The 56,192-nt window shown below is 70.6% G+C and carries 54 protein-coding genes and 5 pseudogenes (1 of these 59 running past the window's edge); 40 read left to right on the top strand and 19 right to left on the bottom strand.

Annotation, left to right across the window (positions count from 1 at the left end; all coding sequences use genetic code 11):
- The 3 genes from ACIGHB_RS28985 to mgrA all read right to left on the bottom strand — a co-directional run.
- A protein-coding gene (locus tag ACIGHB_RS28985; RefSeq protein WP_399917011.1) for a hypothetical protein crosses the window boundary here: on the bottom strand, window positions 1–21 show its 5' end (the start). It extends 423 nt beyond the left edge of the window; only the first 21 of its 444 coding nucleotides appear in the window; its start codon is at window positions 19–21; its stop codon lies off the left edge, out of view.
- Between the two features lie 103 nt (window positions 22–124).
- Window positions 125–805 (bottom strand): DUF4230 domain-containing protein, encoded by a 681-nt coding sequence (locus ACIGHB_RS28980; protein WP_399917009.1) that lies wholly within the window; start codon window positions 803–805, stop codon window positions 125–127.
- Window positions 806–919: 114 nt separating this feature from the next.
- On the bottom strand, window positions 920–1,912 hold the full coding sequence (gene mgrA / locus ACIGHB_RS28975) for an L-glyceraldehyde 3-phosphate reductase (protein ID WP_399917214.1): 993 nt from the start codon (window positions 1,910–1,912) through the stop codon (window positions 920–922).
- Window positions 1,913–2,049: 137 nt separating this feature from the next.
- On the opposite strand from mgrA, the gene ACIGHB_RS28970 reads away from it, so the two are divergent.
- Window positions 2,050–2,928 carry a LysR family transcriptional regulator gene (locus tag ACIGHB_RS28970; protein WP_399917007.1) on the top strand — a complete coding sequence of 293 codons (879 nt, stop codon included), beginning with the start codon at window positions 2,050–2,052 and terminating at the stop codon, window positions 2,926–2,928.
- 112 nt (window positions 2,929–3,040) lie between these two features.
- Complete coding sequence (locus tag ACIGHB_RS28965) at window positions 3,041–4,273, top strand: glycosyltransferase (protein WP_399917005.1); 1,233 nt, start codon at window positions 3,041–3,043, stop codon at window positions 4,271–4,273.
- Between the two features lie 213 nt (window positions 4,274–4,486).
- On the opposite strand, the gene ACIGHB_RS28960 is transcribed toward ACIGHB_RS28965, so the two are convergent.
- A complete protein-coding gene (locus tag ACIGHB_RS28960; RefSeq protein WP_399917003.1) occupies window positions 4,487–5,872 on the bottom strand; it encodes a TerD family protein in 1,386 nt (461 codons plus the stop codon).
- A gap of 238 nt (window positions 5,873–6,110) precedes the next feature.
- On the opposite strand from ACIGHB_RS28960, the gene ACIGHB_RS28955 reads away from it, so the two are divergent.
- From ACIGHB_RS28955 to ACIGHB_RS28940, 4 genes are all read left to right on the top strand, one after another.
- On the top strand, window positions 6,111–6,689 hold the full coding sequence (locus ACIGHB_RS28955; protein ID WP_399917212.1) for a tellurite resistance TerB family protein: 579 nt from the start codon (window positions 6,111–6,113) through the stop codon (window positions 6,687–6,689).
- A gap of 129 nt (window positions 6,690–6,818) precedes the next feature.
- Entirely contained in the window at window positions 6,819–7,046 is a 228-nt protein-coding gene (locus tag ACIGHB_RS28950) for a DUF6296 family protein (protein ID WP_360309896.1), read from the top strand.
- 507 nt (window positions 7,047–7,553) lie between these two features.
- Complete coding sequence (locus ACIGHB_RS28945) at window positions 7,554–8,159, top strand: dihydrofolate reductase family protein (RefSeq protein WP_399917001.1); 606 nt, start codon at window positions 7,554–7,556, stop codon at window positions 8,157–8,159.
- A gap of 327 nt (window positions 8,160–8,486) precedes the next feature.
- Entirely contained in the window at window positions 8,487–10,367 is a 1,881-nt protein-coding gene (locus tag ACIGHB_RS28940; protein ID WP_399917210.1) for an NAD-binding protein, read from the top strand.
- A 49-nt stretch (window positions 10,368–10,416) separates the two neighbouring features.
- Here ACIGHB_RS28940 and ACIGHB_RS28935 read toward each other — a convergent pair whose 3' ends face one another.
- Window positions 10,417–10,914: a hypothetical protein gene (locus ACIGHB_RS28935; protein WP_399916999.1), complete on the bottom strand. Its 498-nt coding sequence runs from the start codon at window positions 10,912–10,914 to the stop codon at window positions 10,417–10,419.
- A 406-nt stretch (window positions 10,915–11,320) separates the two neighbouring features.
- On the opposite strand from ACIGHB_RS28935, the gene ACIGHB_RS28930 reads away from it, so the two are divergent.
- On the top strand, window positions 11,321–12,055 hold the full coding sequence (locus tag ACIGHB_RS28930; protein ID WP_399916997.1) for an alpha/beta hydrolase: 735 nt from the start codon (window positions 11,321–11,323) through the stop codon (window positions 12,053–12,055).
- An 838-nt stretch (window positions 12,056–12,893) separates the two neighbouring features.
- Here the strand turns inward: ACIGHB_RS28930 and ACIGHB_RS28925 are convergent.
- A complete protein-coding gene (locus tag ACIGHB_RS28925) occupies window positions 12,894–13,322 on the bottom strand; it encodes a hypothetical protein (RefSeq protein WP_399916995.1) in 429 nt (142 codons plus the stop codon).
- Between the two features lie 192 nt (window positions 13,323–13,514).
- Here ACIGHB_RS28925 and ACIGHB_RS28920 point away from each other — a divergent pair, with 192 nt between their 5' ends.
- From ACIGHB_RS28920 to ACIGHB_RS28910, 3 genes and pseudogenes are all read left to right on the top strand, one after another.
- The gene (locus ACIGHB_RS28920; protein WP_399916993.1) at window positions 13,515–14,282 is read left to right on the top strand and encodes an SDR family NAD(P)-dependent oxidoreductase; all 768 of its coding nucleotides are present in this window, start codon (window positions 13,515–13,517) and stop codon (window positions 14,280–14,282) included.
- 150 nt (window positions 14,283–14,432) lie between these two features.
- A pseudogene (locus tag ACIGHB_RS28915) lies at window positions 14,433–15,244 on the top strand (sigma factor-like helix-turn-helix DNA-binding protein); the annotation flags it as partial.
- Between the two features lie 713 nt (window positions 15,245–15,957).
- Window positions 15,958–16,476, top strand: a complete 519-nt coding sequence (locus ACIGHB_RS28910; protein ID WP_399916991.1) for a helix-turn-helix transcriptional regulator — start codon at window positions 15,958–15,960, stop codon at window positions 16,474–16,476.
- Between the two features lie 303 nt (window positions 16,477–16,779).
- Here the strand turns inward: ACIGHB_RS28910 and ACIGHB_RS28905 are convergent, their stop codons facing one another.
- Both ACIGHB_RS28905 and ACIGHB_RS28900 read right to left on the bottom strand, forming a co-directional pair.
- Window positions 16,780–17,127, bottom strand: coding sequence for a hypothetical protein (locus ACIGHB_RS28905; RefSeq protein WP_399916989.1), 348 nt, complete (start codon window positions 17,125–17,127; stop codon window positions 16,780–16,782).
- A gap of 622 nt (window positions 17,128–17,749) precedes the next feature.
- Window positions 17,750–18,487, bottom strand: a complete 738-nt coding sequence (locus ACIGHB_RS28900) for a hypothetical protein (RefSeq protein ID WP_399916987.1) — start codon at window positions 18,485–18,487, stop codon at window positions 17,750–17,752.
- 79 nt (window positions 18,488–18,566) lie between these two features.
- Here ACIGHB_RS28900 and ACIGHB_RS28895 point away from each other — a divergent pair, with 79 nt between their 5' ends.
- Window positions 18,567–19,490 carry a LysR substrate-binding domain-containing protein gene (locus ACIGHB_RS28895; RefSeq protein WP_399916985.1) on the top strand — a complete coding sequence of 308 codons (924 nt, stop codon included), beginning with the start codon at window positions 18,567–18,569 and terminating at the stop codon, window positions 19,488–19,490.
- Window positions 19,491–19,610: 120 nt separating this feature from the next.
- Here ACIGHB_RS28895 and ACIGHB_RS28890 read toward each other — a convergent pair whose 3' ends face one another.
- On the bottom strand, window positions 19,611–20,498 hold the full coding sequence (locus ACIGHB_RS28890; RefSeq protein ID WP_399916983.1) for an NAD(P)H-binding protein: 888 nt from the start codon (window positions 20,496–20,498) through the stop codon (window positions 19,611–19,613).
- Window positions 20,499–20,552: 54 nt separating this feature from the next.
- Here ACIGHB_RS28890 and ACIGHB_RS28885 point away from each other — a divergent pair, with 54 nt between their 5' ends.
- Window positions 20,553–21,149, top strand: coding sequence for a TetR/AcrR family transcriptional regulator (locus ACIGHB_RS28885; protein WP_399916981.1), 597 nt, complete (start codon window positions 20,553–20,555; stop codon window positions 21,147–21,149).
- Window positions 21,150–21,548: 399 nt separating this feature from the next.
- On the opposite strand, the gene ACIGHB_RS28880 is transcribed toward ACIGHB_RS28885, so the two are convergent.
- A complete protein-coding gene (locus ACIGHB_RS28880; protein WP_399916979.1) occupies window positions 21,549–21,959 on the bottom strand; it encodes a hypothetical protein in 411 nt (136 codons plus the stop codon).
- Between the two features lie 281 nt (window positions 21,960–22,240).
- Between ACIGHB_RS28880 and ACIGHB_RS28875 the strand changes: the two genes are divergently transcribed.
- From ACIGHB_RS28875 to ACIGHB_RS28855, 5 genes are all read left to right on the top strand, one after another.
- A complete protein-coding gene (locus ACIGHB_RS28875; RefSeq protein WP_399916978.1) occupies window positions 22,241–23,911 on the top strand; it encodes a tetratricopeptide repeat protein in 1,671 nt (556 codons plus the stop codon).
- A 493-nt stretch (window positions 23,912–24,404) separates the two neighbouring features.
- Window positions 24,405–25,139, top strand: coding sequence for an SMI1/KNR4 family protein (locus ACIGHB_RS28870; RefSeq protein WP_399916977.1), 735 nt, complete (start codon window positions 24,405–24,407; stop codon window positions 25,137–25,139).
- A 194-nt stretch (window positions 25,140–25,333) separates the two neighbouring features.
- Complete coding sequence (locus tag ACIGHB_RS28865) at window positions 25,334–28,774, top strand: phosphocholine-specific phospholipase C (protein ID WP_399916975.1); 3,441 nt, start codon at window positions 25,334–25,336, stop codon at window positions 28,772–28,774.
- Window positions 28,775–29,253: 479 nt separating this feature from the next.
- Window positions 29,254–29,760: a hypothetical protein gene (locus ACIGHB_RS28860; RefSeq protein ID WP_399916973.1), complete on the top strand. Its 507-nt coding sequence runs from the start codon at window positions 29,254–29,256 to the stop codon at window positions 29,758–29,760.
- A 114-nt stretch (window positions 29,761–29,874) separates the two neighbouring features.
- Window positions 29,875–30,600 carry a class F sortase gene (locus ACIGHB_RS28855; RefSeq protein ID WP_399917208.1) on the top strand — a complete coding sequence of 242 codons (726 nt, stop codon included), beginning with the start codon at window positions 29,875–29,877 and terminating at the stop codon, window positions 30,598–30,600.
- 637 nt (window positions 30,601–31,237) lie between these two features.
- Here the strand turns inward: ACIGHB_RS28855 and ACIGHB_RS28850 are convergent.
- Both ACIGHB_RS28850 and ACIGHB_RS28845 read right to left on the bottom strand, forming a co-directional pair.
- On the bottom strand, window positions 31,238–31,495 hold the full coding sequence (locus ACIGHB_RS28850) for an SUKH-4 family immunity protein (protein ID WP_399916971.1): 258 nt from the start codon (window positions 31,493–31,495) through the stop codon (window positions 31,238–31,240).
- A gap of 295 nt (window positions 31,496–31,790) precedes the next feature.
- Entirely contained in the window at window positions 31,791–32,333 is a 543-nt protein-coding gene (locus ACIGHB_RS28845; protein ID WP_399916969.1) for an SUKH-4 family immunity protein, read from the bottom strand.
- Between the two features lie 588 nt (window positions 32,334–32,921).
- Here ACIGHB_RS28845 and ACIGHB_RS28840 point away from each other — a divergent pair.
- The 5 genes and pseudogenes from ACIGHB_RS28840 to ACIGHB_RS28820 all read left to right on the top strand — a co-directional run.
- Window positions 32,922–33,453 (top strand): annotated as a pseudogene (locus ACIGHB_RS28840) (IS5/IS1182 family transposase); the annotation flags it as partial.
- 108 nt (window positions 33,454–33,561) lie between these two features.
- On the top strand, window positions 33,562–34,095 hold the full coding sequence (locus ACIGHB_RS28835; RefSeq protein ID WP_399916967.1) for a hypothetical protein: 534 nt from the start codon (window positions 33,562–33,564) through the stop codon (window positions 34,093–34,095).
- 42 nt (window positions 34,096–34,137) lie between these two features.
- Window positions 34,138–34,557, top strand: a pseudogene (locus tag ACIGHB_RS28830) (transposase).
- 447 nt (window positions 34,558–35,004) lie between these two features.
- Window positions 35,005–35,496, top strand: a complete 492-nt coding sequence (locus ACIGHB_RS28825) for a GNAT family N-acetyltransferase (protein WP_360309950.1) — start codon at window positions 35,005–35,007, stop codon at window positions 35,494–35,496.
- Between the two features lie 973 nt (window positions 35,497–36,469).
- The gene (locus ACIGHB_RS28820; protein WP_399916965.1) at window positions 36,470–36,724 is read left to right on the top strand and encodes a hypothetical protein; all 255 of its coding nucleotides are present in this window, start codon (window positions 36,470–36,472) and stop codon (window positions 36,722–36,724) included.
- Between the two features lie 107 nt (window positions 36,725–36,831).
- Here the strand turns inward: ACIGHB_RS28820 and ACIGHB_RS28815 are convergent, their stop codons facing one another.
- On the bottom strand, window positions 36,832–37,287 hold the full coding sequence (locus ACIGHB_RS28815) for a DUF6228 family protein (RefSeq protein WP_399916963.1): 456 nt from the start codon (window positions 37,285–37,287) through the stop codon (window positions 36,832–36,834).
- A 33-nt stretch (window positions 37,288–37,320) separates the two neighbouring features.
- Window positions 37,321–37,785: a DUF2199 domain-containing protein gene (locus ACIGHB_RS28810; RefSeq protein ID WP_399917206.1), complete on the bottom strand. Its 465-nt coding sequence runs from the start codon at window positions 37,783–37,785 to the stop codon at window positions 37,321–37,323.
- A gap of 124 nt (window positions 37,786–37,909) precedes the next feature.
- On the opposite strand from ACIGHB_RS28810, the gene ACIGHB_RS28805 reads away from it, so the two are divergent.
- The 11 genes from ACIGHB_RS28805 to ACIGHB_RS28755 all read left to right on the top strand — a co-directional run bounded on the left by ACIGHB_RS28805 (window position 37,910) and on the right by ACIGHB_RS28755 (window position 43,968).
- Window positions 37,910–38,353, top strand: coding sequence for a hypothetical protein (locus tag ACIGHB_RS28805; protein ID WP_399916961.1), 444 nt, complete (start codon window positions 37,910–37,912; stop codon window positions 38,351–38,353).
- A gap of 114 nt (window positions 38,354–38,467) precedes the next feature.
- Window positions 38,468–38,851, top strand: coding sequence for a glycine cleavage system protein GcvH (gene gcvH / locus ACIGHB_RS28800; protein WP_399916959.1), 384 nt, complete (start codon window positions 38,468–38,470; stop codon window positions 38,849–38,851).
- 218 nt (window positions 38,852–39,069) lie between these two features.
- Window positions 39,070–39,375: a hypothetical protein gene (locus ACIGHB_RS28795; protein ID WP_399916957.1), complete on the top strand. Its 306-nt coding sequence runs from the start codon at window positions 39,070–39,072 to the stop codon at window positions 39,373–39,375.
- 87 nt (window positions 39,376–39,462) lie between these two features.
- On the top strand, window positions 39,463–40,038 hold the full coding sequence (locus ACIGHB_RS28790) for a TetR/AcrR family transcriptional regulator (RefSeq protein WP_399916955.1): 576 nt from the start codon (window positions 39,463–39,465) through the stop codon (window positions 40,036–40,038).
- Window positions 40,039–40,052: 14 nt separating this feature from the next.
- Complete coding sequence (locus tag ACIGHB_RS28785) at window positions 40,053–40,472, top strand: cupin domain-containing protein (protein ID WP_399916953.1); 420 nt, start codon at window positions 40,053–40,055, stop codon at window positions 40,470–40,472.
- Between the two features lie 25 nt (window positions 40,473–40,497).
- Window positions 40,498–41,112, top strand: coding sequence for a DUF4865 family protein (locus ACIGHB_RS28780; protein ID WP_399916951.1), 615 nt, complete (start codon window positions 40,498–40,500; stop codon window positions 41,110–41,112).
- 307 nt (window positions 41,113–41,419) lie between these two features.
- Window positions 41,420–41,821: a hypothetical protein gene (locus tag ACIGHB_RS28775; protein WP_399916949.1), complete on the top strand. Its 402-nt coding sequence runs from the start codon at window positions 41,420–41,422 to the stop codon at window positions 41,819–41,821.
- A gap of 115 nt (window positions 41,822–41,936) precedes the next feature.
- Entirely contained in the window at window positions 41,937–42,554 is a 618-nt protein-coding gene (locus ACIGHB_RS28770; RefSeq protein WP_399916947.1) for an SMI1/KNR4 family protein, read from the top strand.
- A 151-nt stretch (window positions 42,555–42,705) separates the two neighbouring features.
- On the top strand, window positions 42,706–43,365 hold the full coding sequence (locus ACIGHB_RS28765) for a hypothetical protein (protein WP_399916945.1): 660 nt from the start codon (window positions 42,706–42,708) through the stop codon (window positions 43,363–43,365).
- A 147-nt stretch (window positions 43,366–43,512) separates the two neighbouring features.
- Entirely contained in the window at window positions 43,513–43,644 is a 132-nt protein-coding gene (locus ACIGHB_RS28760; protein WP_399916943.1) for a hypothetical protein, read from the top strand.
- 15 nt (window positions 43,645–43,659) lie between these two features.
- Window positions 43,660–43,968 carry a hypothetical protein gene (locus ACIGHB_RS28755; RefSeq protein WP_399916941.1) on the top strand — a complete coding sequence of 103 codons (309 nt, stop codon included), beginning with the start codon at window positions 43,660–43,662 and terminating at the stop codon, window positions 43,966–43,968.
- A 6-nt stretch (window positions 43,969–43,974) separates the two neighbouring features.
- Here the strand turns inward: ACIGHB_RS28755 and ACIGHB_RS28750 are convergent.
- From ACIGHB_RS28750 to ACIGHB_RS28740, 3 genes and pseudogenes are all read right to left on the bottom strand, one after another.
- Window positions 43,975–45,205 (bottom strand): annotated as a pseudogene (locus ACIGHB_RS28750) (IS110 family transposase).
- A gap of 604 nt (window positions 45,206–45,809) precedes the next feature.
- Window positions 45,810–47,270, bottom strand: a complete 1,461-nt coding sequence (locus ACIGHB_RS28745; protein WP_399916939.1) for a hypothetical protein — start codon at window positions 47,268–47,270, stop codon at window positions 45,810–45,812.
- 228 nt (window positions 47,271–47,498) lie between these two features.
- Window positions 47,499–48,314: an SDR family oxidoreductase gene (locus ACIGHB_RS28740; RefSeq protein WP_399916938.1), complete on the bottom strand. Its 816-nt coding sequence runs from the start codon at window positions 48,312–48,314 to the stop codon at window positions 47,499–47,501.
- A 171-nt stretch (window positions 48,315–48,485) separates the two neighbouring features.
- On the opposite strand from ACIGHB_RS28740, the gene ACIGHB_RS28735 reads away from it, so the two are divergent.
- The 3 genes from ACIGHB_RS28735 to ACIGHB_RS28725 all read left to right on the top strand — a co-directional run bounded on the left by ACIGHB_RS28735 (window position 48,486) and on the right by ACIGHB_RS28725 (window position 50,431).
- Window positions 48,486–49,226 carry a class I SAM-dependent methyltransferase gene (locus ACIGHB_RS28735; protein WP_399916936.1) on the top strand — a complete coding sequence of 247 codons (741 nt, stop codon included), beginning with the start codon at window positions 48,486–48,488 and terminating at the stop codon, window positions 49,224–49,226.
- Between the two features lie 129 nt (window positions 49,227–49,355).
- On the top strand, window positions 49,356–49,688 hold the full coding sequence (locus tag ACIGHB_RS28730) for a metalloregulator ArsR/SmtB family transcription factor (protein WP_360309980.1): 333 nt from the start codon (window positions 49,356–49,358) through the stop codon (window positions 49,686–49,688).
- Window positions 49,685–50,431: a DUF2071 domain-containing protein gene (locus tag ACIGHB_RS28725; RefSeq protein ID WP_399916933.1), complete on the top strand. Its 747-nt coding sequence runs from the start codon at window positions 49,685–49,687 to the stop codon at window positions 50,429–50,431. Before ACIGHB_RS28730 ends, ACIGHB_RS28725 begins: the two co-directional genes overlap by 4 nt.
- 150 nt (window positions 50,432–50,581) lie before the next feature.
- On the opposite strand, the gene ACIGHB_RS28720 is transcribed toward ACIGHB_RS28725, so the two are convergent.
- Window positions 50,582–51,106, bottom strand: a complete 525-nt coding sequence (locus ACIGHB_RS28720; RefSeq protein ID WP_399916931.1) for a hypothetical protein — start codon at window positions 51,104–51,106, stop codon at window positions 50,582–50,584.
- Window positions 51,107–51,401: 295 nt separating this feature from the next.
- Between ACIGHB_RS28720 and ACIGHB_RS28715 the strand changes: the two genes are divergently transcribed.
- Window positions 51,402–52,388 (top strand): DUF6083 domain-containing protein, encoded by a 987-nt coding sequence (locus ACIGHB_RS28715; RefSeq protein WP_399916929.1) that lies wholly within the window; start codon window positions 51,402–51,404, stop codon window positions 52,386–52,388.
- An 88-nt stretch (window positions 52,389–52,476) separates the two neighbouring features.
- A complete protein-coding gene (locus ACIGHB_RS28710; RefSeq protein ID WP_399916927.1) occupies window positions 52,477–53,235 on the top strand; it encodes a hypothetical protein in 759 nt (252 codons plus the stop codon).
- Window positions 53,236–53,344: 109 nt separating this feature from the next.
- Here the strand turns inward: ACIGHB_RS28710 and ACIGHB_RS28705 are convergent, their stop codons facing one another.
- Entirely contained in the window at window positions 53,345–54,262 is a 918-nt protein-coding gene (locus ACIGHB_RS28705; protein ID WP_399916925.1) for a hypothetical protein, read from the bottom strand.
- Between the two features lie 98 nt (window positions 54,263–54,360).
- Between ACIGHB_RS28705 and ACIGHB_RS28700 the strand changes: the two genes are divergently transcribed.
- Both ACIGHB_RS28700 and ACIGHB_RS28695 read left to right on the top strand, forming a co-directional pair.
- Complete coding sequence (locus ACIGHB_RS28700) at window positions 54,361–55,539, top strand: CapA family protein (RefSeq protein ID WP_399916923.1); 1,179 nt, start codon at window positions 54,361–54,363, stop codon at window positions 55,537–55,539.
- Between the two features lie 227 nt (window positions 55,540–55,766).
- A pseudogene (locus tag ACIGHB_RS28695) lies at window positions 55,767–56,192 on the top strand (hypothetical protein); the annotation flags it as partial.

Below are 56,192 nucleotides of genomic sequence, written 5' to 3'. Positions count from 1 at the left end.
CTCGTCGTCGTGGGAACTCATAGGAGCCCCTTGCCCCGGCGGAGGAGAGCTCCGCGCGTGTCCCGCGTCACACAACCCGGACGGCGCAGTACGACTCCGCTCACATGAAGCAGTACGACTCCGCTCACACGAAGGTGACGGTCACCCGCTCGAAGCCGAGGCCCCCCAGGAGTTCCCGCAGCATCGCGGCGGTGTTCCGTTCCGCCCGTGAGGTCAGGTCGGACGCGCGGGCGGCGTCGCCGATCCGCTCCGCGGCGAGGACGTGGACGGCCTGTTCGCTGGCGGGGTTGTCGGAGAAGAGGTCGCCCAGTCGGTCGAGCAGACCCCGTTGCTTGGACACGGCGTAGGAGTGTTCGGGATCGAGCGCCGCGTCGGTCAGCCGGGCGTGGGGCAGGCGGAGGGTGGCTTCGGTCCGGTCGGCGTCGACGGTCACGGCGTCGTCGTGCAGACCGCCGAGGTCCACGTAGGCGCTGACGCTGCCGGTCGCCACGTACAGGGTGCGGGTGCCGCGGATGGCGTCCGGCAGGAACCGGGCGTCGTGTTCCAGGTCGACCACGATCTGGTACGTCCCGGCCGCGCCCTCGTACCGGCTCAGGTCCTGGACGGACTTCAGGACGGCGGGGCCGGAGCGGTCCTTCACGTCGGTCCCGAAGACGTCCAGGCCCGGGAGCCTGAAGAGCTGGCCGATCACCATGAGGGCGACGGCGACCACCAGCAGGGCGGCGACGGTGAGGCGCCACTTCCCTCCGGGGCGCTTCCACGGACGGCGGGGCGGCGAGGGTCTGTTCTCGGGCTCATCTCCCATGCGGGCCGGATGCCCGACTCCGCCGCTCCCACACTCAACTGCGGCTGAAAAATGCTCGGTTGGGGCTCCTGTGGTCGGAGGTTCGGAGGAGAACGCCGGTTTCGGCCCCGGGGGTCACGGCCCGACGAGGTCGTCGATGCGAGCCAGTTCCGCGGCATCGAAGTCGAGGTTCTTCAGGGCGGCCACGCTGTCGTCGAGCTGGTGGGTGCTGCTCGCTCCGATCAGGGCCGAGGTCACGCGCCCCCCGCGCAGCACCCAGGCCAGGGCGAGCTGGGCCAGCGACTGACCACGGCCCTCGGCCAGGGCGCTCAGGGCCCGCAGCCGGGTCACCAGGTCCTCGGTGACGGCCTCGCGCCGCAGGAAGGGGCTGTCGCTCGCGGCCCGGGAGTCGTCGGGAATGCCGTTCAGATAGCGTCCGGTGAGCAGGCCCTGCTCCAGCGGGGAGTAGGCGATGGAGCCGACCCGCAGGTCGTCGAGCGCGTCCAGCAGGCCCTCGGTCTCCGGGCGCCGGTCGAGCAGGGAGTAGCGCGGCTGGTGGATGAGGAGCGGGGTGCCGAGCTCGCCGAGGATGCGGGCGGCCTCGCGGGTCTGCTCGGCGGAGTAGTTGGAGACGCCGACGTACAGGGCCTTGCCCTGCTGGACCGCCGAGTGCAGGGCGGCCATCGTCTCCTCCAGGGGAGTCTCCGGGTCGAAGCGGTGCGAGTAGAAGACGTCGACGTAGTCCAGGCCCAGGCGGTCCAGGCTCTGGTCGAGCGACGACAGGAGGTACTTGCGCGAACCCCACTCGCCGTACGGGCCGGGCCACATCAGGTAGCCGGCCTTCGTGGAGACGACCAGCTCGTCGCGGTGGGGCGCGAAGTCCGTCGCGAGGACCGCGCCGAGGGCGGACTCGGCCGCGCCGGGCGGCGGGCCGTAGTTGTTCGCCAGGTCGAAGTGGGTGATCCCGAGGTCGAAGGCGCGGCGCAGGATGGCCCGCTGGCCCTCCGCCGTCCGGTCGGGACCGAAGTTGTGCCACAGGCCCAGCGACAGCGCGGGCAGCTTCAGGCCGCTGTTCCCGGTGCGGCGGTAGGGCATGTGGGCGTAACGGTCGGGGTGTGCGGCGTACAACACGGCTCCATGAGGTCGAGGGAGGAGTGCGGGCGGCAGCCCGCCCGCGGGGCGGGCCGTGCACCAATCTGCACCCGCACGGGGTCATCGGTCCAACAGGAGAATCCGATGGGATTCAGCGGATAAGCTGCACAATCATGGAACTGCGCCACCTCCAGCACTTCGTCGCCGTCGCCGAGGAACAGCACTTCACCCGCGCCGCGGAACGGCTGATGGTGTCCCAGTCGGGCCTGTCCGCCTCCGTCCGGGCCCTGGAGCGGGAGCTGTGCGCCCCCTTGTTCGTACGGACCACCCGGCAGGTGACCCTCACCGAGGCCGGACGGGCGCTGCTGGGCGAGGCCGAGCGGATCCTGGCCCAGGTGAGGACCGCGCGCGAAGCGGTGGCGGCCGTGCAGGGAGTGCTGCGCGGCACGCTGACGCTGGGCACCGAGCAGTGCATCGCCGGCGTCTACGCGGCGGGGCTGCTGGCCTCGTTCCGCCGGCGGCACCCGGACGTGGAGATCCGGCTGCGCCAGTCCGGATCCCTGGACCTGGCCGAGGAGGTCGCCGGCGGCCGCCTCGACCTGGCCTTCGCCTACCGCCCGTGCGCCGACTCCGACCAGCTGCGCTCCCTACCCCTCGCCACCGAGCCGATGACCCTGCTGTGCCACCCCGACCACCCGCTCGCGACGGCCGGGGCGCCCCTCGCGCCCGCCGACCTTGCCGCGGAGGTCTTCGTCGACTTCCATCCCGACTGGGGTCCGCGCCGGGCTACCGACGCCGCCTTCGCCGTCGCGGGCGTACGACGCAAGGTGGCCCTGGAGGTCAACGACGTCCACAGCCTGCTCGACCTGGTCGACGAGAACCTGGGAGTGGCCGCCGTCCCCCGCCACTTCCGGCACAAACGCGAGGCCCTGCGCGCCCTGCCCGTGCGGGGCGTCCCGGCAACCGTCTACGAAACGGTCGCGCTGCTGCCGCCCCCGCAGGCCACCAGCCCCGCCGCCCGCGCCCTGATGGCCCTGCTCGAACGGTCCTGAAGCCGACTTCGCCGGGCGCGGGGCCCGCGGTCCGGTGCCCGCCGGCGGATTCCGTCGATCGTGTGGGCGGGTCCCCGGCGTGGTCGCGTGCCGGGCGGGGCACGCTGGTGGCGTGCGTATCGTGATGATGACGGCGGGGTCGCGCGGTGACGTCGCGCCGTTCACAGGTCTGGGTGCCGGTCTCGTACGGGCCGGGCACGAGGTGCTCCTGGCCACGCACGGGGTGTTCGAACCACTGGTGGCGGGGTCGGGGGTGGGCTTTCGTCCGCTGCCGGTGGACCCGCGCGCCGAGCTGCACTCCGTGCGGGGCCGACGGCTGCACGACGCCAGGACCGGGGCCGGGAAACTCGTCCGGCTGGTGTCGATGGCGCGCCGATCGGTCGACGAGATGACGGCGGCCCTGGTGGACGCGGCGCGCGAGGGCGAGGTCCTGCTGGTCGGCGGCGCGCTGGGCCCGCTCGGGTACGCCATCGCGGAGGGACTTTCGGTGCCGGCTCTGGGGCTGCACCTCCAGCCGCTCCATCCGACCGGTGACTTCCCGGCGCCCGTCCTGGGAACCAGGCCGCTGGGCGCGGTGGGAAACCGCTTGAGCGGCCGGGCCGTCATGGCGTCGGTGGACCTGATGTTCCGCGACGCCCTGCGTTCGCTGCCGCGTCGCCATGGGCTGGCGGCGCCGGCGGGGGGCCGGGCCCGGCGGTCGTGGCCCGTGTTCCACGGCTACAGCGAACTCGTGGTCCCCCGGCCCAGGGACTGGCCCGCCGGGCTGGTGGTGTCGGGGTACTGGTGGCCGCACGAGACACCGGACGGTCGCCTGCCGACAGAGACGGAGGACTTCCTGGCCGCCGGCCCTCCGCCGGTGTTCGTGGGCCTGGGCAGCGCCACCGTCCCCGATCCCCGGCGGGTGAGCCGCGAGATCGTCGCCGCGCTCAGGGCGGCCGGGGTACGCGGGATCGTGCAGAGCGGCTGGGCGGGTCTGGACGTCCGGGGCGACGACGTCCTGACCGTCGGCGAGGTGCCGCACTCCCTGCTGTTCCCCCGGACGGCCGCCGTCGTGCACCACGCGGGAGCGGGCACCACCGGCGCCGTCCTGCGGGCCGGGGTGCCCTCGGTTCCCGTCCCGGTCCAGTTCGACGCGGCCTTCTGGGCCTCCCGACTGACCACGCTGGGCACCTCCCCCGGCGCGGTGCCCCTGCGCCGACTGACCTCCGACACCCTGGCGGAATCCCTGCGCCGGGCGACGCGCAACGACTCCTATGCCACGAGTGCCCGCGCACTGGCCAAGGGCCTCGCGGCGGAGGACGGCGTGGCACCGGTACTGGGGGCGCTGGCGCGCCTGACCGGGTGACCAGCCGGAACCTGCCGCTCGATCCGCACCGCCGGAACACGCGCGATCGGGCATGAGCCCGACAGCCGACACGGCGGCGGCGCGAAGTCCCTGCGGGTGCGCCCCTGCGGGTGCGCCCTTGCCGGTGCGGTCCTGAGGGCCGCCCTTGCCGGTGCGGGCCTGCGGGCCGCTGGCATCCGCAGCCGGACCGGCACCTCACCCGGCGGGACGCCCTCAGCGTGCCGTCCGGCGCCAGAACCTGCCCGAGCCGCGTTCCTTCGGCGGGCGGACCTCCAGGGTCCAGTCGCCGTCGGCGCTCCTGACGTGCACGAGCAGCGGTCCCGCCGGCAGCTCCCTGGTGTCCTTGGGGCGACGGCTCGCCGCGTTGGCGAGCAGGCGGTCGCGGCCGTCCGGGGCATGACCCTTCACGAGGAAGTACTCGTGACCGAAGGTGTGGAGCGTGGACGTGAGCCGGCCGGCGGGCCCCGTGTGGAGCAGCACGTCCGCGCCCCGGCCCTTCGCGCCCCGGCCGAGTTCCTCCACGACGCTCACCGGACGGACGGCGATCGTCCACTCCCGGCCCGCGGCACCCACGCGCAGGCGCAGCGGGCTCCTGCCGCTGTGGCGCAGCACGGACCGGCCCTCGAAGTCCTCCAGGGTCGTGTTCGCGAGGAGGACGTCTTTCTGGCCGTGCTCGTCCAGGCTGTGCACGCTGAAGTAGCCGTCACCCCTCCGGACGGAGTCGACCACCACGTAGCCGGCGGGAATCGGCACGTCGACCGTGAGCGTCTTCCCGCCCCTGCCGCTGCGGACGAACTCGGGGAAGTCCCCGCCGAAGACGCCCAGGTCCGACGCCGGGCGGCCGGTCCGCTCAGGGACCTGGACGGCGAGCGGTTCCAGGAGGGCATCCGGCTCCAGGAGGGCATCCGGTTCCAGGTCGGCAACCGGCTCCAGTACGGTAACCGGCTCCAGGTCGGCGGCCTCCGCTTCCCGGACCTTCGCCAGAAGCTCCTCGGGGATGGCCTCCGGCGGCGCGCCGACCGGCGCCGCCGGCCCGTCGTCGAGGGCGGTCTCGTCGAGGTCCGGGTCCCTGCCCTCGACGCCGAAGTCCTCCGCAAGCCCGACGAGTCCGGAGTCCCACCCCTGGCCCACGGCGCGGAACTTCCACGCCCCGTCGCGCCGGTAGAACTCGCCGAGCACGAACGCCGTCTCGGTGCTCGCGTCATCGACCTCGTACAGCGCCAGTTGCTCCCCCGTACCGGCGCTGATCGTCCGTATGTGGAGCCCCGGCACCTGGCCGAACGTCCCCGCGTCGGTGGAGGCGCTGATGACGATGCGGTGGACGGCGGGCTCCACCAGCGCCGTGTCGACCTCCAGCCAGTCGGCGACACGGTGCTGCTCGTCACGCACCTGCCCGATGTGCCGCACGGCGCCGGACGGATGGGTCAGCTGGTTGTAGAAGACCAGGTCGCCATCGCCCCTGACCCGGCCCGTGGCGTCGAGCAGCAGCGCCGAGGCGTCGACCTCCGGCACTCCGTCCCCGGCCGCCCGCCGAACGACCGCGATCCGCCACACCTGCCCGGGGACCGGCAGGTTTCCCCCCTTGACGATCTTTGTCACGCCGTCATGCTGGCACGCGACCGCCCCGCGTGCCTAGGTGCCGACGAGCCCGCCGGGCGAGGCGGACGGCGGACGAGGCCGGTCGGCGGCAGACGAGGCCGGCAGGCGGCATGTGCGCAGAGGAGGCCGATTCCTCCGCGCGGGCGGAACTTCACGGCATACGGATGGCGTTGGCAGGGTGACGCACGATGACGCGCGTCCGGTGAGGCACGACATGGCAGAAGCCGAGGTGGCACGAGTGGCGATGTGGGATCGGATCAAGGACCAGGCGACCAGAGGTCTGCAGCAGGCTCAAGGGATGCGTGGCGGCTCCCCGGGCCACGGGCCGTCCGGCGCGCGGGCCGGGACAGGGTCCGGCACAGGGTCCGGCGGCGGATCCAGGGCCGAGCTCGTGAGCGCGCTGAAGCTGCAGCTCACCTCGCTGAAGGCGGAGCTGAAGAGCGGCGCCTTCCGGGACGCCAGCATGGCCATGTGCGCGTTGGTGGCCGCGGCCGACGGCCGGATCGACCCGGCCGAGCGCCAGCACGTCGAATCGCTCATCCTCACCAACGACGTCCTCCAGAACTTCCCCGCCGACCAGCTCCGCCAGCGTTTCAACAAGCACGTCGACCAGCTGTCGGCCGGCTTCGTGATCGGCAAGGCGTCGGTGCTCCAGGAGGTCGCCAAGGTGGCGAAGAAGCCCGCCGAGGCGCGCGCCGTCATCCAGACCGGCATCGTGGTCGCGGGTGCGGACGGCTACATCGAGCCCGCCGAGGAGCAGATCATCCGCGAGGCGTGTGCGGCCCTTGGCCTGTCGGCGGCGGAATTCGGCCTCTGACCCGGGCACCGGTTACCCCCGCGTACCCGTACCCGTACCCGTGCACCCGGGATCCCGCGTACCCGCGCACTGTGGTGAACAGGCGGGTGGCCCGTATGGGGGTCACGATGGAAGAGGGTGGTGGCATCGATGGAGTACCCCGAGACATACGAGCTGGTCTTCAACGAGTCGGCGGTGGCTGACGACGTGGTCGTGGTCCGCCGCACGGATCGTGCCGGGCCGGGTGGCTGCCCGGTCTACGAGGACGATACGGGCATCGTGCGCGCGGAGATCAGCGAGCACGGCGACGTCCGCATGCTCGCGACCGGCGGTCACCAGGCCCACGCCTTTCCGGTGACGGCCCGCGCGCGGCGGTAGAGGCGGGCTGAAGGACCCGGTTCGTTGCCCTGCGTACCCGCTCCCATCGACCTCGCGCGCGCCCGCCCCGCCCGGTCGGCCGGCGCCGGTAGGGGAGCGGAGTCGACCGGGGCCGGGGGGTCGGTCTCCACCCGGAGCGGGCCGCCTCTCGGACGGGGCGAGCCCGGCGGGGGAGCGGATTCCGCGCCCGCAGTCCAGCCCGCGGACCCTCGCGCGCAGCCGCCGGCGGGATCGCGGCGGCGGTCGGCCCGATGCCGTACCGGGAGCAGGCGGTGATCGGGCCGAGCCGGCGGGGAGCCGGGGGCGCATGCACTGCCTCGTACCGGCGTCCCGGATGGCGTGGAGTCGGCGCGCGGGTCCGCTTGGAGGCCGCGAGGAGTCCAGCCCCCGCCCACCTGATCGGCCGCGACATCCGGGGTTTCTCGTCGCTTCACAGCGTGGCCGATGAGTTTGTGGCTTCCGGCCGGTCCAATCTGGTGACTCGACTCCCTGGGAAAGGACAGTGCCGTGTCGGAGCTACTCGTCGATTTCATCACCTCTCTCGACGGTTACGCATCGGGGGAGGGATGGCCCGGATTCTGGGGCCTGGAAGGCCCCGAGTACCTCGCGTGGCTCGGTGAGCAGCCCGAGGTCACGTACCTGATGGGGGCGAACACCTACCGCCTGATGTCGGGCTTCGCCGCGGGCGAGGTCCCGTCGGGCCAGGACGAGTTCAGGCCCGAGGAGGAGGCGTCCGTCGGCGAGCTCACGCAAGCGTCCAAGGTGGTGTTCTCCTCCTCGCTCAAGGAGCCGCTGACCTGGGACAACTGCACGCTCGTCCGTGACGACGCCGTCGAGACGGTCCGCGCCATGAAGGCGAGCGGTTCGGGGCTCCTGAGCACCATCGGCAGCCTCAGCCTGTGCCGGTCGCTGCTGCGGGCCGGACTCGTCGACCGCTTCCGGGTCGTGATGTTCCCGGTGATCACCGGGGCCACGGGCGCGGAACGCATCTACGACGGCTATCCGGACGTCGCCCTCGACATGACCGAGCACCGCACCTTTGACGGCCGCATCCAGCTGGTCGAGTACAAGCCCCGCGTGCTCGAACACCCACCGCTCGCCGCCCCCGCGTGACCGTGCCCGCCTGACCGTCGGCCAGTCCGTCGTTCCGTCCATCTCTCCGTCTGTCGGCCCTGCGTCGCCTGTCCGTCGGTCGTCGGCCGTGCGCCGTACCGCCCGTCGGCCGTCCGGCGAGGTCGCATCAGCCGTCCCTCCGACGCCTCCGGCAGGTACGGTGGCGTCCGGCCCCGTGCCTGCCGTTCGCCCGCTCGGCGCGCTCCTTCCTCATTTGGGAGCAGCTTCGCCGGCGGTGCCGACTCAACTGGCAGGCCCGGACCGACACATCGGGGGAGAGAGATGACGGTACTGCCGCGCCAGGAACGTCCGTGGACCGACGGCCACATGGTGGTCTGCGGCGACGACGGGCTCGCCCGCAGGCTGGCGGCCGAGCTCAGGGAGATCTACCGGCGCCATGTCGTGCTCGTCGTCCCCGGCGTCCAGGACGACGAACCGACGACGCAGGAGCCGCCCGCCGCGCGGGACGGGCAGACACCCGCGCCCGGGAGGCCGGCGGTGGTGCCGCCCCTGCGCGAGGTGTCCGCCGAGGTACCGACACGCGATGTCCTCCGGGAGGCGCGCGTGGAGGCGGCAGCCGCGCTCGCCCTGCTCTACGAGGACGACGAGATCAACCTGCGGGCCGCGCTGACCGCACGCCGGCTGAACCCCGGCCTGCGACTGGTCGTCCGCATGTACAACCGCAAGCTCGGCGACCACCTCGAAGAACTCCTCGACCAGGCAGCGCTCGTCACCGCGTCGGCCACCGACCGCACCGTCCTGGACGCGTCGACCACCGTGCTGTCCGACGCGGACACCGCCGCGCCCGCGCTCGTGGCGACGGCCGTGGCCGACACCCGCAAGGTCGTGCAGGCGGACGGGCTGCTGCTGCGGGCGGCCGAGCGCCCGGCGCCCGGGCGCGGCGAGGTCCCGGATCCCGGTCTGTGCACGCTGGCGCTGCTGTCCTCCACCACCTCCGACCCGGCCGGCTCCGAAGGGTCGGGCACCAGCGGCACCCCCGCCCCCGAACTCCTCCCCGACGACCGGGTCGTCCAGGGCGCGCAGGGCAGGGGCACCATCGTGCTGGAAGCCGTACGGCGGGCGAGCGCCGTCCCGACGCCCCGGCGGCTGGCCCGCAGGGGCGCGCCCTGGGGCGAGGTGTTCTCCGCCCGGCTGCGGTGGGCCGTCGCCGGCTTCGTGGCCGCCGTGCTCGCCCTGACCGCCACGACGGCCGTGCTGACCGACGCCGACCCCGTGCACGCGGCGTACCTGACCCTGCTCGACCTCTTCTCGATCAACGACCCCGCGCTCGACGCCCCGACCACCCGGCAGGTCCTCCAACTCCTGTCCGGACTCGTCGGCCTCGCCCTGCTGCCCCTGCTGGTCGCCGGCGGCCTGGAGGCCCTGGGCACCTTCCGCGCCACCGGCGCGCTGCGCCGCCCGCCGCGCGGCCTGTCGGGGCACATCGTGCTGCTGGGCCTCGGCAAGATCGGCACCCGTGTCCTGGCGCTGCTGCGGGAGTACGACGTCCCGGTCGTCTGCGTCGAGCAGGACCCAGACGCCCGCGGCATCCCGCTCGCCCGCGACCTGGGGGTGCCCGTGATCCTCGGCGACGTCACCGAGGACGGTGTGCTCGACGCCGCCGGCGTCCGGCGGGCCGACGCCCTGCTCGCCCTGACCAGCTCCGACACCACCAACCTGGAAGCCGTCCTCGCCGCCCGCGCCCTCAAGGGCGACCTGCGCACGGTGATGCGGCTCTACGACGACGACTTCGCCACCGCCGTGTACCGCACCCTGCGCTCCGCGCACCCCGACGCCGTCACCCGCAGCCGCAGCGTCTCCCACCTCGCCGCCCCCGCCTTCGCCGGCGCCATGATGGGCCGCCAGATCCTCGGAGCCATACCCGTCGAACGGAAGGTCCTGCTCTTCGCCGCCGTCCTCGTCGCCGGCCACCCCCAGTTCGAAGGCCGCACCGTCGCCGAATCGTTCCGGCCGAACGCCTGGCGTGTCCTCGCCCTCGACACCGCCGACCCGCCCGCCCGGCGCCCCGACCTCGCCTCCACCCCTCACGACGGCGCCCAGCCCCAGCTCCTGTGGGACCTCCACCCCGGATACGTCCTCCGCCCCGAAGACCGCGTCGTCGTCGCCGCCACCCGCCGCGGCCTCGCCGAACTCCTCGCCACGGGACCGGAGTCGGCCCTCGACCCCACGTCGGCACCCCCTGCGTGAGCCGTTCGGCACCGGTCCGCACGGCGAGGGGGCTTACGGACTCCCGGGCTTACGGGCAGGAGCCTTCGCTGAACGTCGCGTGGCTGACGTAGAAGGCCAGCCTGTCCGGTCCCGGGGGCGGCAGGTCGACGTCCTCGGGGAGAACGACAGGGGGCTGCTCGTCCAGAGTCAGCGTGACGCGGACGCAGTACGCGCTCTCGGTGTCCTCGGTGCTGACGGTGTAGCCCCCGCCCTCCGCCTCACGCGCGTCGACACCATGCCCCGGCCCGATGCCGCTCTCCCTGATCGCCTCTTCGACCAGGAGGCCGTGGCTTCCCTCCAGGGTCGTGTAATGCCCCTTGCCTTCCAGATCCCGGACGCCCTCGCGGACGGCGTCACCCAGCTCGCCCTCGCTCCACGTCGACTCGGCGTGCAGGCCGAACAGCATGCCGATCGCGAGCAGCGACGTCAGAAGGATCAGAGCGAGACCGACGGGGTTGCGGTGGTTGTAGACGTACCGGCTCGTTCCCCACCGGCTGCGGACGAAGACCGGCTCGTCGTCACTCAACGCGCCGCCCTCCCACAGCCGATGTACGCGTCTCGCGCGGCTGCTCCGGGAGCCGGCGCCCGCACACCGGGGCGCGACGGGGCTATGACCCGCAGGGGTATGTTCCGAAGGGAGCTGGTGACCTCGACCCGGGATCGGCCGACAGGGGCGGAGAACCGGTGGTGAGCGGCTGTCGTCATGACGGAACTGTATGCGCAGGTGTGATCCGCCCAGCGGGCTCGGCCGGCCCCCGCGAAACCCGTTCGCGTACCACCGCGCCCGTTGCTACGCTCCCGGAGGCCGTGCGAAAGAACGAGGAGGTGGTACCCGTGAACGCAGTATCGACATGGGTGCTCCCCTCCGGGGTCATGGTCGGGCGACAGGTCGTCCGGGAGCACCGCTGTGAGCTCCCCCGAAAGGCACGACCATGCACTTCACCTCTGAGCGACGTCTCGACGACGGCGTCCTCGAACGCGAATTCACCCTCGGTGAGATCCCCGGCATCCTCTGGACACCCGTCGCCCCTTCCGCACCGGCGCCGCTGATCCTGCTGAGCCCCCCGCCCCTCGGGCTGCGCCAGACGTACCCGCGGCTGCTGGCCCGGGCCCGGCAGGCCGCCGCCGATGGCTTCGCCACGGCGACCATCGAGCTCCCCGGATCCGGCAGCCGTCCGCGCCTGCCCGGCGCCGAGCAGGCCGTCACCGACCTGCGCAGGGCCCTGGACGCGGGTGAGCGAGTCAGCGACGAGGTCATCGACGCGCTCATCCTCCCGCTCGTCGACCAGGCCGTACCGGAATGGCAGACCACCCTGGACGCCCTCCTCGCGCTGCCCGAGATCGACGGCCCGGTCGGGTACTCGGGGGGAGTGATCTCGATCGGGATCCGGCTCGCGGTGGTCGATCCGCGCATCTCGGCCGCCGTTCTGTTCGCGGGGAGTTACGTCCCCCGGGCCATGTTCGAGGAAGCCCGGGAGGTCAGCATCCCCCTGCATGTCCTGCTGCAGTGGGACGACGAGGGCAACGACCGGCAGGCCGCCCTGAACCTGTTCGACGCCTTCGGCTCCAAGGAGAAGACCCTGAACGCGAACATGGGCGGACACACCGGCGTCCCGCAGTTCGCGGGTGACGCCGCGGCCCAGTTCTTCACCCGGCACCTGCGCTGACCGCTACGCACACCGCGGGCCTCTGCCACCTCGGCAGAGGTCCGCGCCGCGTGGATCTGGTGGGGACGGCGGTTCCGCAGACCGTGGAAGGGACCACAGGGGGCTGGATCGTACGTCGGCGACCGCCGCGGAAGGGGATGGCCGCGGTCGGCTGCCAGCCGAGACGTGCTCTGGCGGCGTCAGTGTCACCGCCGGTACCGGCACCTTGGAGGCGGGTCGGCTTCTCTCGCCAGTCCCCGGTTCCCTCCGTCCAGCTTGTCTGGCCCGACCGGCAGCACCGCGGCCGTCGGACGAGCGGGCCAGTGCCGGGCCGCGCAGTGAGCAGGTGCCGGCCAAGGGGGCAGCGCTCTGCATGGGCCTCGCACCACAGACTCCGCCCAGCAGCCCAGCAAGATCCGTACCGCGGCTACGCCTGCGACGGCGACAGCCGATGGATCCCCGACGCCGTCAGAGACTGGTGGCGCGACCGCGGGCGGGTCACCGAGTACCTGGAGTCCCTCCTGCCCGGATGGTCCTCCAGCGACAGGGCTGAAGAGCGTGAAGCCGCGGAGGGGCTGCGGGACTTCGCCGCCTACATCGCCGAGGGGCTCGGCGCGGACCTGTGGAGGTACCTCTTCCGGCTCGAAGAGGGTTCCTACCCGAAGAGTCCCGGACCACTGCCGGAGCTCCGATAGCTGATCGTCTCGGAATGAGTTGAGCTGCGCGTTCCCGACCGGGCGGCGGACGCCGGCGCCCAGGCAGGGCGTCACTCAACTCCTGCCGCTGCTGGACGCCATTCCGTCGATCCGGGGTCGGACGGCCTTCGCTCGGCTCCGCCGGTTCGACGGCTCCACGTGCGCTACGAACGACGCACCGATCCTGAGCGCAGCCCCAGCGTGCTGTGCTGAATCAAGCCGGCCGGAGCATCGGCAGAACGCGCCTTACGTCGGGTCAACTCCACCAGCTTCGAGCGGAGCTCAGGCACTGGCTCACCCAGCACGATGGCGCTGACGACCAGTTCGAGCATGACGCAGTCGTAGGCGTCGTCCCTGCCTCCATAGCGCTCGCCATCTCGCTCTGTCACGGCACTGACGATCCGCCATCCACCGCCATAGACCGGCGCGAAGGTCGCGGCGAAGACTCCGAAACCGGTCCAGCTTCGATGCAGGAAGACCACCTCACCCTCGGTGAAGACGTCCCACTTCTCGTCCATGTCCTGTGACGCGTAGCCACGCTGGATCCGCTTCCAGTCCTCATCCGACCAGATCCGCTGAGGAAGCACCGGCATCGGCCGAGGGTCCGATATCGGCTGGACGCGACACATGGACCGAGTAACAGGCTCGTCAGCAGGCATGGAGTGATCTTACGGAGGACAGTCGGGCACGGCACCCGTGTCAGAAACGGCCGGGCTGTCTCGTCTCAGGTGGTGAGGAGGGGTTCTGAGGAGACCAAGAGCCCCCTTGACGACAAGGAGCCGGGCATGAGCGAGGAGACGACGCACCGGAGGGTCGCGCTGGTCACCGGGGCGAACAAGGGCATCGGCCGTGGGGTCGCCGAACACCTTGCCGCGCTGGGAATGACGGTACTGATCGGTGCCAGGGACCCGCGGCGCGGTGAGGAGTCCGCCGCGGCTGTGCGGGCCACCGGCGGCGAAGCGTACGCGGTCACGCTGGACGTCACCGACCATGTCACGGTCCAGGAGGCCGCGAAGCAGGTCGAGGAGCGCTTCGGCCACCTCGACGTGCTGATCAACAACGCCGGAATCACCGGGTCCGGGCAGGTTTCGCCTGAGGACGCCCACGATCAGGTCCCCAGCTCTGTCGACGTGGACATGGTCCGAGCGGTGTTCGAGACCAACGTCTTCGGAGTGATCACGGTGACCAACGCCATGCTGCCGCTGCTACGGCGGTCACCGATGCCACGCGTGGTCAACGTAAGTAGTCACGCCGCCTCGTTGAGCCTCACCAGCGATCCGGAGGGCCCCTTCGCCGCTTTGTTGCCCTCGGCGGCGTACGCACCATCCAAGAGCGCGCTGAACGCGCTGACGGTGCAGTACGCCAATGAGCTGCGGAAGGACGGCATCCTCGTGAACGCGGTCGCACCCGGCTTCGTTGACACGGACAGCAACAACCACACCGGATTGCTCACGGTCGCGCAAGGCGCCGCAGTAGTGGTGCGCCTGGCCACGCTGGACGCGGACGGCCCGACGGCGCGATTCATCGGCGAGGAGGGCGCGGTGCCCTGGTGACGGAGGCAGTGGAGAGCGGCGTTTCACGGGCCGCAGGGCCTCAGCGTAGCCACGTACTGGTACCCAACGATCCACCTACCCACTGATCCACCGACCCACCTACCCGCGGATCCGTCTATCCACAGAGCCGCTGCGGCGATCAAGGAGGAGCAGGCATTCCTGTCGACCGTGGTCACCCGGATCTCGATCGACGTGCTGCGCTCGGCCCGCGTCCGGCGGGAGGAGTACGTCGGACCGTGGCTCCCCGAGCCGCTGCTGACCGACCCGTACGAGGATCCGGCGCGGTCGGCGGAGCTGGCGGACTCACTCTCGATGGCGGCCCTGCTCCTGTTGGAGAGGCTCACCCCGCTCGAACGCGCGGTCTTCGTGCTGCGGGAGGTGTTCGCCTTCGGATTCCCGGAGATCGCGGCGGCCGTGGGGCGATCGGAGGCGGCCTGCCACCAGCTCGCGGCGCGCGGGCGCCGCCACATGGACGCGGGCCGGGCGCGGTTCGAGGCCGACGGCAAGGCGCGTGAGGAACTCGCCGAACGGTTCTTCGGCGCCTTCCGGGACGGGGACGTCGACGGGCTGACCGAACTGCTGGCCGCCGACGTCCAGATGATCGGCGACAGCGGCGGCAAGGCCCCCAGATCAAGCCGGTCGTCCTCGGTGCCGGACATGTGGCCGGTGTGCTCGCGGCGTTCGTACCAAGGGTGATCAGGGGCGGCGGCCTCGTGGAGCCGCGCCAGGTGAACGGCCGGCCGGGTGCGGTCTTCCGTGACAGGGAGGGCCAGGTTCTCGGCACCTGGGCGCTCGACGTACGCGACGGACAGGTGCAGACGATCCACGCCGTGAACAACCCCGACAAGCTCGGTCACGTCGGCCCCGTAGCGGACGCGTGGGCGGCTCTTCGGGAGGTGAACCAGGCGCACCGGTCCACAGATCGACCTACCACCCACGACCATGCCCCCACCACGGCGTGACCCTGGCCGGGGGAAACGCGGGAGTCGAGTCTGGACAAGCGGGATTCGAGCAACGGCACGGGCGGATGAGGGGTTCGGCTCGCTGAGCCGGCTTCCTCCCTGGTCTTGCTCTTTGAACATGGGAGGCTATTGTCCAGCTGCCGAATTGGGTCGTGGTGACCTCATGGTGCGTGGGACGATTTCCGCATGCGGCTGGTAGCTGACGGAGCCACACCAACCTCGCGGCTGGTCCTCGTGAACGACCTTGAGACCGATGACGGATACGTCTTCGCGCTGACGAGTCCACTCTTCCTTGCCGCCGGCGACCGCATCGCTCTCGAGAACGGCCAGCCTGCCGTTGTACGGGGTGATGGAGCGCGGCTGTCACCGACCGGCGTCTGGTCCTCTCGCTGCCGACTGGGATCGCCGCCCCTCCGGTGGAAGCAGTGTCTCGGCCGCTCGTTCGGTGCCGGGCCAGCGCTGCGGCCGCAGGCAACGGCGCCCTGAAACGCCGAAGCGGCCTGGAGTCCGGTGCCAACCCGGCGCGTGGCTCAGCTCCTAGCGTCACGTCAGACAACGTTTGCCTGATCATGGGAGACTGCTTCGTCGACTGGGGGGAGAGTGTGACCGTGGAGCCTGGCAACCGCGCGCTGACGGCGGACGTGATCGCGGCACTGAGGTACTGGCCCGGTGTCATATGGGGAGGTCAGAAGCATCCTCCGGAGCCAGTGGACATGACCGTCCTGCCGCCCTTCTTCAACGAGGTTCTGCAGGACCTTCCGTGGTGGAACCGTGACTGGAAAGTCGACCGCGTCCAGCCGGGACGTCCCGCAGAGACCGGGGATCACCGCTGCGATCCCGCCGTAAGGTTCACCGAGGTGTCGATCCCGGGAACGGTCGCCTCCGGCAACGGTGAAACCCTGCCGTTCGTCGCGAAGGTCGGTTTCACGGGCGACCGGCTGATCCGCTTCCAAGTCAAGATCGGTGACGTGGTCATCGGCCCGGCCGTTGCCCCTGCCGGGCAGTCGGAGCCGCATCCGTTCGGACGGATGCTCACCGGCTTGATGAACCTGCGCGGGATCTCGGTCGGGGAGATGGCCAGGGCCGCCGGACTTTCGACGTCCACCATCCACATGCTCCGCAAGGGGCACAACCCGAATCTTCTGCAGGCCCGCCTGATCGCCGGGATCCTGGACATGTCCGAAGCGGACGTCAAAGTCATCGCCGGACTCGACGACGGCAGTACGCAGTAGCTGACAGGCGGCGGCGTCACGATGCGGCCTCGGCGCTGCGTCACGCTACGTTCGCCCTGGTCAATACTTCGCGTAGGCGCTCGTCCGCGGAGTGCTGGTTCCGCCAGATGATGGAGCGGGCGCGAGCAGCGGCTTCGTGTGTTCTTGGTGGCGGCGCGGGCGGTCGGTTGCCCGGCTCGGGCTTACCGGGCCGGGGGCGTACGACACCAGGGGCATGCCGATGACCAGGTTCGCGTCCGTCGGCCATGCCCCGCCGAGGGTGGCGGCCCCGGGGTGATGGCTGTAGTCGTCCGGCGAGATGGATCAGCGGCGCAGCTGGCGCAGGCGGCGTACGGTTTTCGCGGCTCCCCAGATGAGGAGGACATTCACGGCGGCGCCGCCGACGAGGTAGACCATCGGCCCGAAGGGGCTGTCCTCGCCCGGGCCTGAGCCGCCCAGGAGGGCGTTCAGGGGGCCGGCTCCGAAGATCGTGACCAGGAGCGAGCCCGGGAAGGAGAGGAAGTACAGGGCGGCCAGGTAACCGTCGCCGGACGTGCCGGCGAGGCCGCGGACCAGGCCGGAGGTGGCCATCAGGGCGAGATAGCCGAGGGCCAGGGTGCGTGGGGTGGGCCCTGTGGACGCGTGGCGGGTGCGGCGAGTGGTCGGGCTCACGGGAGGTGGTTCGCCTTCTGGATGATCGGGGTGGGGGAGCGCGGGTGGGTACCGGGGGCGCCCCCGGTTCCACCATTTGAACACGTTCAGTGGTTGAACACGTTCAGTGGTGGAGTGGGAGTGCAGACCGGCATCGGGAAGGCGTACCGGCCGGGCTTCCGGGGCACTCCAGGGTGCAGATCCCGTGATCGTCCCTCAGCGCCGTCCGCAACGGGTCACACACCAGAGTCTCAGACTTCAAACGACGAGTCGCCCGCCAGTCGCCCCGCAGAGCCTCAGGGAGTATCTCTTCCGTAGCGGCCCCGGCCGAGCGGTTCCCCCGACCGCGTGGGGCCGACCTCCCATGCGAGGCCGTTAACACCCGGCGAGCCCAGCCGATGGCGGTGCGCTCCCCGGGCGCGGAGCATGTGCATGGGAGTGGAGTCAGGGCCTGGATTCGCTCCGTAGGCGGTATCCCATCCCTCCGGTACCCTCCCGGCCCGGCCCGGCCCGGCCCGGCCCGGCGTCGACGTCTCGCCGAGCCGATCCCGGGCTCAGCGTGTCGTCGGGCCGTGATCGACGCCGCTGGTCGGGGGTGATGGCCGCCCGCTTTCGTCAGCCCATTGATGTCCACGACGCCCGGTCACGGGGTCGCAGAGCCGGTCAGATCCCGGACCTGCTGGGCGAATTCCGCGCGTTGCCGCTCCGTCAGGGTGGCGTAGAGCGGTGCTTGCAGCTCGTCGGTGAGTCGTTCCGCGCGCTGCCATCGGGGGACCAGACTCGGAGCGACGGGCAGTGGCTCCGGCCAGCCGTAGTGGGCTGCCTGCTCCACGCCGAGGTTGATCACCATCGCCTCCCGTCCGCTCAGCCCGGACAGGCGCACTGCCGCCAGATGGCAAGCACCGCGATGCTCCCGTAGTACGTGGATGCGTTGCATCGCCGCTCCGACCGGGTCGTCGACAGGGCAGGGCTGCGCCCGCCAGCCGGCGAACAGAGGCAGGGCGTCGGCGTCGGCGGCGTCGATCAACCGCTGCGCCAGCAGGTTGAAGCGCTCCACGTCGACGTCGCCCGGGATGTGGGCGCGCCCCCACGTCCGGACTGCCTCGGCGTAGCAGGTGACGGCCTCCTCCGCCGGCATCACGGGCCGTCCGGACCGCCAGCCGGTGGTGACCAGATCAGGGCCGAGGAAGCCCTGTACCGCTTGGACCACCGAGGCCGGCGCCTCGCCGAGCGCTCCGAACCGTCCGCGACAGTAGAAGCCGCGTCCAGGGGGGAATCCGGCGCGCAGGCCGATGGCGGCGGTCGCGGTGTCGGACATGAACTCGTCACCGAAGTCGTGGATGGGCCGGGCCACCGCGGAGATGCAGTCGAGGGTTTCCATGGGCTGAAAGTCGCTCATCACGACTCACCAGGTCAAGGGGATCATTTCTGATGGAACCCTTTAGGTAATCTATCGAGTCATGCTGGATATTCGCCGTCTGCACATGCTCAAGACCGTCGCCGCCCGCGGCTCCATCACCGCGGCCGCTCAGTCCCTGGCACTGTCGGCCGGGGCCGTGTCCCAGCAGCTGGCCGCGCTGAGACAGGACGTGGGGGTCGACCTCCTGCGTCCCGACGGACGCACCGTCGCGCTGACGGAGGCGGGCCGCGTCCTCCTTGCACACGCCCACCGGATCCTCGCCGCCATGGAGGAAGCCGAGTGCGCCGTCGCGGCGGTCAAGGGCACGGTCGGCGCCACCGCCACACTGGCCGCGTTGCCGTCGACCGTCGCCAGGATCGTGGCCCCCGCGCTGGCCGCCCTGGGCGCGGACCACCCCCAGCTCGTCATGACCTGTCTCGTCACCGATGAGGCGCAACTGCGGGAACTCACGCTCGGCACCGTCGACGTGGTGCTGGGCCAGCGCTACCACCACCTCCCGGAGACCGCGCCGCCCAGGAGCGTCGTGATCTCGCCGCTGCTCGACGATCCGCTGCTCGTCGTCACCGCCGCCGACGGATCCGGTGAGCGTCCCGTAACCCTGCGCGAACTGGCCACGCACAACCTCGTCGTGCCACCGGCGAGCACCGACTGCGGGCAGGCCATCCTGCACGCCTGCCACCAGGCAGGCTTCACTCCCACGGCGCGGTACGTCACCGCCGACATCTCCGCGCAACTCGCCCTCGCACGAGCCGGCCTGGCCACCGCGCTCGTCCCCCGGACCGCCATCGACCCCGGCGCACCCGGGATCCGCACGGCGCCCATCGAGGACCACCCGATCCTGCGCCTTCTGTTCGCCGCCACCCGTCGTACCGAATCGGCCAACCCGACGACCGCGGCGGTCGTCGAGGCACTGCTCACCGCGGTGCGACAGGACCGCACCGCGCACCTTCGCCCCTCGCCCTGAACGCTGTCACGAGCGGAGGGGCGACCCGGAGGGCGCCCCGGAGCGCCGGGGCCACGGATCGCCCGCCGGGTTCCCCCGCGCGGGTTGCGGTCGGTGCGGGTGCGGGTGCGGTCGGTGCGGTCACGCATACCTGGCGAACGCGGAGGAGTGGTCAGTGGCCCACTGGCGGAATGTTCGTGGTGCCGTCCCGAGGATGTCGGCCACCGTGGACGTGGTGTAGGCGGGCTGTCCGACCGCCGCATTCCACGCTGCGAGCAGCATGTCGACGGCCGGGCGGGGCACCGTTCCCTCCCACCGGTGCCGGAATTCGTCCGGCGTCAGCTCCTCGAAGGCGATCCGGCGCCCGAGGACGTCACCGAGGATGTCCACCTGTTCGGCGTGGGTCAGCGATTCGGGGCCTGTGAGGACGTAGTCGCCCCCGACGTGCCCATCCTGATGGAGCGTTCGGGCCGCGACGGCCGCGATGTCGCGGTCGTCGACCGGTGCCGACGCGGCAGCACCGAACGGCCACCGGACGGCGTGGCCGGCCCGGATCGCGGGCGCCCACCAGGCCAGCGAGTTCGACGCGAACATTCCCGGCCGGATGATCGTCGATTCGAGTCCGGCGGCCGCGATGAGCCGCTCGATCTCGGCGTGCAGCGCCGCCATGGGGTTGGGCTGCTGGAAGAGGGGGTGGGGCGTCCGGTGCGGGGAGGAGAGGAGGACGACTCGCCGCGTGTGGGCCCCCAGCCGCTCGACGACGGCCGCCGCGGTTCGAGGAGGGGCGGTCCAGACGAGGAAGACCGCACGGGTGCCGTTCAATGCCGCGTCGAGCGTCTCCGGTGCGGTGAGGTCGCCGGTGTGGACCTCGACCTGCGCCGGCAGCCGCGTCACCGTCCCGGGGCGGCGGGTGAGGGCACGTACGGGCACGCCCGCGTCGAGGAGTCGGTCGATGACGACCCGGCCGACCCGGCCCGTCGCACCGGTGACGAGCACGGGAGCGTTCTCTGTCTGATTCACGCCGCCCATGAAAACGTTACTCGGTTAAAAAAGCAACTCGGTCATGAATGTTACGGTGGTCAGGTGAGCGAGTCGACGGGACTGAGGGCCCGCAAGAAGGAGCGGACGCGCGACGCCATCGGCGACGCCGCCGTCACGCTGTTCCTGGAACGTGGCTTCGATCACGTATCGGTCAACGACGTGGCCGCGGCGGCCGAAGTCTCCAAGCCGACTCTCTTCCGGTACTTCCCCACCAAGGAAGATCTGGTGCTGCACCGGTTCGCTGACCATCAGGGCGAGGCCGCACGCGTCGTACGTGACCGTGAGTCCGGCATCGAGCCGGTGACGGCGCTGCACCAGTACTTCCGGGCGGGCCTCGATCGGTACGACCCCGTCACCGGCCTCAGCGATCATCCCGAGGTGGTGGCCTTCCACCGGATGGTGTTCGCCACGCCGAGCCTGGCGGCTCGGCTCACGAGGTACCAGATCGAGGACGAGGAGGCGCTGGCGGAGGCCCTCGGCGCAGGCATCCGGGCACGCCTGCTGGCCGCGCAGGTACTTGCGGTACAACGGGTGCTCGCCCGGACCAACTGGCAGAAGATCGCCGACGGTCGAACCGCCCGCGAGGTCCACCCCGAAGCCGTATCCGAGGCGGACCAGGCGTTCGACCGGCTGCGGTGACAGGCGACACCGTCATCTGAGGAAGATTCCGGGTCACGGCGTACGTGTCGCGACGGGGGCGGTCGAGCCGCCGCATGCGACGGTGCCGCTTCCGGCGTTCGTCCGCGCTTGTCCGTGCTCGTCCGGGCTCGTTGCCTTCGCCACGGCGCGCGGACCGCGGCGTCAGATGTCTACTGGCCCTGCCACTTGAACTTCTGGAAGTCGCTGTAGTTGCAGTCGAGCGTCTTGAGCCCGTTGATGCTGTCGTCCAGGCAGCGGCCGGTCTCCTCATTGACGAACGTGTAGGCGATCTTCTTCGTGTCGAGGACGAGTCGCCAGCGCTGGAAGGGCAGCCCGTTGCAGCCCAGTACCTGAAGCCTGCTCGCGGCAGCCGTGCCCGTAAGTCACGGTGGAGCAGCCTCATCCGGCGTAGCAGCCATGATCCGGCGCGGCGAGTCCGGTGGGCCTGCTGCCACGGCTTCTGAAGACGCGAGCGACCCACCGGTCCATTCGCGCCCCGAAGTCCGACGCCGAGGCGATGTCCGAGGCCGGCAGGCAACCGGCGTCGTCGAGGTCCGCGACGAAGTCCACATCGGCCCAGCCGCCTCGGAACAGCACGACCGACAGCACGGCCTCCGCCGGACCCGATACGACCACGCCGACCGAGTCCGGGTCACGAACCCGAGCCCGGTCGGTCTCCAGCGGCTGAGGCCAGGAAGCCTCCGCGTCCCTCCACGTCACCCGGCCCACTTCAAGGCCGGACGACACCCAGCCCTCCGACCGTCGATCCAGGAAGGCGGCCACCTCGTCAAGATCAACAAGTCTGTCCATGAGGGGATCATCCCTCACGGACACAACGGACGAGCCCCAACGGTCCCGCCCGCAGCCCGCTGAGCGAACTCCTGGTAGGCGCACTGTCCGACGTCGCCCAGCCCCAGGGGCCGTGGGCAGCCCGTCCCGGCCCTGACTCGCTCCGAAGCATCTCCATCCAACACGGCGTCCCTAGCGTGCTGTTCAGCCGGGACGCGACGAGATTGCCACGCGGAGCCCGTCCGTCGGGGCCGTGCACCTCCGCCGTAGGCTGGCGGCCTCGCGATGAAGGGAGATACGCCATGGGTGAGCACGAACGGCCGACGGCCGAGGGCGGCTTCGACGGGGGCGACGGAGGAGACGGAGGAGACAAGGCCAGGCGGAAGCCGTCCGACGACACGGCCCCCGTCCCGCCCCAGGGCGGTGGCAACTCCATCTCGGGCGGCGAGCTCGGCAACGTCATCATGGCGGGCACGGTGCATGGCGGAGTGACCTTCAACTCCAGGGGCGGCGACACTCCAAGTGACTTAGAGAACCCCGTCATCGCCTCCGTACAGCTGAGGCCGGGCGGGACCCTCGCCGATCTGGTCGTGGACGCGGACCCGCCACGCGTGATGGTGCCCAGTGGCACGGTTCACGTCATCACCCTGGAGGCCAGGACGAACCGGGCCGTGGTCCTCGACGCCGCACGCCCTGTCGTCCTGGCTCGCAGGCCGCCGCGCCCCGCCTGTCTGCTCACCCGCATCGGGGCGAAGATCGAACCCCGCCGCTTCACCACGGATTTCGAGGTCCGGGTGCCGCAGATGCGCGCTCAGGGCGCGGACTTCCCCTTCTCCATCAGTGCCACCGACGTGGAGCAGTTCTGGTTCGAACCGATCGCCCGCACGCACGAGATCGCGTGGCAGCTGGAGCTCGACTGGACCTGCGCTGGCCGTCGAGGCACCACGGTCATCAACAACAGCGGGGAACCGTTCGAGGTGTATCCCGTGGCCGCGTTGTTCGACGGCCGTGCGGATTCTGTTCTGAACTCCGGCTGCGGTCTGTTCCATGAACCCGGCTGCCCCTCTCTGCTGCTCGAAGAGGCGGGAGCTCCCACGTCGTTGTGGACGTCGGCCCGGTCGTCCTCGCTCCCCTCCTACCCCGCGCCGGGCGGACCGCGAGCGGCAGCCGGCGCCGCAACCGCGCCGCCGCACCGCTCGGACGACGACGACAGTCCGGAAGATCTGCGACGTCACATCCTGGCCCTGCACGCCGCCCTGGCCGTCAGTGACCCAGAGCTACCGGCCTCCTGGCCCGACTACCGCAAGATCGCCTCACTGGTACGGATCCTGTTCCATCGCCCGGACCACAGGGGCCACGAATCGCAGGAGTTCCGGGCTCTGCTCGTCCAGGTGCTGCGCTATCTGTACGTGTCCGGCCAGCACGAACCCGGCGTGACCCTCGGCCGCATCGCCGCAGCGGCCTGGAGCGAAACGCTCGGGAGGGACCATCCGGACACGCTGGCGGTGGCCAACAGGCTCGCCGGGTGCCTGATCGGCCTCGGCAAGCACGCGGAGGCGAGGGATCTGCTCGCGGACCTTCTCCCGCGCTGCGAACGGGTGTTGGGCTGGGAGGCTCCCCTCACCCTGACCGTCGGCAGCAACCTCTGCGCCTGCCTCTTCGCGCTCGGTGCGCATCAAGAGGCCCGGCAGCAGTGCGAGGACGTTCTGCGCCGGAGCCGCCTCGCGCTCGGCCCCGACGACCCCCGTACCCTGCGCGCGGCATCCAATCTCGCGATCTTCCTGCGGCGCCTCGACGACCACCAGGCTGCCCGTGCCGTCCTGGAGGACACACTTCAGCGATACCGGCGGGTGCTGGGCGAGGACCATCCCGACACCCGGCACGCCAAGCGTGATCTCGTCGCGCTTCTCCGCGAGCTGGGGGAGCCCGAACGCGCCCAGGCAGTGGCGGGTGATCTTCCGGCCGGCCCCTGACCCGATTCCGAACCCGACCCCGCCCCCGAGCACGGACAGCGCGCGGCCCTCCGGTCCCCTCGGCGAGGTCGCGGGAGTCATCGTGCGCCGTCGGCCGTGGCGGGCCGCAGGTGGATGGGGTTGCTCCAGGCACGCCCGCCGGAGTCGTCCTCGACCGTGACCCGGCAGAACCCGTCGCGGAACATCGCCAGCGGCAGGGTGCAGTCCGTCAGATTCTCGCCCTGGACGACCTGCGCGCCGGGAACGCCGCCGGTGATGAGGATCTTGCGGGCGGGGGAACAGCGGACGGTGATGTGCCCGTTCGCTTAGTCGACAGCCGTGGTGTTCCTCCGGACTCGGGCACGGTAGGCGGACCGAGCGATCATTCCAAAAACTCGTGGCCTCGGCACGCGAGATTCCGCAGGGCCCGGGACGTCGGCATTCCTGAGGCGGCCGAGACCGTGGGTGTGGGTTCCGCAGCACGGGTGTCAGTGCAGGCACGTACGGTCGGCGCATGAATGATCAGTGGTGGGCGGGCGTGCGGCGGCGGATCGAGACGGTGGGTGCGGGTCCCTCCGGCAGGGAGGTGTTCGGGGCTCTGGGGCACAGATGGATCCTGGAGGACCCGCTCAGCCCGGACGAGCTCGCCGAACTCGAGGCCCAGACGGGCGTACGGCTGCCGGAGGAGTACCGGACGTTTCTGCTCCACGTCGGCGCGGGCGGCGCCGGCCCCGCGTACGGCCTGTTCCCGGTGCGGCGCGTGCGGGGACGCTGGCGCTGGGAAGGCGACGGCGCGGACATCGCCGACCTGTCGAGGCTTGCCGAGCCGTTTCCCGACCAGGGCCCGGACCCGAAGCTGCTCGCCGACCTGCACGCCCAACGCCCCGAGGAAGAGGACTTCGACGACATCGAGGACTTCGACGACGCCTTCGAGGCGTGGGACGAGCGGTGGGGGGACCTCATGTTCGCCCCGGAGCGAACCGTCGGCGCCATCGTCATCTCCCATCTGGGCTGCGCACAGAGGGAGTGGCTGATCATCAGCGGCAGCCACCGTGGCACGGTCTGGTCCGACTGCCGGGTGGACGACATCGACCTCGCCCCGCTGCTCGCCGACGACGGCACGCCGGTGACATTCGCCCGCTGGTACACCGACTGGCTGGAGAAGGCCGAGCGAGCGGCCGCGTCGCCGCCCGAAGTCCCTTTGCCGGTGGCGGTGAGCGCTACGGAGGGCCGCACGCGCATCGCATGACCTCAGCCGAGGTGAGACCAGTGGATCGGTAGACCGGTAGTACCGGTCTACCGGAATCGGCCACAGCATCCGCCGGCTCAGCGTGATCATGGCCTTGACCTGCGGATTTCGTAGGAGTCCCGGGCGTGAACAGTGGGCGAATCCCTGACGTGACGGGTTTTGGAAGTGCTGTGTCACGTCCTAGCCTCCCCGGCATGTCCGACTTCTCACGCCGTAAGGTCCTCGGCACCCTCGCCGCGGGCTCCGCGCTCTCCGTCCTGCCGCCCTCGCTCCTGACGGCCATGGCCGCTCCCTTGCCGCGCGGTGGCCTCCGCGCCGTCGAGCACGTCATCGTGCTGATGCAGGAGAACCGTTCATTCGACAACTACTTCGGCACCCTCAGGGGCGTCCGAGGCTTCGGCGACAGCAGGGCGCTGCGACTGCCCGACGGTACGAGCGTGTTCGAGCAGCCCCGCTCCGGCGGGCCCGCCGTGCTGCCGTTCTCCGCGCGGCAGGCGGCCGTCGACGCCGGACGCCCCGAGAGCGACATCCAGTACCTCGGCTCGCTGCCGCACGGCTTCCCCGACGGGGTGCAGGCCCGCGCGAACGGATGGTGGAACGACTGGATCGCGGCCAAGGGCCAGAGCACCATGGCCTACTACGACCGGCGCGACATCCCCCTCCAGTACGAACTCGCCGACCGCTTCACCATCTGCGACGCCTACCACTGCTCCGTCTTCGGCTCCACCAACCCCAACCGCAACTACCTGTGGACCGGCACCACCGGATTCGAACCCGGCGGCGGGGCCCGGGCCGTCACCAACGCCGCGTACTCCTACACCCACGCCGGCTACGACTGGACCACCTACCCGGAGCGTCTGGAGGCCGCCGGGGTCTCCTGGCAGATCTACCAGGAATGGGACAACTTCACCGACAACGCGGTGGAGTACTTCAAGCCGTGGAAGCGGATCGGCCGGAAGATCCTCACCGCCGCCGGGTTCGCCCACACCACCACCGAGGAGTTCTACGACAAGCTGTGGGCGAAGAGCGACAGCCAGCGACAGGCCGATCTCGCCCGGTTCCGCACCGCCGTCGACGCCCTCCCCGAGGACGAGCGCCGACTCTTCCTCCGCGGCGCCTACCGCTCCGAACCCGGCACCCTGATCACCCGGATCAAGGCCGACATCAAAGCCGGAACCCTCCCGAAGGTCAGCTGGGTGGTGCCCACGGCCGCCCTGTCCGAACACCCCGGCTCCTCCACGCCCGTCGGCAGCGCCGGCCTCGTCTACGACCTGCTGGACGCCATCGCCTCCGACCCGAAGACCTGGTCGAAGACGGCGCTGTTCATCAACTTCGACGAGAACGACGGCTACTTCGACCACGTCCCCGCCCCCACCGCGCCCAGGCCGGACAGCGGCGACGGCGACGACTGGGTGGGCGGCCGCCCCGTCGGCCCCGGACCGCGCGTCCCGATGACCGTCGTGTCCCCCTGGACGGTCGGCGGGTTCGTGAACTCCGAACTCTTCGACCACACCTCGGTGATCCGGTTCCTGGAGAAGTGGACCGGCGTCCAGGAACCCAACATCAGCGCCTGGCGGCGCAGCGTCTTCGGCGACCTGACCTCCGCGTTCGACTTCGACCGCGCCTACCGGCAGCCGAAGGTGGAGCAGCCCGGCGCGGTCCCGGCACCGATCGGCCGCTGGAACCCGGTGCCGCCGGCGACGCAGGAGCGCCCCGCCCAGGAGCCCGGTGTCCGTCCCACGCGGCCCTCCCCGTACCGGCTCTCGCTCCGCGCCACCGTCACCGACACCGAGGTGCGGCTGGGGCTCGGCAACGAGGGGCGGCGGGCCGCCGCGATCACCGCCTACCCGGGGGACGGGACCGCCCCGCGGGCCTGGACCGTCGCCGGCCGCGACGCCACCACCGGCAGTGTGCCGTACGGCTCCGAGGGCTACGACCTCCAGGTGCACGGCCCCGGCTGGGCACTGTGGGAACTGCGCGGCGCGGGCACCGGCGCCGAGGCGCACGTCGTGGAGCGCGCCCACGCCCGCAGCGTGGACGTGGAGTGCAGCAACCCGTCGGGACGGACCCGCACGCTCCTGGTGGGGGAGTCCACCCACGCGCGGCGCGGCGAGGGCCGCGTCCACACCGTCCGGCTCGCACCCGGCCGGAAGAGGACCGTGTCCGTGCCGCTCGCCCGGCATGGCTGGTACGACATCGTGGTGCTCGACGAGGACGACCCGCGCTTCCTGCGCCGGATGTCCGGGCGGCCCGCGGACAGCGGTCCGGGCAGCACCGACCCCGCCATCGGCGCCGGGCCGGCACTGAGCGCGGAGCTCATCCTTCCGGAGCCGCTGCCGCCGCTGACCGCCCCGCTCGTGCAGGGCAGCCCCGCCGAAGTGACGGTGCGCATACGCAACGAGGAGACGGGCCGGCTGCGGGACCTCGCGGTAGCGCTCCTGGCTCCGGCCGGCTGGACGGTCAAGCCCTCCGGGCCGGCGCCGCGGAGCCTGCCGGGCGGCGGCTCGGCGGACCTGCGCTTCACCGTCACCCCCGCCGCGGACGCCACCGCCGCCACCCTCACGGTGGCCGCCCGCGCCGAGGGCGACGGCCTGCTGCGCGTCGCGGACGCCCGCGTCCGGGCCGAGGTCGCCCGCGCGGTGACCCTCACCCTGACCGCTCCGGCCAGCTCCCCCGGCACCGACGGCTGCGCGCTGTACCCGGAGCGGCCGCTGGCCGTGACCGGGACCGTCACCAACGCCGGGAACGCCCCGCTCACCGGCTTGTCGGCGGCGCTGGCCGTACCGGACGGATGGCGCGCCGAGGCGGCTGCCGGCATCCCGTCCTCGGTTCCGCCCCGTACGTCGGTGAAGGTGGTGTGGGAGGTCACGGCGCCCGCGTCGGCGGCCCGCACCTCGGCGACGCTGAAGGCGACCGTCGGCGCACGCACCGCGGGCGGCGCGACGGTGGAGCAGACGGAGTCGCTGGCCACGAAGGTGGGGCCGGTGATGACCGGCTACCTGCTCGCCGAGAACTTCGAGTCCCTCGCCGACCGCCTGGCCCCCGCCACCGACCTGAGCCGTCCGGGGCTCCGCGGCTGGACGCGGACCGCGCCCGAGGGATGGACGGTCACCAACGCGACCGGCATGCCGCAGGGCACGGAGGAACTCAACGGCTGGTCGTTCCTGTCCCGGCAGTTCTGGTTCCCGGCCGGCCAGGAGCGGGCCGCGTTCGGCCGGTCCCTGGGCATCGTCGCCGTCGCCGACCCGGACGACTGGGACGACACCGGCAGCCCGTCCAGCCGCGGCACCTTCGACTCCACGCTGACGACGCCCGCGGTCGAGATCCCGGCGGGGACCCCGACGCTGTACCTGGGCTTCGACTCCCACTACCGGCAGGAGAGCCCGCAGGAGGCGGAGGTGACCGTGGTCTTCGACACCGGCGCCACCTCCCGGGTGCTGCACTACTCCAGCGCGGCCTCGGGGAACACCAACAGCGGCCGCGACCAGCAGAACCGTCTCGTGACCTGCTCCTTCCCGGTGCCGGCCGACGCGAGTTCGGTGAAGGTCGGCTTCCGGGTCCACCGCGCGGGCAACAACTGGTTCTGGGCCGTGGACAACATCAGGCTCGGAGCCGCCCCCCTCACCGACGCCTGACCACCTCGGCCCGCCGCAGCGGCCGCCCGCCGCACGAGCCGGCCCCGCCCCCTGCCCCCGCCCTCCGGATGCGGGGGCGGGGGGCCAAGGGCCTGTCGTGCCGTGAGACGTACGCGACGCCGTACCGTACCGGCCCGGTACCGGCACTGCACGACATCGCGACCGTCGAGACGCAGGCCGCCGCTGTGTGTGAGTGGAGCAGGATCGGGTCTCGGCAGAGGCGATGGCGACGGCGCCCCCGCTGGGACATCGGACATGCCCTCAGCTCTTGCTCGGCTCCTCTAGCCCGGCTGCCGCCACCGCGCCCCGCCCTGATACGCGGCCCCCGCGTCAACGCACGCGGACGACGGCGCTCCTCCTGTTCCCTTATGCACTAGCTCAAGTGGCGGGCCGTCACCTTGGAGCTGACGGTGGGCCATATCGCTGCGTACGGAAGCGGACGCCCGTCGGCTGACGCAGCGGTCGAAAGGAAGACATCGATGCGCTCTGCCCGCATTCTCTTCGCCACCGCGGCGACCGCCGCCGCCCTGGCCCTCACCACGCCCGGCGCGTACGCGCTCGCGGCCGGCGAGCGGGACAAGGACGACTCCGCCCACAGCCAGAAGCGTGACCACGGCAAGCCGCACGGCGGGATGCACACCGGTTCCGGCGCCCTGTCCCTGAACGCCGGAGACGACTGGTCCAAGGACACGAAGGACACGAAGGACACGAAGGACAAGGAGAAGGGCAAGGACCACGGCAAGCCGTACGGCGGTATGCACACCGGCTCCGGCGCGCTCTCCGCGGTCAACGCCGACGACTGGGGCAAGCCCGAGCAGCAGAAGCCGGACGGCTACAAGCACGACAAGCCCAAGGGCGGCATGCACACCGGCGGCGGCGGTCTCGCGGGGAACAGCGTGAGCCTGACCGGCGCCCTGGTGCTGGCGGGCGGGGCGGCCGCGGTCGTCCTCCACCGCCGCAAGACCACCGCCGGCGCGTCCGCGTGATAGCCGACCCGGCGCAGGGACTGCCGCCCTGAGGGCAGTCCCTGCGCCGTGGCCACCGTTTCTGCTCCGCCACGCGACCCCGGACCCGACATGCCCGATGAGAAGACGTCCGAGATGGAACCCCCACCCGCCCCCGCGAGCGAAGAAGCACCCCGACGCCGTCGCGCACGATGGGTCGCGCCCACCGTGTTCTGGACGACAGCGCTCGCCTCGCTCCTGATCCTCGCCGGACCGACGGCGTTCCTGCAGGACGAAGCCGACACCTCTCGCCCCCAGGCGACCTCCAAGCCCGTCGCGGCCCCGGCAGCCGGCGGCTCGGCAGCCCCCCTCGCGCCCCACCGGGCCCCGCCGAGCATCCAGCGGCCCTCCAGTCCCGCGCTGCCCAGAGCGATCCCGACCCGCCTCAGGATCGAGAAGATCGGCGTCGACGCGCCCTTCACCAGCCTGAAGATCGGGCCTTCCGGAGCCTTGGACCCACCCCCGGCCGACGACACCAATCTCGTGGGATGGCACGCCGCCGGTATCGCTCCCGGCGAGCGGGGGACCGCGCTCATCGCCGGCCATCTGGACACGGTCACCGCACCGGCCGTCTTCGCCCGGCTCGGCGAACTCGAAGCGGGAGACTCCTTCGAGGTCGCGCGCGCCGACGGCACCACCGCGGTCTTCGTCGTCGACTCCGTGGAGAGTTTCCGCAAGGACGACTTCCCGAACAAGCGCGTCTACGACGACACACCCCACGCCCTCGTCCGGCTCATCACCTGCGCCGGCCCCTACGACCGCGCGGCCGGAGACTACACCGAGAACCTCGTCGTCTTCGCCCACCTGCGGCGCGCGGACTGACACCGACCCGCAGACCCTGGCCTCCGGCACCACCGCCCCGTCGCACTACGCCGACCGACCCACCGGTGTACGAAGCCGATCCGTACGGGCTCGACTCCGCCGGGGCGACGCCCGTGCCCCCACTCGACGACGGGGCCGGCAGGAGCGAACCGCTCGCCCTCACGAGGAGGACGGTGATGGCGGGAGGGCACTGTGGCCTGCCCCCCCGCCAGGTGTCGTACCCAGGAGAGCAGCGGTGAGGGAGAACGACGCAGACAGGGTCCGCGGCGGCCACGCGAACCCCTGGGGCTCCACGGTGCCGCCGACGACCACCGCGTCACCGAGGGCACCATCGAGAATGCGCGCCGACCGGCCGCCGCTGCCCTGCAGCAGGCAGGCCGCGCGCAGATCGCCGATCGTTTCGACGTACCCAGAACTCGCAGACCTTGCCCCGCTGGGCGCCGCCAAGCCGAAGGCGGCTCAGACGGCGCGCCACCCGCTTGGTGAGTCACGCCGCCTGTCGCCGCCGCTCCGTCGCTGAACTCGCGGGTGCGGAGCGTGGCCTCAGGAGCGGTCAGCTGGGTCGGTGATCGCGGACCGGGCCTCCCGTGCCCCTCCCCGAGCCGGCGTGGCCCGGCGCCGAGCCGGCCGGCTGAGGTCATCCCCACATGCCGAGACCGAGCTCCTCGAAAAGACGTGACCATTCGCTCTCGTCGTCCGCGAACGGAGTCGGGTCGACCGTGGTGATGTCCTGCCGCATGCGGGAGACGACTGCGCCGCGTGCCGCGTCGTCGTCGCGGTTGGTGTCCCGGTACTCCGTCTGGCCGCGTTCCAGGACCATGAGCGCGTGCACGAGTGAGGAGACGTCCGCATGCATGAGAAGCGGTTCCGGCTCGCCCTCGGGGAGGGCGTACACCGAACCGCTCTCCTGGGTCGAGCGCGACGATGGCGAAGAGGAACCCGCCGATCACCTCCCAGCGTTCAGCCCCTGGCGGGCACTCGACGCCGTCCCTGGCGAGATACGTCCTGAGGCTCGGCCCGTAGTCGAGCCGCCGCGGAGCGCCGTGCTCGAGGTCCTCGCGGGGAGAGAAGAACGTGTGCGCAGGCAGGCCGACGGAGACTTGATGCCGAACTGGTGGATGACCTGTTTCGGATCGATATGTAATCGTACAATCGCCCGACCGAGGTGGTTCTGGTCGGTTCCATCGTGACTACCAGATTCCGTGTTCGAGTTCTTCGAGTGACAGGTTCCACGGAGAGTCCTCGTCGGCGAAGGGGGTGGAATCGAATCCTCCCACCACCTGTCTGAAACGCGCCGAAAGTGCCTCCGGGTTCACGTCGTTGTCATGGTCTATCTCAAGCCTACGGAATTCGACGAGGGCGAAAAGCAGCGACTCGACATCCCGGTGGAGTTCGGTGTACCCGGCTTCCCCTCCAGGAAAGGCGTAGACCTTTCCGCTCTTGGGGTCCACGGTGATGAGAGATTCGAAGAGATATCCAAGCGCCCACCATGTCCGACTCTCCGTGGGGCATCGGATTCCGAGGTGGGTGAAGCGGATCTCCAGAGTCATGAAGTCAAGATTGCCGGGGTACGGGTTCGGAACCTTTTCCCGGGAGATGAAGACTTCCGAGTGCGGCAGTCCTACGTTGCTCAGTTGGTTGGCTAACGGCGTGTGGCAGTCGATGGTAGGAGGCTGCGGGAAGAACGTGATGTTCTGCAGCCCATATGTCTCCATCATCTTCTGGGGTGTCACAGCAGCATTCACGCCGGCGTGCGCAGTGAGGCGATTCTCTTTCAGGGTTCTCGCTCCGTGATAATTCGTCAGATCGTCCTGCGGACCGCGCCATTGGGCGTACGCCGCATCTGCTGCTTCTCTGACCGCCAGTCAGCCAGTCGCCGGACGATCGACCGACACTGGCCGAGATCTTGGGCAGGGTCAGGGGGCAGGAAGTCAGTCGAGCCAGAAACGCCAACGGGCGTGAGGCGGTTCGCAGTCACCCGAGGCGACTGCATGCCAGTAGCCACGCTCTATGGCTTCCTCCTGAACCTCCTCAGTGCCCCCTGTGATCACCGCATAGTTACAGTTCGGGCGGACGGTTTCGGCGGCGAACCAGCCGAGAGCCCCAGCAGCGAGGGCGGTGACTGTGCAGGCGGTGACGAGTAGCTGACGCGTGCCGGCGGGTATGGGAGGGATCACGGCTGCATCGTACTGAGTGAGCTCTGTCAGAGTGGCCACGGATTGAGTGACCCAGGCAGGGCCGGGATGAGGACCGCAACGCACAAGGCTCCCACGCCGCTGAGGAAGGTACTCGAAGTCTCAACCCGGCGGGCAGGAGCCCTGTTGGTGTCTCATCCAGCCGCGGTCGACCCGCCACATGCCCGGGTTGAGTGGTATCCCCCCGTCGTGCCCCGTGAGGGTGATCCCCGCTGCAAGCTGCCGCCTCACCAGCGGGCCCTCGCGGGGGTCTGGTCCACCCGCGCCGCCACGACACGCTCGCGCCGATCGACGCCGGCTCCGGCATTTCCGTCGGCCTCGCCCACGCTAACGTCCGAGCCGTCGTCACCTGTCCGGCCGGGCCCCGGGCCTCCTGCGGGTCCTGCGAGAGTCGGATCCGGATGACGGTTTGCCCGACGGGGGGCTCGCCGAGTGTGACCGTGTCGGCGACAGCTGGGCGGACATCTCCCAGAGGCACCGCCTTCATGGTGTGAACGGTGCAGGTCCTAGCCGATCCCGCGGGCAACCTGCTGGGGATGTCACCCGCCCTGCCTGCCCGGCCGCACGGTCGGACCGCCGCCCGAACCCACCGCGCCACCCGGATCTGTGAACGCCAGGGTGTCCCGTCCCCGCCGACCGTGCCTACATCGGCACCGGCCCTTGAACGGTCGGCCTGCATCGTGATCTGGAGGCGGTAGCCGGCCCGTTGGTTCCGGGCGAGTCACTGCTGGTCCACCCAGGCTGCTGGTCGAACTACCTCCTGGTGATGTGCAGCGACGGAGGGTGTGCCGAGCGCCCCGTTCCAGAGTGGTTCGGCGAGGACGGAGCCGATGTCGATGCCCTGTCCGAGGTCCTCTTCGATCCTGAGCTCTGGCCGGTTTTCAGGGTGCCGGTAGAAGACGGCCCTGGAGCCGTGGTGATCTACCGCAATCTGGATGGCGACTACGGCACCGACTACCTCCTCACCCATCCAGGCAGAAGCTACGCCGAGCAGATCGCCAGCTGGGACGGAGACCTCTCCGGCACCGGACTGACTTGGCCCGAACTGATCCGGATCGCTGACGATCCGTCGCTTGCGGCCGAGGGCGTCCAGGACACGGCCACCCGCCTTCTGCTACTGCTGCCCCTCCTCACCGACCCGGACGTGCCGGAAACAGCATCGGCACGGCTCATCGCCGCTCTGACCGCAGTCGGCGCGCCGCAAGACACTGCCTCCATCGCGGCGGAACACCTCCTGGCCCACCTCACAAGGAGATCCCGACATGACCCCACATGGGCATTTCCGCTGAGCGGCAGCTGAGGGGCGGGCCAAGCCGCTAGTCACCCATGGAACGATCTTTATGTGGCTGGTGTGATCACGGCATCGGAGCCGTCTTGGATAGCCCCGTTCACCGGGCTGAGCCCGTGGCAGTTCGGGAAGCTGGTGACGGTGCTGCGGCGCGAGGGGGGGCGCGGTCCGCAGGGGCTGGCCGTGGAGTCTTCCGCTGGAGGACCGGGCCCTGCTGGTTGCGACCTACTGGCGCACGAACCTCACCATACCGGACTCGTCATCCCGCCCCGTCGGCAGCGCGGCCAGGCCGAACTCCCCGCCTGGAAAGAGGAACACAACAAGTCCCACAAGCAGGTCCGCGCCCGCGTCGAGTACGTCTTCGCCCGGATGAAAACCTGGAAGATCCTCCGTGACTGCCGCCTCAAAGGCGACGGCATCCACCACGCCATGCTCGGCATCGCCCGGATGCACAACCTCGTCCTCGCCGGATAGACCAGCTGGCCGCACCGCAGCCGACCATACCTGAGACGGCCCGGAGATCATTTACGGGACAGCCCTTAGGAAGGACGCCGACCTGTGGCGTTTGAGCGGCTCCGCTCGACGGGTGGCGCGGGCTCGGATCCAGAAGCGAGTGCCCTGCGCTGCGGTCGCGCGGGACGGCCGACACCCGTGAACTGGGCCTCGCGCGGAGGCCGGCGCCCTCACCGAACCCCGGGCCGCCTCGCGCCCTGAAGGCCCCCCACTGGCCTGGTGGCAGCCCCATGAGCACGTCTGTTCCCCGCGCCCGTCGCCGTTTCGTTCGCGGCTGGTCTCCCGGCAGCGGGACGGGACGTCCTCGGAGCACGTATCACCGCCGTGTCGGAAAGGTGCCGAGCTGAGTGGTCGCGGCCGTCGGTCTGGAAAGGTGTCCGTGATGTCGAACCCGAGGAGGGGTGCCTCATGTTGATCAAGCCCTACGAAAAGGAGCTGAGGAGCCAGGTGGTCGCGCTGTCGCTGCGCGCCTGGCGGCCCGTCTTCGCGGAGATGCGGGACGCTGTTCCGGGCTTCGTCTACGACAACTTCTATCCGGCCGGCTGGGAGAAACGGCAGACCGACGACATCCTCGCCGTCCTGGACGGCGAGGCGGGCACCGTCGACGTCGCTGTCGACGACCGCGAACTGCTGGGATGGGTCTGCACACGGCTGCACGAGGAGGACCGCATGGGCGAGGTGTACGTGCTCGCGGTCGACCCCGCTCATCAGCGGCGTGGTGTGGCGTCGGCGCTGATGGCGCACGCGGCCGAGCGCGCGCGGCGAGCAGGCATGGCGATGATGATGGTGGAGACCGGCGGCGACCCGGGCCATGCTGCCGCACGGACCACCTACGAGGCGGCAGGCTATGAACGATGGCCGGTGGCCCGCTATTTCAAGGACCTCTCCCCGGGAGTCTGAACGCCGGCAGGTGGCCGCCGCTCGCGTCAGCAGTCGAGCAGGACGTCGTGTACGGAGACGGACTGGTCTCCGAGCTCGATGGCGCCCTTGACAGAGTGGACCCGCCGCCCGCCGCCCGCCGCCCGCCGCCCGCCGCCGCGCAACGCGGCACGCGCTGGGACCCCGCTCTGGGGGACATGTACGCCATCGCCGACCAGTGCTTGCTCCGTACCCCACGGGCTGCCCACTCATCGGCATCTCCTGGGAGATCGGTCGTGTCACCACCGTACGCGGGACGCGCGGTCGCGGGGGTACGAACCGTACCGGGAGTGACGGTCGGCAGTCCGAGGGCGTGATCTGATGGTGCGGAAGGGTGGTCAGCGGAGGCAGGGCGTTCAGGAGTTCGGCGCCTGGTTGACGGTCCACGACCGCTTCCGGCCGTGGAGGGACGCAGGGGCGTAAGGCATGCCGGAGGGTGCGTTCGCAGAAAGGGGCACAGCGGGGCGAGGACGGCAGCGGCACTGCTCGGACGGTCCAGCGGCGGGGAGTCCGGACCACGGCGTACTCGGGGCTACCCCAGTCGTTGATGCGGGGGACGTTCACGTCTCCGCGGCCCGCGGTGCGACCGAAGCATTTCCTGCTCGCACGCGATGCTCCCGGCTCCTTGTTCCGCTACTCCGGCACAGGCGTGGCCACCGCCCCCTTCAGCTCGCGGACCCTGGCGGGCGAAGGTTGGTCGGGCTACACCGCGATCACCGCGCTCTCCCCGCTCAAGAGCGATCTCCCCTACCGTGAGGTGAAACCGTATACGGCCGCGTCGACGGCGCCGGTGAGGTCTACCGGGACGGGTACGTGGACCTCCTCGCCCGCGAAACCGCTCCAAGACGCGGGTGAGGGTCGGCGCGGGCTGGGGCGCGTACGACCGGCTCGCCGGCGGCACCGACCTGACGGGCGACGAAGCCGGGCCGACCTCCTCGCCCGCGACCGGTCCGGCGTGCTGTGGCTGTACAAGGGCAGCGGCAGTAGCACCGCTCCGTACGCCGCGCGGACTCGCGTCGGCGCGGGCTGGGATGGTTACGACCAGCTTGTGGTCGCCGGCGACCTCACCGACGACGGCCGCGCGGACGCGGTCGCCCGTGACCGGGCCGGCGTCCTGTGGCTGTACGAGGGCATGGGCAAGGCGACCGCCCTTTGCACCGGGCGGACCCGGATCGGCGCGGGCTGGGGCGGATTCCACCGTCTCTTCTGACCGACGTTGTGTTCCCTGACATTCCTCGTCGAGCGTTCGGGGACCGAGGGCTCTCGGCTCATCCGGATCCGACGAGAGAGTGTGAAGGTGACGCGAATGCCGGATTGTCAGGGCTGCTCCTTGGTGAGGAACTCCCGGACGTCGGCCGCCACCGCAGCCATCTGCTCGCCGGCCTCCAGCCAGGTGGTCACGGAGGCGCCCCAGCCGCCGGCGGCCTGCGGCCACGGCCGCAGGGCCCAGGTCAGCCCCACATGGCCGCCGGACCGGTAGACGGCCGACACCGCAAGGTCTCGGTCCTTGGTCTGCCAGCTCCGCTCGCCGTCCGATCCCCGGAAGTCGGCGGCGAGTTGTTCCAGGAACGCGGTGAGATCGCTGTCCCAGATCCAGGCGACAACCTCGTTGGCCCGAGCGGTCAGGCCGGGGGCCCGTAGCTCGACGGCATAGTGCACGGAGTCCGCGTCGAAGCTGAACCGGTCGCAGAACGTCACGCCGACGGAGGCGTTGTCCTGGCAGCGGATGCTCACGCCGGCCTTGTCGTCGGTGTTGCTGTGCGGGGAGGTCATGGACGGAACGCTAGGTCAGCTCCGTGCGCGACGTCATCCGGATTCGTCGCCGATGGGGTGAAGGACGGCCTCCGCGATTTCGCGTACCCGGTCACGGGTGATGCCGGTGCGCTGTTCGACGGCGAGGGGATGGTCGGTGGGCTCCAGCTCGACGAAGGGACGTCGGCCGACGGGCCGGGTGTGGACCTGGGTCTTCAGATTGAGGGTGGAGGGCGCGTAGAGCGCGAGCTCGGTGGTCAGCCAGCCGAAGTACGGCTTCTCGGCTTCGCGCCCCGCCGTGTCCCACATGTCGGCCGCGCGAGCGAAGTTGTCCCGACTCAGGGAGACCCAGACGCCCCAGGAGAACACCTCATCCGTACCGATGACCGGTATCTCGAGCAGCCCCCTGACGAAGTAGTGCTGCCCATTGATGACGCATTGGTCGGACGACAGCAGACAGTCGGGAGCATCGGCGAAACCCGGGTCCCAGACGTAAGGGGCGGGGGCCGAGTAAGCCATCGGCAGCTCCGTATGACGCTCGCCGCAGCAGGAGCACGTGAATCCGAGATCGTGGGCCATGGGAACAAGCCTAGTGATCGGCTCCGACAACGGGACTGTCGGCTCAGGCGGCTACGTTGTGCGGGTGAGCTGGAACGTTTTCGTCATGAGGTGCCCGCCTGAGGTCGATGCGATCGACCAGATGGCCGCCGACTGGGAGCCGCCGAGCCTGGGCACGGGCAGGGACGTCCGTGCCGTACTCGCCGAGGTGCTGCCGGGCATCGAGTACTCCACCAGCGGTTGGGCCGACTGGGAGAGCGCCGGGTTCTCCCTCAGCACGCTCGTCGACGAGGTAGACGACGCGCCGGTCGCGGGTGTCAGTTTGATCGTGCATGGCCACGATGCAACAGCAGCTCAGGCCGTACTCGCGATCGCGGACGCGCTGAACGCGCGAGCACTGGACATCGGGTCGGGAGACTTCCTCACCAAGGATTCCGCTCGATTCTCGTTCGCGTCCTGGCGCGCTTACCGAGACCGGATCCTCGATCTCGGCCGCCCCTCCTTCCCTTCCCGGGACTCGTTCGGATGAAGGTGGGGCCTTCGTGGCGGCATGGCGCCGAGGCATCCGCGGATCATGGCGATGGACTGCAGTCTCACGTGGTCACCGACCCGTGCAGGGAAGCCACCGCAGAGAGGGAAAGACATGTCGCAGATTCCGGCAGAGCTTCGATTCGCCGAGTCTCACGAATGGTCCCGCCTGGAGGCCGACGGCACCGTGACCGTCGGGATCAGCGATCACGCCCAGAAGGCCCTGGGCGACGTGGTGTTCGTGGAGCTCGCCGAAGTCGGCAAGGTGTTCGACGCCGGCGAGGCCGCAGGCGTGGTGGAGTCGGTCAAGGCCGCCTCCGACATCTACTCCCCGGTGAGCGGGGAAGTGATCGCGGTCAACGAGGAGCTCTCGGACAGCCCCGAACTGCTCAACGAAGAGCCCTACGAGTCGTGGATCTTCAAGCTGAAGCCCTCGGACAAGAAGCAACTGAGCCAGCTTCTGGACGCCGCCGGCTACAAGGCAGCGATCGGCGAGTGACCTCGTCTTCGGGGGTGGTCGCCTCGACTACCCCCGAAAGGCAACGAGTGAGAGTGGCGGCTTGACGCGCGCACACATCGGCGCCGACGACGCGCAGGGCTGATTGGTTCGTGGTGACAGATGCCGAATGGGCTCGACTTCGCAGAGACCTGCTCTTCGGGTAGGTCTTCGAGGGCACAGTGGTGAGGGTTCCCAGGCCCGGTGCGATCGGGAACTTCGTGGACATCGGCCTGAGTGTCGGAGGATTCGTCGACGTCGTCATGCTGCCGGCCGCGAGCGAGGACTGGCCGGCGGAAGGCACGGTGGCCGATTTCGAGATCTGGTGGGCTGACAGCCACCGGCAGATCCGGCTGAAGCCGTCCGATTCCCGGTATCTGCGGAACGACTTCGCGGCATTCGTCGAACGCCGGCGTCCCGGTTGGCCGTCCGACATCGGCCAACCCGTGCGCGACCCAGAGCCTGTGACCCTCGAAGAGCCGCGGAACGCCTCGCGCTCCGACGGGACGTCCGCCTCCGGTCCCTGAAGCCGGAGAGGCGGCAACCGTGCTGCGGGGGAGGGGGAGGGGCGTCCATCCGTGGCCTCTGTACATACATGTATGTACACTCGTGGCATGAACACCGAGGACCGGCTCATCGAGAGCACCCGCGAACTGCTGTGGGAGCGCGGCTACATCGGGACCAGCCCCACAGCGATCCAGCGGCGGGCCAAGGCCGGGCAAGGCAGCATGTACCACCACTTCACGGGCAAGCCGGACCTGGCGCTGGCCGCGATCCGGCGTACCGCAGAGGAGATGCGGGCCAGGGCCGAGGAGCAGTTCTCCGTGCCCGGGACGGCTGTGGAGCGTGTCACCGCCTTTCTGCGCCGGGAGCGTGACGTCCTGAAGGGCTGCCCCATCGGACGTCTCACCCAGGACCCGGATGTGATGGCCGATCCGGTACTGCGGGCTCCGGTCGACGAGACCCTGGCCTGGGTACGCGAGCGCCTCGCCTCGATCCTGGCCGAGGGGCGTGAGCAGGGCGAGCTGGATGCCGCGATGGACCCGCGGGCGACCGCGGCGACCGTCTTCGCGGTCCTGCAGGGCGGTTACGTCCTGGCCCGCGCCGCCGACTCCGTGGAGCCGTTCGAGCAGGCGATCACGGGGGTGCTGGGCCTCCTGACCGCATCCACCCCCGTCCCCCGCGAGTAGAGAGAGCCTCCCGCATGCGCGTCTCCCGCCTTCCGCAGCCCACCGCCGCCGCGCCGTCCGAATGGGTCGAGGGCGCGGCATGGGTCGACGAGATCGCCACCCCCGAGGGGCAGTCGCGTTTCCGGGTCGACAGCGTCCACTTCGCACCCGGCGCCCGCACCGCCTGGCACAGCCACCCCTTCGGCCAGGTCCTGTACGTCACCCAGGGGGCCGGGCTCGTCCAGTCCCGAGGCGGAGAAGTGCACAGCATCCGCGCCGGCGACAGCGTGCGTATCGCCCCGGGCGAGTGGCACTGGCACGGAGCGTCCCCCACCACCTTCATGACACATCTGGCCATCCAGGAGGTCGCGGACGACGGTACCGAAGCCGAACGCGGCGCCCCTGTCACCGAGTCCGAATACACCGCCGACACCGCCGCCCCGCCGCTCCGCTGACGTTCACCAGGAAAGGCATCCCGTCGTGTACGCCAAGCAGTACGAGATCACCCTGCCCGCCGGATACGACATGGGCATCATCCGCAGGCGCGTGGCCGACGGCGGTCACGCTCTTGACGACCTCGCGGGACTGGGCCTGAAGGCGTACCTCATCCGCGAACGCGGTGTCGCAGGCTCGCCGGTCAACCAGTACGCCCCCTTCTACCTGTGGAACGACACCGGCGCCATGGCCCGCTTCCTCGTCGGCGGCGGTGGATTCCAGAACATCATCCGGGACTTCGGCCGCCCGGCGGTCCGGCACTGGACCGGTGTCGCCTGCCACGCCGGCCCCGCGCGGACCGCACCTCCCCAGGCGGCCTCGCGCTGCCTCACCCCCCTGCCCGGGGACGCGGACCCGGAGGGCACCGGGCTGGGCCTGTCGGCGCTGATCGAGGCGGAGGCGGAGCAGCTGCGACAGCTCGCCCGCCACGACGCCGTGCACACCGCCGCGCTGGCCGTCGACCCCCACCACTGGACGCTGCTGCGGATCGTGCTGTGGGCCGACACCTCCACGCCGGACGAGGGCGCGACCGAACACTACGAGGTCCTGCACCTGTCCGCGCCCGGTCTGAAGGACCTGCCGGAGGGGCGAGACGGGTAACGCCGACCGGCCCTGCGGCTACGGCACACGACGTCGGGACGGCGGCGCGAGCGGACCGACGAAGGGCGGCCACCACCGCTGACGGTTCCAGCGGCTCCTGACAGCCGTCACCACACAGGGACGCGGCTCGGCATCGTGCGGATCGGATCCGGAGCCGTGGCCTCCCGGGCCTGATCGGCAGTGGCCGGCGAGGCATTCTGGTGCGATGGATGAAACTGAGGCGACGTGGCAGTCGTGGTTGTCCGGGCTCGCACCGTCGAAGCGAGCCGCACCGGAAGGGCTCCGAACGCAGTTCGAGGCTCTCGGCGTGACTGATCCGCAGGATCGGGTGAGGTCGGAGATCGATGAGAACCAGCCGCAGCTGGCGCGCTTCTTGCTACTCCGCTCCCTCTGGCGTGGTGCGATCGACGGATGGGCCGACCCGGAAGCCCTGGAGCAAGTGGCGGCGGCCCGGCGCTTGCTGGATGCGGGTGCGGACAGGCGTGACCTCGAACTCCTGGCTCGGGCGGTCGCCTACGAAGCGGTCTTCGTCACGGTCGACGAGCTGGATTGCGGTACCGATGTGAACGTGTCCGGCGTCGACGTCGGTTGGGCGGTGGTGGAGTCCGGCGAGGACGGGACCCCCACCGGCCGCCGCCTCTCCGGCCTGCACGAGGACCTGCTGACGATGGATCCGAGTGGCCGCGACGGTGCGGACCTCTGGCGGTAAGCCAAAGTGGCTGTGGTTGAGTGGCTGCGTCTGCGTCTGCGTCTGCGTCTGCGGCCATCGGTGTCGAGGACTCCCGGGAGGATGGTTTCTTCAGGGCGGCTCTCCCGGATCTTGCATGATGGCGGGTATGAACACGGAAACCTGCGACGCGGTAGAGCTGGCCGTCCTCCGCGAGATCGTCGCGTCCCGCCCCGACGCGGCCCCGCCCGCCGGCTGGGAGGCCGTGCGGTGCTTCGAGGCGGAGCACGGCATCGTCCTGCCGGAGCCGTACCGCACGTTCGTGGCGGAGGTCTGCGACGGTCTGCTCGTCGGCCCGCCGTACTACGGCCTCCTGCCCCTCGCGGACATCCCCGACGACTGGGACACGGACGGCTCCGAGCGCCGTCTCGCCGAGCCCTTCCCGCTCACGACCGCCTGGGACGCGGAGGGCGACGGGGAGGCGTTGACGGAGGAGGAGACCGAGGCTCTGTGGGAAGCCCTGCACGGCCACGGCTCCGTGCTGCTCGGCACCGACGGCTGCGCCATGAACTGGCACCTGATCGTCACCGGCCCGCAGCGCGGTCACGTCTGGCTGACCGACGAGAACGGCGCCGTCCCCTTCGGCACCCCGCCTGGTTCCCTGATGCCGGGTGCCCCCGGTTTCACCGGATGGGTGACCCACTGGGCCCAGGGACGCCCTTGGTTCGCCGACACCCCGGGGACTGATCCGGAAGAAGCCGCCGAGTTGCATTGACGCGCAGCGTTGCCCAAGCGAGCGGTCGTGGTCTTGGTCTTGGCTTTGGTCCGAAGAGGCGGGCTGGGGTCTACGTGCCGTCCACGAGTCGATCCAGGACCTTGTCGACTCAGTGCTGACCAGAGCGGATCGCCGTGGCATGCTCGCCCGCGTGACTCATGACGCTGATGGTGGATGGTCCTTCGCGACCGCACGGGAGACAGCCGTCTTCGGCGCCGCCGAGCGGAACGGCGTTCCCGGCATCGAGCACGCGATGGCCGGGAGCAGGACACTCTGCGGCATTCCGGGGCATCAGGTCACGAGCTATCGGCATCTCTTCGCACCAGTGAAACGGCGGGCATGCCCGGACTGCCGCCGGCAAGCCGAAGCGGCTCCGACGAAGCCGTGCGCCCAAGAGCGGCTGCACGACAGGCTCCAGGACGCCGACCCGGGACAGACCCGCGACGACCTCCTCGCCGCCCTGCGGAAAGGAGCGAACGTGGGCCTGTGGCTGCACGGCCCCGCCTCTCAGCTGGCCAGACACTACGCGGACCTCGACTCGCTGACCGAGGGAGCCGAGGCCGCGGTCGAGGCGTTGAACATCACCACGAGCATCGGCCTGGCCTGTATCGAGGACGGCGCCTGGCGCTTCATCGCCGTCCTGCCTGACGACAGCCGCCCACTCCTCGCACGTGGGCCTCGCAAGCCCAATGAAACTGATTCCCGGTCGCCTGGAGGGCCGGTCTTCGCGAGCGTGGGTCAGTCGAGCCAGTGGCGACATCGGATGCGTGGTCGCCCGCAGGCCCCAAGACCAGAGCAGCAGCCGCGTTGACTTGGGTGGTGCGCAGGTGGATGAGTACGAGCTAGGCGGGGCCGACGCTCCGGGCAGCTTTCCATTCTGCGGTGGAGGCACCTCAGGCGCGTAACTCGTCAAGCCGGGGCGGGCGTTGTTCGAGTGCGCGTCGGTAGCATCATGGACATGCCCGCTGTGTGGATCGGTTTCAACGCGTATGACCGGCATAGGTACTGGTGGCGGAACGGCCTCGTGATGCTGGCGCTCACCGGTGTGATCACGGCGATGAGCTTGATCGATGAACCGGGCAAGTGGTAGTGGGTCGGCGGCGTCGTGATCTTCTCCGTGATCGCGTGCTTCATCGCGATCAACTCGATCTATGGCCGGGTCCTCCTGACCGCGACGGGGTTGGAGTTCCGCACCTTCGTCAGCAGACGAGTCGTTCCTTGGGGCGAGGTCGCTGGCATAGAGAGGCGACGGCGCATGTCCCGGAGTGAGATCTGGTGGGACCTTCGGATCGTCAGGGTGCGTGGGCGTTCGCTCGCCGTTCCGGGGACCATCACCAACCGACGGTGGGATGCCGAGCTTGATCGGAAGCAGGTGGCCATCCAGGAGTACTGGTCCCGCGTGGCCGGTGGCTGACGGGGCTCATGCCGCGAGAGCCTCGGCCGCTGCGGGGAAGGCGACGGCCTCGTCGAAGAGCTGGCCGTGCTGGAGGCAGTGGTAGAGCTGTCCGATCATGCGGTTGAAGTGGTTGCGCTGGGCTGAGGCGTGCCAATCTCCGTGGTCACGGCCGCGCCTGTAGTGGGCCTTGGCGCCGAGCGATGCGGTGATCGATGAGAAAGCCCAGAGGTAGCCGACGGCGTTGAGCCGGTCGTTCTTCACCCATCGTCTGGTGATGGACGACTTCTTGCCGGAAGCCCGGGTAATGGGCGAGGAGCCGGCGTATGCCTTGAGGCCGCGAGCGTCGACGAACCGGCCGCGGTCGTCTCCGATCTCGGCGAGCACCCGAGCGCCGAGCTGTGTGCCGAGGCCGGGGAAGCTGAGGATGATCTCGGCGTCCGGGTGCTGAGGGAAAGCTTCCTCTACCGCCTCGGCGAGCTGGTCAGAGGCCGTGCAGGCAGCCTCCAGCTGGATGAGGAGGGCAAGCATCTGCCTGCCGAGCGCGTCCTCGACCAGCGAAGGCTGATGGGCCCAGTCGGCCCGGAAGAGCGCGCGGAGCCGTTCGGCCTCGCCCTCGATCCTGCGCTGTGCGGCCAGCCCGTTTGAGCGCGGCCTGGAGCTGGACGCGGGTCAGCCGAGCAGCGCGGGTCGGGGTGGGGGCAGCCTTGAGGATCTCGTGAGCCTCGCGCCGGCACAGGCCGTTGCGCCAGGGCTCGAAGGCCGCCAAGGCGGAGGGGTAGTACTCGCGCAGCAGAGATCGGAGCTGGTTGGAGATCTGCTGCCGGTTCCAGGTGGCGTCCTGCTGGGCGCGGGCCAGGACGGCGATGGCGCGGGCGAGGTCGGAGTCGTTGGGCAGGGGCCGGTGGGCGTGCATGTCGGTGCGGAGGATGTTGGCCAGGACCAGGGCGTCGCCGGGGTCGGACTTCTTGCGGGAGACGGAGTGTCGATCGCGATAGCGGGCTGCGGCCATCGGGTTGATCGCGAAGACCTGCCGGCTGCCGGTCCGGAGCACGGCGACGAGCAGGCCGCGCGAGGTCTCGATGGCCACAGGGATCGGGTTCTCGGCGGTATCGCCGTACTCGGCGAGCAGGTCGAGGAGGATCTTGTAGCCGGTAGCGTCGTCGGTGATGTGGCGCTTGGCGAGGAGTTGGCCGGTGTCGTCGACGAGGGCGACGTCGTGTGTCTTCTCCGCCCAGTCGATGCCGCAGTAGATCAAGGGTCCCTCCCGGTACTGCTGTGTATTTGTGCTGGTGACGAGCTCGTGCGGAACCACGCAGCGACCTAATCCCAGGACTCGGCATGAGGGCCGGTCCGCCACCTCAGTAGCTGTTCGTGGCACCAGCTCACCCCACGGGCCTCGGTCTATGCGGGAGCTCGAACGGCTCGGGCGTATCGAGAGGTCGCCGTGCGGCGGGCTCGCACCACCAACACCAACGAACGATCTTCAGGTGAGTGTTGACGCTTGCTGGTACTGGACGGCGCCGAGCTCCAGCGAGGCTTCCTAGCCGGGGGTCAGTAGAGCATCCGCCCAGCGCCAGCAAGCGCCGACACCGCCGAGCGGGGGCCGAGACCGCTGAAACTCGTACAGTCTCCGTGGAGGCACCGCGTGCCCGGCCTACGGGAGGCGTCGCCTCGGCACCCACCCGACCGCCACCACAGCGAGCACCGGGCCGCCCACCGATCTACGGGAAGGCATCACCGGCCCGGATGGAGTCAGATGTCACAGCCCCGGCGCTGTCGAACGGCCCGGCCCCCTTCACAATCGGCCAAGCCGTCCTAACATACGGATTAGGCGTCAGTCCCCGTACGCTCGGGACTCGTCATGACCGCGCAGAAGGTGGAACCTCCGTCGTAGACGCCGGCGTGCCGTGTGCCTCGGACAGCGTGGGTTCCTCGGGCTCAGCGGGCCTCTTGGGCTGTGGCGATTCCCCGAAGGCCGTGGACGCCGTGGAGGCCGTGGACTCAGTGGCTTCCGTGGACTCCGTGGACTCCGTGGGCTCATCGGCCTCTGCCGGTTCGTCATCGTCGGGCGGCAGGACCTGAAGCATCTGGCCGGAAGGCAGCACGACGTAGTTGATCTCGGTGTCGCCGGCGGGCCCGGGAGGGGTGACACGGGCGCGGAGGCGTTCCTGCCGCGCCTCCACCGACTTGCCGGAGTCGTACCAGCGGCCCTTGAGCTCGACCAGGGCGAGGCGTTCGGTCAGGTCGGTCACGACCGCGTCGGCGTCCTCCAGTTGATGGGCTCTCGCCTCCAGGAACCTCCGCAGCGCGGCGTAGGGGTTCGTGGGATCCACGAGCGCGACCGCCGCCGCTTCGGCGATCAGCGCCTTGCGCCGGAGCGCGATCGCCGCCCGTGCCAGGTCGAGGTCCCGGTAGAAGTGGTCCACCTCCTTCGTCGCGCCGCCCAGCGCCTCCTCCAGCCTGCGGTAGTCGGCCTTGCCGTCGTCGTCCGTGACGTCGTCGATGACGGTGCGGTGCTTCTCCAGGAACTGCTGGGACCGATAGAACTCGTCGTCCGCACTCTTCAGGGCGAAGTCGAGACCCGGCCGGTGGCCGTCGAGCATCAGACTGATCGCGCGGGTCAGTTGGGCATCGGCGGATCTCTGAGCCGTGATCCGCTCGACGTAGTGACGCTCCTCCTGGCGTCCCAGGGCGGCCTCGACCCGGCGCTGGTGCGCCCGCTGTTCGCGCTGCGCCACCATGTCCATCGCCAGGACGGTCCCGGCGACGGCCAGCACCGGCCACCCCGCCATGATGGCTCCACCGGCGGCGACGGGCTTGAGCACGGCGTGCGCCGTGTTGCCGCCGGTGCGGGAGAAACCTCTGAAGCCGGACGTTCCGACGGCCTTGACGAGCTCCGCACCCTCGGGGAGCACCACCCGGAACAGCGTCGGGCTCTTCGGGTTCAGGGCCTCCAGGATCCCGGACAGCGCCTGCTGGGCCGCCGCGTTCACGGGAACCGTCCGGAGCGTCGCGAGCTCCGTGTCGCCGACCGGGTGGTACGCGACGGCCACCGGCGTCGCGGCCGCTTCGAGCGCGTCCCAGATCGCGGCCGACGTCGACCCGGCGGAGCGGAGTACGTCCTCGGGGACGAGCAGCCCCTCCGGAGGGAATTCCGGCCGGACGTCGGCCTCCGGTACGTCGACCGAGCCGGCGGGGCTCTCCGGGGCACGGACCGCGCTGCGCGGAAGTCGCCTGAGCAGCCACAGGACGACGGTCACGGCGACAAGGACAACCACGGCGACAACGACTGAGGCGACCAGCGCCACGGGTATGGACATCAAACCGAGTCACGTCTTCCGGCTGGCTGGCTGGCTGGCTGGCTGGCTGGTTGCGGTGCGATCAGCGATCAGTGATCGGCGATCGCACCGCAGCCGAGCATAGCGAGGGCCGCTGCCTCGATCTCACCGATCCGCTACTTGTTCCCCGGACGGGAGTCGCCGCGGCCGGTGTGACGCGAGGGGGAGAGGCGGCGAACGTCGTGGCGGCGGGGGAGTAGAGGCAGACTCTCAGCGGAAGGCGGCCGCGTTCTCCTCGGCCCACTGCGCGAAGGTGCGTGCCGGGCGCCCGGTCACCTTCTCGATGACGCCGTTGGGGGTGTTGTACTCGACCGGCGGATCGGCGAAGACGTCCAGCTGGAAGTCGATCATGTGCTCCGGTACACCCTGTGCCTGCATGGCCGCGCGCGCCTGGTCCGGTGTCAGTTCCACGAACTCCACCTTCTGGCTGACCGCGGAGCCCAGCGCGGCGATCTTCTCCCGCAGTGAGATCCGTTCCGGGCCGGTCAGCAGGTACTCCGCGCCCGCGTGCCCGTCCTCGAGCAGCGCGGTCGCCGCCACCGCGCCGATGTCACCCTCGTGGACCATCGCGGTGCGCGAGTCCCCGTACGGCCGCTCGACTCGGCCGTGGCGTACCTCGTCCGCCCATTCCAGGGCGTTGGCCATGATCTCTGTGGGCGACACCGTGGTCCACGCGAGACCCGATGCTCGCACGGCCGGTTCCAGGGTCGACTCCGACCAGCCGGCCAGCATGGTCACGCGGCGCACCCCCGCCGCTTCGAGCGTCGCCACGAGCTCGCTGCCGTTGTCCAGCGGGGCGTAGTCGTCGCCCCCGAAGTTGATCAGGTGTACGGCGGTCACGCCGTGCAGCGCCGGCGCCAGCGACGCCGCATCGGTGAGGTCGCCGCCCACGACCTCGACCCCCGGAGCGAACGTCGCAGCCCCGGGCCGCCGGGTCAGCGCCCGCACCGGCGCGCCGGCCTCCCGCAGCGCTGCCACGACCTGCCGCCCGACCGTACCGGTCGCACCCGCCACCAGAAACGTCATGCCATCACTCCCGCCTCGTGCGTTGCCGGTCTCTCCGGCCACACGCACACGATGACACCCAATGAGGACAGATTCTGTCCGCATTCGGCTGGCAGCGGTGGAGTGATCCGGGGGCCGGCCCGTGCTCGCAGGGTGTTGACCGACGTCGGCGGGGAGTGCTGGAGTCGGCACGTGGACAGCATCCCCGCCAACCGGCGGTTGTGGAACGAGATCAGTAGCGCCTACCAGCAGGAGCACGACCCGCAGATCGGCGCCGCACCCCGGCTGTGGGGCATGTACTCCATCCCTGACGCGCACCTGCACGCCTTGGGCGACGTCGTCGGCAAGCGCGTTCTCGAACTCGGCTGCGGCGCCGGCCAATGGTCCAGGGCGCTCGCCGCCGAGGGCGCCATGGTGGTCGGGCTCGACCTGTCCGAGGCCCAACTCGCCGCAGCGGAACGTGCGATGGGTGACGCTCGCTACGCGCTGGTGCAAGGCGCCGCCGAACAGCTTCCCTTCGCGGCCGGAAGCTTCGACCTGGTGTTCTGCGACTTCGGTGGGCTCAGCTGGGCACCTCCTCGCCTGGCCGTCCCGCAAGCCGCACGCGTCCTGGGCCGAGGCGGGCGTCTGGTGTTCAACGTCGCCAGCCCATGGTTCGAGGCTTGTTACGACGAAGCGGCCGGCCGAGTGACCACGACGCTGCGACAGGACTACTTCGGGCTGAGCGCCATCGCCGAAGCCGACGGCGCGACCAGCTATCAGCTCACCTACGGCGACTGGGTCAGGGTCCTGCGCGGCGCGGGTCTCGTCATCGACGACCTCATCGAGCCGCGGCCCGAACCCGGAACACTCAACGGTTACAACGCGACCGACCCACCCGACTGGGCGCACCGCTGGCCGGCCGAACTGCTCTGGGTGACCCACAAGCCGTGAGTTCCGCCGCGACGGGGCGCGCATGTGTGCCCTCGCCGCTGTTGATCGGGCTGCTCCCGCTGTGACGGAGGCGGCGCGGTCGGCCCCCTCCTCTTGTTAGGTATTTAGCTCATATGCTAAACACCTCACATGACAGAAGCGCAGGACGAGGCGGGGGTCTTCCGCGCGCTCGCCGATCCGACGAGGCGCCAGATCCTTGAGGACCTCAGAGGTGGGGAGCTCGCGGCAGGGGAGATCGCGAGCCGGTTCGCGATCAGCGCGCCGTCCATCTCACGCCACCTCGGCGTGCTCAAAGGGGCGGGGCTGGTCACCGAGCGCCGGGACGGCAACCGGATCCTCTACACACTGGCCGAGGACCGCCTGGCCACCTGCGTCGGCCGGTTTCTCAGCGCCGTGTGCCCCGAGCAGATCGTCCTGCGTCACACCAAATGGCGCCCGGGGGCGCAGAGCGAGGGATCATGAGGCAACTGCGCCTGTCCAGCGTCATCGAACGACGGCTGCTGGTGAACTACCGGGTCGCCCCGGACGCCGCGGCGCGCCTGCTTCCCCGGCCGCTGCGCCCGCAACTGGTGCACGGCCACGCGGTCGCGGGCATCTGCCTCCTGCGGCTGGGCAGCGTCCGGCCGGTCTGGGCCCCCAAGGCGCTCGGGCTGCGGAGCGAGAACGCGGCGCATCGGATCGCCGTCGAATGGGACGGACCGGACGGCGTCGAGACCGGCGTCTACATACCGCGTCGCGACACCGCCTCGCGGCTCAACGTCTGGGCCGGAGGCCGCGTCTTCCCCGGCGAACACGGCCGCGCCGGTTTCGAGGTGCGCGAGACACCTGACCAGGTGCGCGTTGCCTTCGCGACGTGGGACGCCGACACCCGGGTGGACGTCACCGTCGAGCCGGCCGACGAACTGCGGGGCAGTGAGCTCTTCGCCGATCTCGCCGAGGCATCCCGCTTCTTCCAGAACGGCGCGAGGGGCTACTCGGCTACGGGATCCGGCCGCCACCTGGACGGCATGGAACTGCACACCGACGCCTGGCACGTGGAAGCCGGCCGGGTTCGCTCCGTTGCGTCATCCTTCTTCGACGACCCGGACCGATTCCCGCCGGGCAGCGCCACCCTGGACTGTGCTCTGATCATGCGCGACGTTCCCGCCGACTGGCGCCCGCTCCCGGCCATGACCGCCGACCGAGGCGCGCAACTCCCCAGGTAAGGCGTTCCTTCACAGGCAAGGCGGCCGCAGGCGGGACCTTCGTGGTGCCACGCAGTGGCATCTGCCACCCTCGGGCCGCGACCACACCACCACCACCGCGCAACCGGCAGAGGGTGCCCGACGCGCAGGTGCGAAGAGGCCGCCGGCTGGTCACCACACGTCGACGGACCAGACGTCGCCCCCCTGATGTCCGTCGGGATCCGGATCGCCCGAGCCGTACGGGTCAGGGTCGGCGACGACGTGGATGCGGGCGGGGGACGCGGATACGCGGTAGCAGTCCATGTCGCCCGACGCGCTGTGCTCGTCGAGTTCGATCGTGTGGCCCAAGGCCAGGATGGCGGCCCGCAGGTCCTTGAAGGGGACTCTGGGGGCGAACGCCCCGTACTTCCGCGCGAGCGGGGACGGCACGGTGCTCGGGGACCGGTCGTACAGCAGGCGTTGGACCTTCACGCCGAAGCCGAAGCACGACATCGACATCTGCCCTTGCCGTCCGGGCCGGTCCGTCGAGAAGTTGATTTCCACGAGCCCGTAGTCCCGCCGCAGCAGGCCGCCACCGGGAACATCGAGGTATGTCGCCCCCAGCGCGGCTTCCCAGGCTTCCGGGTCGGATCCGAGGCCGACTCCCAGGACCTCACCGCGAACGGCGACGTGGGCGTAGAAGTCCACAGCGGACACCCGCCAACTCCTTCAACGATCCGCACAGGGCGGCACCATCTGCTGATCTCCGCGCCGGACAGGCGGACCAACTGCCTGTGGTCGGTGATCGTACAGAGGCGCCCGGCGCACGGTCCCGTCGGGGCTGTGGGGGCTGTGGGGACTGTGGGGACTGTCGCGACGACTGTGGGACTACCGGCCTTCCACTTCCGGTGCCGGCAGGAGTACCGGACTCGTCTCCCGGATGAACGCCCTGGAATATCCTTCAGGTTCGCGGGCGCGTCCCGCGGTACCGGATCGAGGAACAGCTGTGTCGATGCATCTGCACCGTTCGAACCAGACCCGACTGCTCCGCCGTACGGCAGCGGACCGCTGCAAGTACTGCGGCACGCCGATCGAGTGGTTCGAGCGGTACGACACGCTCCGGATCCCCCTGTCACCGGAGTTCCCGGCACGTCCCGTCCCTCCGAGGATGCGGTGGCACCTGGCCAAGGGGGTCGCCTACCCGGGGCAGGATCCCTTCACCGGGTACTGCCGCATCCCGCACCCCGCGATCTGCCCGGCCGCCGAGCACCCTGATCTCCCCGAGGAGCTGCGGGACGTGGTGGCCCGTCTGGCGGTGCGGATGCGCGGCCGGATCGAACGGGGTGAGTTCGCCCCGTACGTCGAGCCCGTCATCGAGGAGCAGGTCGCCTCCCCTGACCCGGACGAGGCCCAGGAGGTGCGGCACGTCATCTCGTACTACGGCACGCTGCGGCTGGCGCCGTGCGAAGTCCATGAACTGCGGTGCATCTCGACCGATCCCCGGACGGGGGAGCGCTGCGAGAGCGGCGTCTTCGATCTCGACGAGGGGAATTGGGAGGAGGTCGACATCCCCTATGCGCCCGGCCGGCAGGGGCAGCAGGTCCTGTCCGTCACCGGAGGCCGCATGTGGGCCTGGGTCATCAACGACTTCACCTACCTGCGCCGCTGGTGGAAGCAGCAGTGCGTCGACCACTTCGGCTCCGGGGCACCGGATCACGTCACGTTCGAGCTGATCCAGTTCCATCCGCTCATGCACGACGACTACATCCTCACCGAGCGGCCCGAGGGCTATGACCCCAAGCCGACCGGGCAGGACATCGTCATCCATGACGGCCCGACCGGGGACAAGACCCTGTGCGCCGCTCCCGGATGCTGGCACTCGACGGTGGGCAGGCAGCCCGAGGGATGGCGCTGCTGGGAGTGCGAGCGGGTGGAGCGGCGCAGGGCCCGAGTTCGCCGCCGGTGGGGACAGGCGGGGCCCGGCTCCTCGCCGTGGTGACCTGTGCATGCCGATGGCTTGGGCTGGGCAGTGTCTGCACGCGACCCACCTGTGGCACGTTGCCCCCGGCTCTCGGAGTGAGGACCTGTTGACCAGCACGATCGGATCATTCGACGAGCAGTCCCGGACGTCGCGTGACCCGCGAGACCCGATCCCCACTCCCTGGGAATCCTTCTCCGCCATCGCCGAGCTGATCTACCGGCACAAGGTCGGCGTCGTCGTGGAGCACGGCACTCCCGAGGCGTCCCTGGGCACGGACCTGGCCGTCTACGCGGCCGGAGCCGGCATTCCGACCCTGCTGTACACCCCGCGCCGTCCACCCGGGGTACCGCCTCTGCTGCTGGTGGACACCCACCCCGCACCCACGACCTCCCGCATCGACGAACGCCTCCAGGCGCCGCATCGCGGGCGGGAGTTCGAGTTCCTCGTCGTCGAGTCCTACGAACGCATGAGCCCCGACGCGTATCCGTCCGTGGACCGGTACGACCCGATCGACGACCTGGACTACGAGCCCCCCACGCCGGCGGAGGAGCTGCTGCGATCCGTCCAGCTGCTCAGAACCAGCATCCCCTCCCTCTTCACCACCGCGCTCCCCACCACACCCGACACCTCCCGCTCCCTCCTGCAGACGTTCCCGGCCGACCACCCGGCGTCCGTCCTGACCGACGCCTGCAAACCGGTCCTCACCCTCCACCGCACCGACCTCCGCACCGTCCAGGCACGCGTCGAACTCGGCTCCCACCCGGGACCGCAGCTCGTCACCCTCTCCTGGCCGGTGATCCGGAGAACGGCCGCGGCGATCCTGCCGACCCAGCACACGGACGAGCGGGACGCCCACCAGGCGTAGGCGGCCCGTCCTTCGCGGCGCGACCGGTTCGCGCCGCGACCAGTTCGTGGTGCGGCCGCCCGGCCGCCCGTGCGGCCGTGCGGCCGGACGCGTGCGGCCGGGGCGTCCGCTACCGCTCCACGCTCTGCCGTGGGTTCGACCAGTGGGCGAGGACTCCGGTGAGTGCCGCCTGTGCCGGGGCCGCCTTGGAGCCTCCGTCTCGGGCCGTCGGCGCGAGTTCGACGTGCAGGAAGGTGCTTCCGTGGCGTTCGGCTGCCCTTCCCTGGACGTTCGTCGTGCCTTCCAGGGGGCAGCGGGCGGACCAGCCGCGGCACACACGCAGGTCGCGGCCGTCCATGAGGTCGGCGAGTCGTGCGGCGGCCTCGGATGCCGTGCGCGCGGCGCCGCTGGAGACGATGGCGTCGTAGGGGCGACTCGCACCCTTTGCGAAGCCGTGCAGTTGAATGCCTGGAATGTCGCGCTTCTGGAGTTCCAGGATGATGGCGTGGAACGCGCTGTCGGTGCGGTGCGCGACGTCCGCGGCGTCACCCCTGCCCGAGGTGCGATGCGCCCCGGCCACGACGAGCGCGCCGTGGGGCGCGCCCTCCAGGAGGCGGGCGCCGAGGGTCTCGGTGTCCCGGTCGGCGACCGGGTGCGGCACTTGTACGCTCCAGCGGACGCCCGCCTCGGCGTGGACGTAGAGGCGGCCCCATCGGGCCTCGGGTCCGTCGCCCCGCGCGGCGACCTCGTCGTAGCGCCGGCCCGAGGCGGCGTCCGTGAGCCGGGTCACGGAGAAGCCTGCGGAGGCGAGGACCTTCCGGGCCCGGTCGGAGTCGCCGTCCAGGAGGTGGTCGACGCCACGGGCCAAGCGCTCGCGTCGGGTGCCGGTCGGTGGTGTGTAGGGGGCGCGGTCCGCGGCCTGTCGGGAGTAGTCGGCGATGCGGCTGCCCAGGTCCACCAGCTCCCGACTGGCCGGATCCTGTTCTTCCGTTTCAGGGGCTGACCTGGCGCATCCGCTCAGCAGCAGCGCCACGCCGAACAGCGCCATGATGTGAACGAAACGTGATGGCCTTGTGATGGAACGACGACGGATGATCTTGAGGGGCATGTGAAGATCCTCCGGTGACATCGAGTGAACCTCTCCCCATGACGCGTGTGCCGGCGGTGATCGCCGCGTTCGCCGTCCTCGGAACGGCCTGTGCGGCAACTCCGTCCGACGTGCGCGTCAAGCAGGGCGGCCGGTCCTTCACCGTCGCCGCCGCAGGAGATGTTCTCATCCACCCCGAACTGGTGGAGCAGGCGTCCAAGGACGCGGAGGCGACCGGGAAGGGCAGTGCCGGACTGGATTTCGGCCCCCTGCTCGCCGGCGTACGGCCGGTCATCAGCAAGGCCGACCTGGCGATCTGCCACATGGAGACCCCGGTGGGCAAGCCCAAGGGGCCTTTCCAGGGGTACCCCGAGTTCCTCGTGCCGCCGCAGATCCTCACCGCCCTGAAGGACGTCGGTTACGACACCTGCTCGACCGCCTCGAACCACACCTACGACCACGGGCTCAAGGCCGTCCGGCGCACGCTGGACACCATGGACGCGGTCGGACTCGGTCACGCCGGTTCCGCGCGTACCCCCGAGGAATCCCGGAAGATCAACATCCGCGAGGTCAAGGGCGTCAAGGTCGCGCACCTGTCGTACTCGTGGGAGTCGTTCCTCAACCCGACACCCGACAAGGAACGCTGGGCCTTCAACCGGATCAGCACGGACAAGATCAAGGAAGCCGAGGCCGCCGCCCGCGCGGAGGGCGCCGAGGCGGTGATCCTCTCGGTCCACTGGGGTCTGGAGCACTACAACGAGCCGAGCGTGCCGCAGCTGGAGCTCGCCGAGCGGGTCACCGAGGAGACCGGGATCGACCTCGTGATCGGACACCACGCGCACGTGGTCCAGCCGATCCAGAAACTGAACGGCACCTGGATCGCGTACAGCCTCGGCAACCAGGTGGCCCGCCACTCCTCGCCCACCGGCCTCACCGAAGAGGGCGCGATCGGCTGGTTCGAATTCCGTGAGACGGAGGACGGCTGGGACGTGGCGGCCCGCTACCGCACGACGCTGGTCGACATCCCGCCCGACGCGGAGCCCGGCGAGAAGCTTCCCGAGGGGGCCGTGGAGGAACACCGCCTCGTCGACGTCCGCCACATGCTGGACCATCCGGACGGCGTCTCTACGGACCGGCTCGCCCGCTACCGCCTCGCCGCGGACCGGACACACGGCTTCCTCTACAACCGGGGAGCCCCGGGCGGCGACGGACTGGCCGAGCTCTCCCTGGAGAACTGAGCCGGTCCCCACGGTCCCGCACCCGACCCGCACGCGCCCCGCGTGACGCCGTCGGACGCCCCCGCCTGCCGGCTCGCCCCGCCCCCGACGACGTGGGACACCGGGCCGGTGCCGCGGTCACGGTCTGGTGTCCCAGACCCATGAGCCAGGAAAGAACAGCAGTGACACCCAAGAACGCACCGTATGCCTCCCGCGGAGGGCGGCGGCGCAGCCGCAGGCGAGCGGACATGCCGCTCCTCGGCGGCATCCGCCCGCCGATCGCCGTCCTGTGCGTGCTGCTCCTGGCACTGGCCGGGCTGACCGCGAAGATCCTCGGCCCCACCGAGGACGCCGTCGCCCCGCAGGCGGTGCTCTCCTCCCAGCGGTACTTCGCCGAGGACGGGGCCATCGCGCTGCGCGCCTCGATCGACGAGCGGGTCGCGGACCTGGAGCGCACGGCCGCCGCGCTGAACGCCGGTCGGGCCGTCAAGCCCGGACGCGTCCTGTCGGACCTGGGCCGGACCTACCAGAAGTGGACCGGCACCACCGTCGTGGACCTGGAGAGCGGGGAGGTGGGGGGCCCGCCCCGGGGGGCCCCCCCCCCCCCCGGGGGGCGCCCCCCCCCGCCCGGGGGCGCGGGGGGGCCGGCCCCCCCGCCGGGGGGGGGGGGGGGC

Source organism: Streptomyces sp. NPDC085460, assembly GCF_044541975.1.
GTDB lineage: Bacteria > Actinomycetota > Actinomycetes > Streptomycetales > Streptomycetaceae > Streptomyces.
This window is presented reverse-complemented; position numbering and strand designations above follow the sequence as displayed.

Excerpts from the sequence above, each read along its gene's own strand:
- ACIGHB_RS28875 (WP_399916978.1), top strand. The coding sequence starts at position 22,241 with ATGGGTGAGCACGAACGGCCGACGGCCGAGGGCGGCTTCGACGGGGGC.
- ACIGHB_RS28835 (WP_399916967.1), top strand. The coding sequence starts at position 33,562 with ATGTGCAGCGACGGAGGGTGTGCCGAGCGCCCCGTTCCAGAGTGGTTC.
- ACIGHB_RS28790 (WP_399916955.1), top strand. The coding sequence starts at position 39,463 with ATGAACACCGAGGACCGGCTCATCGAGAGCACCCGCGAACTGCTGTGG.
- ACIGHB_RS28860 (WP_399916973.1), top strand. The coding sequence starts at position 29,254 with ATGCGCTCTGCCCGCATTCTCTTCGCCACCGCGGCGACCGCCGCCGCC.
- ACIGHB_RS28870 (WP_399916977.1), top strand. The coding sequence starts at position 24,405 with ATGAATGATCAGTGGTGGGCGGGCGTGCGGCGGCGGATCGAGACGGTG.
- ACIGHB_RS28745 (WP_399916939.1), bottom strand. The coding sequence starts at position 47,270 with ATGTCCATACCCGTGGCGCTGGTCGCCTCAGTCGTTGTCGCCGTGGTT.
- ACIGHB_RS28950 (WP_360309896.1), top strand. The coding sequence starts at position 6,819 with ATGGAGTACCCCGAGACATACGAGCTGGTCTTCAACGAGTCGGCGGTG.
- gcvH (WP_399916959.1), top strand. The coding sequence starts at position 38,468 with ATGTCGCAGATTCCGGCAGAGCTTCGATTCGCCGAGTCTCACGAATGG.
- ACIGHB_RS28980 (WP_399917009.1), bottom strand. The coding sequence starts at position 805 with ATGGGAGATGAGCCCGAGAACAGACCCTCGCCGCCCCGCCGTCCGTGG.
- ACIGHB_RS28705 (WP_399916925.1), bottom strand. The coding sequence starts at position 54,262 with ATGGCGCTGTTCGGCGTGGCGCTGCTGCTGAGCGGATGCGCCAGGTCA.
- ACIGHB_RS28815 (WP_399916963.1), bottom strand. The coding sequence starts at position 37,287 with ATGACCTCCCCGCACAGCAACACCGACGACAAGGCCGGCGTGAGCATC.
- ACIGHB_RS28925 (WP_399916995.1), bottom strand. The coding sequence starts at position 13,322 with ATGCCGGTGCTTCCTCAGCGGATCTGGTCGGATGAGGACTGGAAGCGG.
- ACIGHB_RS28920 (WP_399916993.1), top strand. The coding sequence starts at position 13,515 with ATGAGCGAGGAGACGACGCACCGGAGGGTCGCGCTGGTCACCGGGGCG.
- ACIGHB_RS28770 (WP_399916947.1), top strand. The coding sequence starts at position 41,937 with ATGATGGCGGGTATGAACACGGAAACCTGCGACGCGGTAGAGCTGGCC.
- ACIGHB_RS28825 (WP_360309950.1), top strand. The coding sequence starts at position 35,005 with ATGTTGATCAAGCCCTACGAAAAGGAGCTGAGGAGCCAGGTGGTCGCG.
- ACIGHB_RS28810 (WP_399917206.1), bottom strand. The coding sequence starts at position 37,785 with ATGGCTTACTCGGCCCCCGCCCCTTACGTCTGGGACCCGGGTTTCGCC.
- ACIGHB_RS28865 (WP_399916975.1), top strand. The coding sequence starts at position 25,334 with ATGTCCGACTTCTCACGCCGTAAGGTCCTCGGCACCCTCGCCGCGGGC.
- ACIGHB_RS28895 (WP_399916985.1), top strand. The coding sequence starts at position 18,567 with ATGCTGGATATTCGCCGTCTGCACATGCTCAAGACCGTCGCCGCCCGC.
- ACIGHB_RS28940 (WP_399917210.1), top strand. The coding sequence starts at position 8,487 with ATGGTGGTCTGCGGCGACGACGGGCTCGCCCGCAGGCTGGCGGCCGAG.
- ACIGHB_RS28730 (WP_360309980.1), top strand. The coding sequence starts at position 49,356 with ATGACAGAAGCGCAGGACGAGGCGGGGGTCTTCCGCGCGCTCGCCGAT.
- ACIGHB_RS28855 (WP_399917208.1), top strand. The coding sequence starts at position 29,875 with ATGGAACCCCCACCCGCCCCCGCGAGCGAAGAAGCACCCCGACGCCGT.
- ACIGHB_RS28930 (WP_399916997.1), top strand. The coding sequence starts at position 11,321 with ATGCACTTCACCTCTGAGCGACGTCTCGACGACGGCGTCCTCGAACGC.
- ACIGHB_RS28740 (WP_399916938.1), bottom strand. The coding sequence starts at position 48,314 with ATGACGTTTCTGGTGGCGGGTGCGACCGGTACGGTCGGGCGGCAGGTC.
- ACIGHB_RS28760 (WP_399916943.1), top strand. The coding sequence starts at position 43,513 with ATGCCCGCTGTGTGGATCGGTTTCAACGCGTATGACCGGCATAGGTAC.
- ACIGHB_RS28785 (WP_399916953.1), top strand. The coding sequence starts at position 40,053 with ATGCGCGTCTCCCGCCTTCCGCAGCCCACCGCCGCCGCGCCGTCCGAA.
- ACIGHB_RS28900 (WP_399916987.1), bottom strand. The coding sequence starts at position 18,487 with ATGGAAACCCTCGACTGCATCTCCGCGGTGGCCCGGCCCATCCACGAC.
- ACIGHB_RS28890 (WP_399916983.1), bottom strand. The coding sequence starts at position 20,498 with ATGGGCGGCGTGAATCAGACAGAGAACGCTCCCGTGCTCGTCACCGGT.
- ACIGHB_RS28725 (WP_399916933.1), top strand. The coding sequence starts at position 49,685 with ATGAGGCAACTGCGCCTGTCCAGCGTCATCGAACGACGGCTGCTGGTG.
- ACIGHB_RS28910 (WP_399916991.1), top strand. The coding sequence starts at position 15,958 with ATGACCGTCCTGCCGCCCTTCTTCAACGAGGTTCTGCAGGACCTTCCG.
- ACIGHB_RS28715 (WP_399916929.1), top strand. The coding sequence starts at position 51,402 with ATGCATCTGCACCGTTCGAACCAGACCCGACTGCTCCGCCGTACGGCA.
- ACIGHB_RS28970 (WP_399917007.1), top strand. The coding sequence starts at position 2,050 with ATGGAACTGCGCCACCTCCAGCACTTCGTCGCCGTCGCCGAGGAACAG.
- ACIGHB_RS28880 (WP_399916979.1), bottom strand. The coding sequence starts at position 21,959 with ATGGACAGACTTGTTGATCTTGACGAGGTGGCCGCCTTCCTGGATCGA.
- ACIGHB_RS28700 (WP_399916923.1), top strand. The coding sequence starts at position 54,361 with ATGACGCGTGTGCCGGCGGTGATCGCCGCGTTCGCCGTCCTCGGAACG.